Source organism: Deltaproteobacteria bacterium, assembly GCA_020848745.1.
GTDB lineage: Bacteria > Desulfobacterota > Binatia > UTPRO1 > UTPRO1 > UTPRO1.
In genome coordinates this window covers 1-57,671 of sequence record JADLHM010000136.1, presented here as the reverse complement: position 1 = coordinate 57,671, position 57,671 = coordinate 1, and the positions used below count along the sequence as shown (strand labels likewise).

General features: G+C 70.4%; 36 protein-coding genes and 6 tRNA genes (1 of these 42 running past the window's edge). 25 read left to right on the top strand and 17 right to left on the bottom strand.

Annotation, left to right across the window (positions count from 1 at the left end; translation table 11 throughout):
- Positions 1–3,186: the 3' portion of a discoidin domain-containing protein gene (locus tag IT293_19595; protein ID MCC6766866.1), read on the top strand. Its footprint begins 6 nt before the window's first position; only the last 3,186 of its 3,192 coding nucleotides appear in the window; the start codon falls outside the window, past its left edge; the stop codon is at positions 3,184–3,186.
- 30 nt (positions 3,187–3,216) lie between these two features.
- Here the strand turns inward: IT293_19595 and IT293_19590 are convergent, their stop codons facing one another.
- Positions 3,217–4,362 carry an ATP-binding cassette domain-containing protein gene (locus tag IT293_19590; GenBank protein ID MCC6766865.1) on the bottom strand — a complete coding sequence of 382 codons (1,146 nt, stop codon included), beginning with the start codon at positions 4,360–4,362 and terminating at the stop codon, positions 3,217–3,219.
- 11 nt (positions 4,363–4,373) lie between these two features.
- On the bottom strand, positions 4,374–5,954 hold the full coding sequence (locus IT293_19585) for a DUF3131 domain-containing protein (GenBank protein ID MCC6766864.1): 1,581 nt from the start codon (positions 5,952–5,954) through the stop codon (positions 4,374–4,376).
- Here IT293_19585 and IT293_19580 point away from each other — a divergent pair.
- Complete coding sequence (locus tag IT293_19580; GenBank protein ID MCC6766863.1) at positions 5,953–7,263, top strand: family 1 glycosylhydrolase; 1,311 nt, start codon at positions 5,953–5,955, stop codon at positions 7,261–7,263. The two genes, IT293_19585 and IT293_19580, sit on opposite strands and share 2 nt — an antisense overlap.
- 516 nt (positions 7,264–7,779) lie before the next feature.
- Complete coding sequence (gene mdoH / locus IT293_19575; protein MCC6766862.1) at positions 7,780–9,981, top strand: glucans biosynthesis glucosyltransferase MdoH; 2,202 nt, start codon at positions 7,780–7,782, stop codon at positions 9,979–9,981.
- 47 nt (positions 9,982–10,028) lie between these two features.
- Here the strand turns inward: mdoH and IT293_19570 are convergent, their stop codons facing one another.
- Positions 10,029–10,859 carry a sugar kinase gene (locus IT293_19570; GenBank protein MCC6766861.1) on the bottom strand — a complete coding sequence of 277 codons (831 nt, stop codon included), beginning with the start codon at positions 10,857–10,859 and terminating at the stop codon, positions 10,029–10,031.
- 260 nt (positions 10,860–11,119) lie between these two features.
- Between IT293_19570 and IT293_19565 the strand changes: the two genes are divergently transcribed.
- Together IT293_19565 and rnk are read left to right on the top strand one after the other, a co-directional pair.
- A complete protein-coding gene (locus tag IT293_19565) occupies positions 11,120–12,163 on the top strand; it encodes a type IV pilus twitching motility protein PilT (GenBank protein ID MCC6766860.1) in 1,044 nt (347 codons plus the stop codon).
- Between the two features lie 98 nt (positions 12,164–12,261).
- On the top strand, positions 12,262–12,681 hold the full coding sequence (gene rnk, locus IT293_19560; protein ID MCC6766859.1) for a nucleoside diphosphate kinase regulator: 420 nt from the start codon (positions 12,262–12,264) through the stop codon (positions 12,679–12,681).
- 31 nt (positions 12,682–12,712) lie between these two features.
- Here rnk and IT293_19555 read toward each other — a convergent pair whose 3' ends face one another.
- Entirely contained in the window at positions 12,713–20,071 is a 7,359-nt protein-coding gene (locus tag IT293_19555; protein MCC6766858.1) for a hypothetical protein, read from the bottom strand.
- 212 nt (positions 20,072–20,283) lie between these two features.
- On the opposite strand from IT293_19555, the gene IT293_19550 reads away from it, so the two are divergent.
- Positions 20,284–23,703, top strand: a complete 3,420-nt coding sequence (locus IT293_19550) for a hypothetical protein (protein ID MCC6766857.1) — start codon at positions 20,284–20,286, stop codon at positions 23,701–23,703.
- A 13-nt stretch (positions 23,704–23,716) separates the two neighbouring features.
- Here IT293_19550 and IT293_19545 read toward each other — a convergent pair whose 3' ends face one another.
- From IT293_19545 to IT293_19535, 3 genes are all read right to left on the bottom strand, one after another.
- Complete coding sequence (locus tag IT293_19545; protein ID MCC6766856.1) at positions 23,717–25,255, bottom strand: hypothetical protein; 1,539 nt, start codon at positions 25,253–25,255, stop codon at positions 23,717–23,719.
- On the bottom strand, positions 25,242–25,988 hold the full coding sequence (locus tag IT293_19540) for an outer membrane lipoprotein-sorting protein (protein MCC6766855.1): 747 nt from the start codon (positions 25,986–25,988) through the stop codon (positions 25,242–25,244). Before IT293_19540 ends, IT293_19545 begins: the two co-directional genes overlap by 14 nt.
- Positions 25,989–26,140: 152 nt before the next feature.
- Positions 26,141–27,319, bottom strand: coding sequence for a fatty acid desaturase (locus IT293_19535; GenBank protein ID MCC6766854.1), 1,179 nt, complete (start codon positions 27,317–27,319; stop codon positions 26,141–26,143).
- A 125-nt stretch (positions 27,320–27,444) separates the two neighbouring features.
- Here IT293_19535 and IT293_19530 point away from each other — a divergent pair, with 125 nt between their 5' ends.
- Positions 27,445–28,806, top strand: coding sequence for an amino acid permease (locus IT293_19530; GenBank protein MCC6766853.1), 1,362 nt, complete (start codon positions 27,445–27,447; stop codon positions 28,804–28,806).
- A gap of 27 nt (positions 28,807–28,833) precedes the next feature.
- Here IT293_19530 and IT293_19525 read toward each other — a convergent pair whose 3' ends face one another.
- From IT293_19525 to IT293_19495, 7 genes are all read right to left on the bottom strand, one after another.
- Complete coding sequence (locus IT293_19525; GenBank protein MCC6766852.1) at positions 28,834–29,865, bottom strand: NAD(P)-dependent oxidoreductase; 1,032 nt, start codon at positions 29,863–29,865, stop codon at positions 28,834–28,836.
- Between the two features lie 2 nt (positions 29,866–29,867).
- Entirely contained in the window at positions 29,868–30,704 is an 837-nt protein-coding gene (locus tag IT293_19520) for an SDR family NAD(P)-dependent oxidoreductase (protein ID MCC6766851.1), read from the bottom strand.
- Positions 30,705–30,716: 12 nt separating this feature from the next.
- On the bottom strand, positions 30,717–32,444 hold the full coding sequence (locus tag IT293_19515) for a thiamine pyrophosphate-binding protein (protein MCC6766850.1): 1,728 nt from the start codon (positions 32,442–32,444) through the stop codon (positions 30,717–30,719).
- Between the two features lie 132 nt (positions 32,445–32,576).
- Positions 32,577–34,733 (bottom strand): 4-alpha-glucanotransferase, encoded by a 2,157-nt coding sequence (gene malQ, locus IT293_19510; protein MCC6766849.1) that lies wholly within the window; start codon positions 34,731–34,733, stop codon positions 32,577–32,579.
- A gap of 5 nt (positions 34,734–34,738) precedes the next feature.
- Complete coding sequence (gene glgB, locus IT293_19505; protein ID MCC6766848.1) at positions 34,739–37,036, bottom strand: 1,4-alpha-glucan branching protein GlgB; 2,298 nt, start codon at positions 37,034–37,036, stop codon at positions 34,739–34,741.
- Complete coding sequence (gene glgX / locus IT293_19500; protein MCC6766847.1) at positions 36,925–39,048, bottom strand: glycogen debranching protein GlgX; 2,124 nt, start codon at positions 39,046–39,048, stop codon at positions 36,925–36,927. Before glgX ends, glgB begins: the two co-directional genes overlap by 112 nt.
- Positions 39,045–41,042 carry an alpha-1,4-glucan--maltose-1-phosphate maltosyltransferase gene (locus tag IT293_19495; GenBank protein ID MCC6766846.1) on the bottom strand — a complete coding sequence of 666 codons (1,998 nt, stop codon included), beginning with the start codon at positions 41,040–41,042 and terminating at the stop codon, positions 39,045–39,047. The genes glgX and IT293_19495 overlap by 4 nt, the downstream gene beginning before the upstream one ends.
- 137 nt (positions 41,043–41,179) lie before the next feature.
- Between IT293_19495 and IT293_19490 the strand changes: the two genes are divergently transcribed.
- From IT293_19490 to IT293_19480, 3 genes are all read left to right on the top strand, one after another.
- Positions 41,180–42,124: an MBL fold metallo-hydrolase gene (locus tag IT293_19490; protein ID MCC6766845.1), complete on the top strand. Its 945-nt coding sequence runs from the start codon at positions 41,180–41,182 to the stop codon at positions 42,122–42,124.
- 87 nt (positions 42,125–42,211) lie between these two features.
- Positions 42,212–42,826 carry a leucyl/phenylalanyl-tRNA--protein transferase gene (locus IT293_19485; protein MCC6766844.1) on the top strand — a complete coding sequence of 205 codons (615 nt, stop codon included), beginning with the start codon at positions 42,212–42,214 and terminating at the stop codon, positions 42,824–42,826.
- 79 nt (positions 42,827–42,905) lie between these two features.
- A complete protein-coding gene (locus IT293_19480; protein MCC6766843.1) occupies positions 42,906–43,880 on the top strand; it encodes a phosphotriesterase in 975 nt (324 codons plus the stop codon).
- Between the two features lie 39 nt (positions 43,881–43,919).
- Here IT293_19480 and IT293_19475 read toward each other — a convergent pair whose 3' ends face one another.
- Positions 43,920–45,578 carry a tetratricopeptide repeat protein gene (locus tag IT293_19475; GenBank protein MCC6766842.1) on the bottom strand — a complete coding sequence of 553 codons (1,659 nt, stop codon included), beginning with the start codon at positions 45,576–45,578 and terminating at the stop codon, positions 43,920–43,922.
- Between the two features lie 127 nt (positions 45,579–45,705).
- Here IT293_19475 and IT293_19470 point away from each other — a divergent pair.
- The 11 genes from IT293_19470 (at position 45,706) to IT293_19420 (ending at position 54,025) form a co-directional block, all read left to right on the top strand.
- Positions 45,706–45,788 (top strand) — tRNA-Leu (locus IT293_19470).
- A gap of 64 nt (positions 45,789–45,852) precedes the next feature.
- The gene (gene tig / locus IT293_19465) at positions 45,853–47,145 is read left to right on the top strand and encodes a trigger factor (GenBank protein ID MCC6766841.1); all 1,293 of its coding nucleotides are present in this window, start codon (positions 45,853–45,855) and stop codon (positions 47,143–47,145) included.
- Between the two features lie 38 nt (positions 47,146–47,183).
- Positions 47,184–47,789: an ATP-dependent Clp endopeptidase proteolytic subunit ClpP gene (gene clpP, locus IT293_19460; protein MCC6766840.1), complete on the top strand. Its 606-nt coding sequence runs from the start codon at positions 47,184–47,186 to the stop codon at positions 47,787–47,789.
- A gap of 9 nt (positions 47,790–47,798) precedes the next feature.
- Positions 47,799–49,052, top strand: a complete 1,254-nt coding sequence (gene clpX / locus IT293_19455; GenBank protein ID MCC6766839.1) for an ATP-dependent Clp protease ATP-binding subunit ClpX — start codon at positions 47,799–47,801, stop codon at positions 49,050–49,052.
- A gap of 17 nt (positions 49,053–49,069) precedes the next feature.
- Positions 49,070–51,514 carry an endopeptidase La gene (gene lon / locus IT293_19450; protein ID MCC6766838.1) on the top strand — a complete coding sequence of 815 codons (2,445 nt, stop codon included), beginning with the start codon at positions 49,070–49,072 and terminating at the stop codon, positions 51,512–51,514.
- Between the two features lie 82 nt (positions 51,515–51,596).
- Positions 51,597–51,869, top strand: coding sequence for an HU family DNA-binding protein (locus tag IT293_19445; GenBank protein ID MCC6766837.1), 273 nt, complete (start codon positions 51,597–51,599; stop codon positions 51,867–51,869).
- A 20-nt stretch (positions 51,870–51,889) separates the two neighbouring features.
- A tRNA-Val gene (locus IT293_19440) sits at positions 51,890–51,961 on the top strand.
- Positions 51,962–52,008: 47 nt separating this feature from the next.
- Positions 52,009–52,082 (top strand) — tRNA-Asp (locus IT293_19435).
- A gap of 42 nt (positions 52,083–52,124) precedes the next feature.
- The gene (rplM, locus tag IT293_19430; GenBank protein ID MCC6766836.1) at positions 52,125–52,547 is read left to right on the top strand and encodes a 50S ribosomal protein L13; all 423 of its coding nucleotides are present in this window, start codon (positions 52,125–52,127) and stop codon (positions 52,545–52,547) included.
- 22 nt (positions 52,548–52,569) lie between these two features.
- Entirely contained in the window at positions 52,570–52,968 is a 399-nt protein-coding gene (gene rpsI, locus IT293_19425; GenBank protein ID MCC6766835.1) for a 30S ribosomal protein S9, read from the top strand.
- A gap of 4 nt (positions 52,969–52,972) precedes the next feature.
- Positions 52,973–54,025 (top strand): N-acetyl-gamma-glutamyl-phosphate reductase, encoded by a 1,053-nt coding sequence (locus IT293_19420; protein ID MCC6766834.1) that lies wholly within the window; start codon positions 52,973–52,975, stop codon positions 54,023–54,025.
- A gap of 10 nt (positions 54,026–54,035) precedes the next feature.
- Here IT293_19420 and lptG read toward each other — a convergent pair whose 3' ends face one another.
- Positions 54,036–55,112, bottom strand: coding sequence for an LPS export ABC transporter permease LptG (lptG, locus tag IT293_19415; protein ID MCC6766833.1), 1,077 nt, complete (start codon positions 55,110–55,112; stop codon positions 54,036–54,038).
- Positions 55,109–56,284 carry an LPS export ABC transporter permease LptF gene (gene lptF, locus IT293_19410; protein MCC6766832.1) on the bottom strand — a complete coding sequence of 392 codons (1,176 nt, stop codon included), beginning with the start codon at positions 56,282–56,284 and terminating at the stop codon, positions 55,109–55,111. The genes lptG and lptF overlap by 4 nt, the downstream gene beginning before the upstream one ends.
- 101 nt (positions 56,285–56,385) lie before the next feature.
- Here lptF and rlmB point away from each other — a divergent pair, with 101 nt between their 5' ends.
- From rlmB to IT293_19390, 4 genes are all read left to right on the top strand, one after another.
- A complete protein-coding gene (gene rlmB / locus IT293_19405) occupies positions 56,386–57,117 on the top strand; it encodes a 23S rRNA (guanosine(2251)-2'-O)-methyltransferase RlmB (GenBank protein ID MCC6766831.1) in 732 nt (243 codons plus the stop codon).
- 171 nt (positions 57,118–57,288) lie between these two features.
- Positions 57,289–57,360: transfer RNA gene (locus tag IT293_19400), tRNA-Thr, on the top strand.
- 37 nt (positions 57,361–57,397) lie between these two features.
- A tRNA-Tyr gene (locus IT293_19395) sits at positions 57,398–57,480 on the top strand.
- 47 nt (positions 57,481–57,527) lie between these two features.
- A tRNA-Gly gene (locus IT293_19390) sits at positions 57,528–57,601 on the top strand.
- Positions 57,602–57,671 lie beyond the last annotated feature (70 nt).

Below are 57,671 nucleotides of genomic sequence, written 5' to 3'. Positions count from 1 at the left end.
AGGTGGGCGGTCGGGGCGATGCTCGCGCTCGCGTACCTCGTGCCCGGGACGGTGCGGGCGGCCACCCAGGTGCTCGACGAGTTCGAGAGCGTGCAGGGCTGGAGCGCCCAGGCGTCGCCCGGCGCGAGCCTCGAGATCGCCCAGGACGCCGGCCGCGCCGGGAACGCCATGCGTCTCGACTTCGACTTCCGCGGCGGCGGCGGGTTCGTCATCGCGCGCAAGGCGTTTCCGATCACGCTGCCCGGGAACTTCGCGTTCACCTTCGACGTCCGCGGCGACGCCCCGCCGAACACCCTCGAGCTCAAGCTCATCGAGCCCACCAACGACAACGTCTGGTGGCGCGTGCAGCGCGACTACGTCTTCCAGAAGGACTGGCAGCACGTGGTGGTGAAGAAGTCGCGCCTCGAGTACGCCTGGGGACAGAAGCGGCCCGCGTCGCCGAAGAAGGTCGCGTTCGTCGAGATCGCGATCACGACCGGCGAGGGCGGAAAGGGCTCGGTCTGGATCGACGACCTCCGCCTCGAGGAGCGGGCGACGGCGAGCCGCGCCGACCTCCCGCCCGTCGTGACGGCGTCGACGTTCGCGCCGGGTCACGAGCCGCGCCTCGTGCTCGACCAGGATCCGCAGACGAGCTGGCGGAGCGGCGAGCTCGCCGCCGAGCAATGGCTCCAGCTCGACTTCGCGAAACCCCGCGAGTACGGCGGCCTCGTCGTCGACTGGGACCCCGAGCACTACGCGACGAGCTATCGCGTCGAGGTCTCCGACGACGCCGAGACGTGGACCGTCGCCTACGCCAGCACGGCGGGGAGCGGCGGGCGGAGCTACGTCTACCTGCCGGACGGCGAGTCGCGGTACGTCCGGCTCGCGCTCGTGCAGAGCAGCCAGGGCAAGGGCTACGAGATCCGCAGCCTGGCGGTGCAGCCGATCGCCTTCTCGACCTCGCCGAACCAGTTCTTCGAGGCCGTCGCCGCCGGCGCCTTCCGCGGCACCTATCCGAAGTACTTCACGGGCCGGCAATCGTACTGGACCGTCGTCGGGGCGCTCGACGACGACCGGGAGGCGCTCGTCAGCGAGGAGGGCATCGTCGAGGTCGACAAGGGCGCCTTCACGATCGAGCCGTTCCTCTACGTCGACGGCGCCCTCGTGACCTGGAGCGACGCTCAGCCGACGCAGGCCCTCGCGGACCGCACGCTGCCGATCCCGTTGGTCACGTGGCAGCAGGGCGGCCTGCGGCTGCGCATCGAGACGTTCGTCGGCGGGCCCGCGGGCGCGTCGGTGCTGTACCTGCGCTACGATCTCGAGAACCTCGGTGACCGCCTCCGCGACGTCGATCTCTTCCTCGCGCTCCGGCCGTTCCAGGTCCTGCCGCCGTGGCAGTCGTTGAACATGGTGGGGGGCGTCACCCCGATCCGCAGCCTGACGCTCGACGGCCGCACCGTGTGGGTGAACGGCGAGCGCGCCGTCGTGTCGCTGACGACGCCCGACCGCTTCGGTGGCGCGACCTTCGAGCAGGGGCTCGTCGGTCCGTATCTCCTCAAGGGCAAGGTGCCGCCCGACACCAACGTCGCCGACCCGCTCGGGTGGGCGTCGGGCGCACTCGCGTATCGGCTGACGGTCGAGCCGGGCAAGCCGGGCGTCGTCGCCCTCGCGGTTCCGTTCCACGATCCCGCTCCGACGATCGCGCGTGCCGCGACGATGTCGCTCGCGGACCTCGACGCGGAGCGCGCCCGTGTGGCGCGCGAATGGATCGAGCAGACGAGCCGCGTCGACGTGACGCTGCCGGAGGAGACGCGCGGCCTCGTTGACACGCTCCGCACGACCATCGCGCACATCCTGATCAATCGCGACGGCCCCGCGATCCAGCCGGGCTCCCGCACCTACGCGCGCTCGTGGATCCGCGACGGCGCCCTCACGTCCGACGTGCTGTTGAAGACCGGGCACGTCGAGGAGGTGCGACAGTTCCTCGCCTGGTATGCGTCGTATCAGCTGCCGGACGGCCGCGTGCCGTGCTGCGTCGACCGGCGCGGCCCCGACCCGGTCCCCGAACACGACAGCAACGGCGAGCTGATCTACGCGATCGCCGAATACTATCGCTTCACGCGCGACGTCGGCTTCGTGCACGCGCTCTGGCCGGTCCTCACGCGCGCCGTCGACTGGATCGCGAACGCGCGCGCCTCCCGCACGACCGACGCGTACCGCGAGCCCGGACGCCAGGTGTTCTTCGGCCTCCTCCCCGAGTCGATCAGCCACGAAGGGTACAGCTCGCACCCGGTACACTCGTACTGGGACGACTTCTTCGCGCTCCGCGGCGTCACCGACGCGGCCGAGCTGGCGCGGGTCGTCGGCGACGGCGAGCGCGCCGCGCGCTTCGCGGCGCTTCGCGACGCGTTCCGGACGGACATCGTCGCGTCGATCACGCGGGTCATGGAGACGCGCGCGACCGACTACCTGCCGGCGTCGGTCGAGCTCGCCGACTTCGACCCCACGTCGAGCGCGATCGCGATCACGATCGCCGACCTCGCGCCCTTCCTGCCGCGCGCGGCGATCGAGCGCACGTTCGAGCGCTACTGGGAGACCGTCGAGGACCGCGTCGAGGGGCGGGGCGCCAGCAGCGGCTACAGCCCCTACGAGCTCCGCAACGTCGAGGCCATGGTGCGGCTCGGGCACCGCCAGCGGGCCCACGACATCCTCGATGCGCTGCTCCGCGACCAGCGGCCGGCGGCGTGGAACCAGTGGGCCGAGATCGTCTGGCACGACCCCAACGCGCCGCGCTTCATCGGCGACATGCCGCACACGTGGGTCGGCTCGAGCTACGTGCGCGCGCTCCGGACGATGCTCGCCTACGAGCGCGAGAGCGACCAGGCGCTGGTCCTCGCCGCCGGCGTGCCGTCGGACTGGCTCGCCGCGCCCGGCGTCGGCGTGAAGCGCCTGCCGACCTACTGGGGCGTGCTCTCCTACACGCTCGGGACCGACGGCGAGCGCGCGCTCGTGCTCCACCTCGACGGCGACCTGACCGTTCCGGCGGGCGGCATCGTGCTGCAGCCGCCGCTCGCGGGTCCGCTCGCGCGGGTCACGGTGAACGGCACGCCGGTCGAAGGCTTCGGTGAGCGGGAAGTCACGATCCGCGCCTTTCCCGCCGACGTGCGGCTGGAGTTCCAGGGAAGCTCTGCACAGATGGCGCCCTAGTCCACCGCCGCCGACGGGGTGCGGCGGCTCCTACCCGAGCGCGCGTCCGTTCCGGTCGAACAGGTAGACGGACGCCGGGTCGACGCCGAGAGCGAGCGGCTCGCCGGGGGCGAGCTGGTGCATGCCGGGAAGACGCGCCACCATGCCGTCGTCCCGCTCCTCGTCGCGGCCGGCGCCCGGGGGCTCCGTCGCCCGCAGGTGCGCGAGCGTCTCGTGGCCGAGCCACTCGACGTGCGCGACCGTGAGCCGGAGCGCGTTCGCGGCGCCGGGGTCGACGCGCACGAGCGCCTCGGGGCGGATGCCGACGGTGATCTCGGCGGCGCCGCCCGCCGGCCGGTGCGCGACCGCCTCCGGCGCGACCCGCAGCGTGCCGCCCGCGACCGCAACGCGCACGCCGGCGCCGTCCGCGGCGAGGCGCCCCGGCAGGAGGTTCATCGGCGGGTTCCCGATGAAGCCGGCGACGAACGCGCTCGCGGGCCGGGCGTAGAGCTCGCGCGGCGTCGCGATCTGCTGGAGGCGGCCCGCGTGCAGGACGGCGACCCGCTCGCCGAGCGTCATCGCCTCGACCTGATCGTGCGTCACGTAGAGCATGGTCGTGCGCGTGCGCTCCTGGAGGGCGGCGATCTCCGCGCGCACCTCGACCCGGAGCTTGGCGTCGAGATTCGAGAGCGGCTCGTCGAGGAGCGACACGGCGGGCTCGCGCACGAGCGCGCGCCCCATCGCGACCCGCTGGCGCTGGCCGCCGGAGAGCTGCTTCGGCAGGCGATCCAGCAGGGCCGCGAGATCGAGCTGGCCCGCGACCGTCTCCACGCGGCGGGCGATCTCCGCGCGTCCCGTGCCGCGCATGCGGAGGGGGAACTCGAGGTTCCGCCGCACGGTCATGTGCGGATAGAGCGCGTAGTCCTGGAAGACCATGGCGACGTTCCGCGCCTGCGGCGGGAGATCGTTCACGACGGCGTCGCCGATGCGGATCTCACCGCTCGTCGCGGCTTCGAGGCCGGCGACCAGACGCAGCACCGTCGACTTGCCGCAGCCCGAGGGGCCGACCAGTACGAGGAGCTCGCCGTCGGCGACCTCGAGCGTGACGTCGTCGAGCGCCCGCACGCCGTTCGGGTCGCGCCCCGGCGCGCCCGTCGGATAGATCTTCCCGAGGTGGACGAGGGCGACCCGAGCCATCGCGAGGTCTTCTACTCGAAGAAGCGCTCGTCGCCGAGGATCGCGAGGGCGCGCTTGGCGATCGGATCGGTCGCGAAGAGCTCGGGAATGACGCCGCCCCGGAGATGATTGGCGATGGCCACGAGCGTCATCGCCTGGTCGAGCGCGAGGTAGGCGCGCGCGACGTTCCCGCTGGCGGGATCGACGGCGTCGTAGAGCCCGTAGTCGCCGTAGAGGTCGTAGCGTTCGGCGAGGCGGCGGAGGTTGGCCGTCGCCTCGACCGGCGTGACGGCGAGAGCGAGCGCGCTCGCGTGCGGGGTCACGATGCCCGCGCCGTAGCCGCGCGCGCCGAGGGGGCGCACGCCGAACTCGCGATAGCCGTCGCTCGGGATCGCCGCCGGCGACAGGCCCCAGACGGGATACCCGAGCGTCTCGAGCGCGTAGCGGCGCTGCACGACGGCGTGCGCGACGTCGTTCGGGCCGAGACTCGTCGGGGCGGCGCGCTGCTCGTCGACGACGAGCAGCGGCATGAGCGCCTCGAACATGCTGCCGCCCCAGGACGGCACGTAGCGCTCGCCCTGCCACTCGTACCAGCCGCCCCAGACCTCGTGGCCGCGGACGACCTTGCGCGTGGCGGCGACCGGGGTCTGGGTCTGGCCGAGGCAGTCGGCGGGGTAGGTCCGCACCATGCGGAACCACGTCGCTTCGGGAACCTCGCCCTTGCCGACCGCGAGCAGCGCGCCGAGCCGCGCCTCGGTGTAGAGCACCCCGTAGTGGTAGCGGGAGCGCGCGCGCCGGTGGACGAAGTAGCCGTGCGACAGCAGGCCGAGCTTCTCGTCGTAGAAGAAGCGGTAGTCCATCCGGTCGATGAGCGGCGTGGTGCGCGCGGCGAGGATCGGGAACGCGGCGCGCGCGACCATGAGCCCGGCGATCAGCCACGACGAGTCGACGAACGAGACGAAGTTGCTGGTCCGCTCGAGCGACGTCGTGTCGTAGTAGTTGAAGAAGAAGCCCGCGTGCGTCTCGAGGCGGTCGAGGGTGTCGAGGGTGCGCTCGATCGCGGCGATCGCGTCGCGCTCCGGGACGAGGTCGAGCGCCCGCGCCGCGACCACCGCGATCAGGTGCATCCCGACGTTGGTGACGTTGGTGTAGTCGCCGACGACGCCGCCGGGCGCGCCGTCGCCGTCGTCCTCGATGCGCACGTGGTCGACCGGGAGGCCGTTCTCACGGTCGGTGAACGCGTCGAGCCCGCGCCAGGTGTCGCGCGCGAGCCGCCCGAGGAAGGCGCGGTCGTCGTGGGGCAGGGCCGCGCGGTCGACGAGGGCGGCGGTCGGCCAGCCCTTCATGCGCGCCCGCACGATGGGGCGGGCGGCGAGCTGCCCGCCGAGAGCGTCCTCCCACGCCTTCTTCTTCGGCGTCGGGACCGGATCGTCCTCCCAGACGGGCGTGGCGCTTTCGACGCGCAGGCTGGACTCGAGGGGGCAGGCGGGCCGGGGCGGCTCCGCCGCCGGCGCGTCGGCGCGGCTCCCCTCGGGGGTCGCGGCCATCAGGACGCTCGCCACGAGGACCGCGAGCAGCGGCGTGGCCGGAGTGCGCGCGGGCCGCGAAGGCATGCGTCGGTCATTGTGCCAGAAAGCCGTCGAAGCGTCTGCTCGCTCATCGCTCCATCCTGCGGGGTGGCGGCGAGCGCTTGACGCCGCGTGCGCCGCCTCCCATACCTGCCGCGTGACCGAGCGTCCAAGCTCCGGCGACGCCTTTCCCGACGGCTTCGTCTGGGGCGCCGCCACCGCCGCCCACCAGGTGGAGGGCGGCAACTGGAACAACGACTGGTGGGCCTGGGAGCACGGGATCGACACGCCCTGCCGCGAGCCGAGCGGCGACGCCTGCGATCACTATCACCGCTATCCCGACGACCTCGACCTGCTCGCCGGGCTCGGGTTCGGCGCGTATCGCTTCTCGCTCGAGTGGAGCCGGATCGAGCCGGAAGACGGCGAGTTCTCCGCGGCCGCGCTCGACCACTACCGGCGCGTGTGCGACGCGTGCCTGGTGCGCGGCCTCGCGCCGATCGTCACCTTCCATCATTTCACGACGCCGCGCTGGGTGACGGCGCGCGGCGGCTGGACGGAGCCCGCGACCGCCGACCTCTTCGCGCGCTTCGCGGCGCGTGCGGCGGCGCGGCTCGGCGACGTCGTGAGCCGCGTCTGCACGATCAACGAGCCGAACATCGTGGCCGACGTCGGACATCGCTGGGGGCTCTTTCCGCCCGGCGCGCGCGACCCCGAGCTCCGCCTGCGCGCCAACGCGGTGCTGATCGCCGCGCACGGGCTCGCGGTCGACGCGATCCGGAGCGGCCCCGGTCGGGCGCCGATCGGGCTCACGCTCGCGATGCAGGACTGGCAGGCGCTCGACGGCGGCGAGGCGCTCCGCGACCGGGAGCGTCGCGACATGGAGGACGTGTTTCTGGAAGCCGCGCGTGGCGACGACTTCCTCGGGGTCCAGACCTACACGCGGACGCTGGTCGGTCCGGACGGGCCGCGGCGGCCCGCGCCGGACGCGCGCCTGACCCAGATGGGGTGGGAGTTCTACCCCGACGCGCTCGAAGCCTGCATCCGGCGCGCGCACGCGCTCACCGGCGCGCCGATCGTCGTGACCGAGAACGGCGTCGCGGTCGACGAGGACCGCGAGCGCATCGAGTACGTCGCGCAGGCGCTCCGCGGCGTGCTCGCGTGCCTCGGCGACGGGCTCCCGGTCCTCGGCTACCTGTATTGGAGCCTGCTCGACAACTTCGAATGGGCCTTCGGGTACGCCCCGCGGTTCGGAATCGTGGAGGTCGACCGGGCGACCCAGCGCCGGACCCTCCGGCCGAGCGCCCATTGGCTCGGATCGGTGGCGCGTGCCAATCGCCTGCTTCCCGTGCCATGATCGGCCTCCGCCACCCTCGTTGAGCCGATGGACAAACGTCTCGAGCCACTGGCCGACCCGGCCCCGCGCGTGACCGTCGACGGCCCGACCGATTCCGGCCGCCTGCGCCTCGAAGGTCCGGGGCACCGCCTCATCCAGGACTGGCGTCTCGCGCACGTGCGGGCGGTGGCGTACCTCGTGGCGCTCGGCGTCGCCGCGGGCGAGCGCGACGGCCTCGCGCGCGAGGCCGTCGCGCTCGCGATGAGCGAGCCATGGGAGGAGGGCAACGACGCGGTCGACGTGACGCTGGCCCAGCTCCGGGCGCTCCTCCTGCAACGGCACCCGGTGCCGCCGCGGCCGTGGGACGGACGCATGGAGCCCTTTCTCGCGTGGCGGCTCGGGACGGGCGTCGTGGCGGCGCCGGCGGGCGACGGGCCGGCCATCGGCGCGCGCGGCGCGCTCAGCACGGCGCCGGTCAGCGGCGGCCGCTTCGACTCGATGCCGCCGCTCCAGCGCACGTCGATGGCGCCCGAGCCGATGGAGCGCCGCCTCCTCTATCGGTGGTTCGGCCGGCTGCGGGGGCGCGCCTCGGGCGCCGAGGCGCGCAAGGCGTTTCGGCGGCGCCGGCGCGCGCTCGCGTGGACGCGGGTCGCCTTCCGCCGCCGGCTGCTGCTCGCGACCCTGGTGCTGCTGCCGACCGTCGTTGCGAGCGGCTTCATGGTGAACGTACTGCCGCGCGGCGGCGGCACTTCGCTCGAGCTCGCGATCGTGGTCGTGTTCGGCGTCCTCTTCGGGTGGATCTCGATCGGGTTCTGGGCGGCCCTCATGGGCTTCTGGTGCCTCGTGCGCGGCGACCGCTTCGCGATCACGCGCGCGCCCGGCGCGAGCGTGCCGTTTCCGGGAGCGGCGCCCGATCCCGACGCCGAGGGGCGTCCGACCGCGATCGTCATGCCGATCTGCAACGAGCCGGTGGATCGCGTCTTCGCCGGCCTGCGCGCGATCGAGGAGTCGCTCGCGAAGATCGGTGCCGCCGGCCAGTTCCACTTCTTCGTCCTGAGCGACACCGCCGATGCGCAGACGATCGTCCGCGAGGAAGAGGCGTGGGCGGCGTGGGCGCGCGACGTTGACGGCTTCGATCGCATCTTCTACCGCCGCCGCCGGGTGCGGCTACGGCGCAAGAGCGGCAACGTCGCCGACTTCTGCCGGCGCTGGGGCGCGCGCTACCCGTTCATGGTGATGCTCGACGCCGACAGCGTGATGCAGGGCGCGACCCTCGTCCGCCTCGTCGAGCTCATGCGGCGCCACGCCGACGTCGGCGTCATCCAGACCGTGCCGATCGCGGTCCAGCGACGCTCGCTCTTCGCGCGCGTGCAGCAGTTCTCGAGCCGCGTGTACGGGCCGATGTTCTCGGCGGGGCTGCACTTCTGGCAGCTCGGCGACGGGCAGTACTGGGGCCACAACGCCATCATCCGGACCGCGCCCTTCATCAAGCACTGCGCGCTGCCGCGCTTGCCCGGGAAGCCGCCGCTCGGCGGCGAGATCCTGAGCCACGATTTCGTCGAGGCGGCGCTCATGGGGCGGGCCGGATGGACCACCTGGCTCGCCTACGACCTCGGGGGCTCGTGGGAGGAGGTGCCGTCGACCCTGCTCGAGGAGATGAGCCGCGACCGCCGCTGGTGCCAGGGGAACCTCCAGCACCTGCGCCTCCTCTTCACCGAGGGGCTCTTCGGCGCCCACCGCACGCTCTTCCTGAACGGTGCGCTCTCGTACGTGTCGGCGCTCCTGTGGGCAACGTTCCTCCTGCTCTCCACCTGGGAGGCGGTCGCCAACGTGTTCTTCGAGCCCGACTACTTCCCGTCCGGGCCGAGCCTCTTTCCCGAGTGGCCGGTCTGGCGTCCGAACTGGGCGCTCGCGCTGCTGGCCGTGACCGGCATGATCCTCTTCGTCCCGAAGATCTTGAGCGTGCTGCTGATCACCGTGCACGGCCAGGCGCGCGCCTTCGGGGGCGTGCTGCGCCTGCTCGCGAGCGTCGTGCTCGACGTGCTGCTCTCGAGCCTCCTCGCGCCGATCCGCATGGCCTTCCACAGCCGTTTCGTCTTCACCAACCTCATCGGGCGGACGGTCGTGTGGCGCTCGCAGACGCGCGAGGACGCCGAGACGTCGTGGCGCGACGCGGTCCGCGCCCACGGCTTCGACACCGTGTTCGCGAGCGCGTGGGGCGTGATGCTCTTCTGGCTGAATCCCGCCTACTTCTGGTGGATCCTCCCGATCATCGGCGCGCTCGTGCTGGCGATCCCGGTCTCGGTGCACGCGAGCCGCGTGGCGGCCGGGACGCGCGCCCGCGGCCTCGGCTTGTTCCTGACGCCCGAGGAGACCGACCCGCCACCCGAGATCCGCGCGGTCGCGGCGCGCCTCGCCGCGATGCCGCCCGCCCGCGAAGACGTGTTCGTCGCGACGGCGGTCGATCCGTACGTGAACGCCCTCCACAAGGCGCTCCTCCGTCCCGGCCGGATGCTCCGCGCCAGCATCCGCGCCGCGTACGCCGCGCTGCTCGACGAGCTCGTGCACAAGGGGCCCGACGAGATCGTCCCGGAGCAGCGCAAGCAGTTGCTCCGCCACCCGGACCTGGTCGCCGAGCTGCACCGGCGGGTCTGGGACGAGGACGACCCCGAGGTCGCCGCGCTCTGGGACCTGCCGGTCGCGCCGCCGAGCGGCCGCGGCGCCGCCAGGCGAGTCTAGCGCCCTCGCGACCGACCAGGCGCCTCTCGAGCCGCCGGACCGCGCGTTCACGCGAGCGGGCGCTGGTGCTCGAGCGGGTTCGTCCCCGCCAACACGGCGGCGCCGTAGGGCCCGGCGCGCTCGCACGCCTCCTTCAATGAGAGACCGGCGACCAGGTGCCACGTGAGAGCGCCAGCGAAGCTGTCGCCTGCGCCGTAGGAGCCGACGATGCGGGGTGGCGCGGGCGGGGCGGCGAACGGCTCGCTCCCGGACGCGGTCACGATGCGGCCGCCGCGCGGGCCGTCGGTGAGCACGAGCGCGCGCGGCGGCAGGGGATAGTCGTTCGTCGACTCGCGCGGGTCGTTCAGGCTACCGACGACGACGTCCACCTCGACGCCGGCCGCCGCGATGATCGCGGCCCGCCGGGCCGTCGCCACCAGGAGACGCGCGGCGCGCGCCGTCCGCAGCACGGCGGCGTCGTCGCCGGTGAAGAAGACCGCGTCGCAGTCCGCGAAGATGCCCCACGGCAGCGCATCGCCGATCTTCGGGTGCAGTGGCGGTTGCATGACGACGATCGTACGCTCGCCGTCGGGGGTGACGAGGACGAGGTCGCGAGGGTGCGCGCGGGCCCGGTGGGCGACGTGGATCGTCGCGCGCGACGCACGGAGCGCACCCTCGACCTCCACGCCGGCGCCGTCCGTGCCGAGCGCCGTGAAGAAGTGGACCTCGGCCGGGCTGCGGACGAGCTGGAAGAACGTGATCGCGCCGCCGCCGCCCGCGACGTAGGTCGGGTGCGCGAGATGGAGGATCGCGCCGGGTCCCGGCAACGCCGGCGCCGCGGCGAGCGTCACGTATTGCGCGTGTCCGACGACGGCGACGCGCAAGCGGCGGGCGCTCATGCGGCTTCCCGGCACCCCGCAGAGCAGGTGGCATGCGGCATCGGCGGCTCTCCTAGCATCGGCCGCCCGCCTGCCGCCATCCGATCGACGGCGCCGACGGCGGCGCGTCGCTGGGGAGCCTGCTCGACGCGACGCAGCGCGGGTGGGGCGGATGGCGTGTGTCTTGCAACAGCGTGTGCCGACCGCGGCGCGAACGCCGCGTCGCCGCGCGCGCCGCGAAGGTCGGCGTGCCGCACGAAAGGGGATTCCGCATGCCGACCATGGAGCAGCTCCTCCGCGAAGTCGTCGACAAGAACGCCTCCGACCTGCACCTGAGCGCCGGTCAGCCGCCGCGCCTCCGGATCGACGGCGATCTGGCCCCGCTCGACCATCCGGCGCAGGGTCCCGAGGAGGTCATGGCGTGCGTCGAGACCACGCTCACCCCGGAGCAGAAGGCGCGCTTCGCGCAGGAGCACGAGCTCGACCTCGCGTACGAGCTCGAGGGCGTCGGGCGCTTCCGCGTGAACGTCTTCCTGCAGAGTCGCGGCCCGGGCGCCGTGCTGCGCCGCATCCCGACGGTGATTCCCTCGATGCAGCAGCTCGGCCTGCCGCCGATCTTCCAGCAGCTCTGCGAGAAAGAGCGCGGCCTCGTGCTCGTGACCGGGCCGACCGGCTCCGGCAAGTCGACCACGCTCGCCGCCATGGTCGACCACATCAACGACACCTGGGACGCGCACATCCTGACCGTCGAGGATCCGATCGAGTTCGTGCACCCGTCGAAGCGCTGTCTCGTGAACCAGCGCGAGGTCGGACCGCACACCGGCTCCTTCTCGGCGGCACTCAAGAGCGCGCTCCGCGAGGATCCCGACGTGATCCTGGTCGGCGAGATGCGCGACCTCGAGACGATCTCGCTGGCGCTGACGGCGGCCGAGACCGGCCATCTGGTGTTCGGGACGCTGCACACCTCGAGCGCGGCGAAGACGGTCGACCGCATCATCGACGTGTTCCCCTCCGGGCAACAGGGCCAGATCCGGACCATGCTCTCCGAGTCGCTGGAGGCGGTGATCGCGCAGAAGCTCCTCAAGAAGAAGGGCGGAGGGCGCGTGGCGGCGCACGAGGTCCTGGTCGGCATTCCCGCCGTCCGGAACCTCATCCGCGAGGCGAAGCTGCACCAGATCCCCTCCGCGATGCAGACCGGCCAGCAGCACGGCATGCAGACGATGGACGCGGCGATCGCGGAGTTGACGAAGAAGGGCATTCTCGACCGGCCGGCGGCGATGCTGAAGCCGGCGGGCGAGGGCATGGCCGCCGGCGGCGCGCACTGAGGCGGAGCACGACGCGAATCGTCGCCGACGTCATTCCAGACCTCCGAGATTTCAGGCAATGTGCCAGGAGCCTGCCCGCGTTCTCGAGAGGAGCCCGCATGCAATCGGTAGGGAATCACGACGTGATCAGTTGGTTCGACAAGATGCGTCTCGAGGGCCTCATGAAGCTCTTGCGCGAACGACCGGACGAGGTCGAAGGCCTGGACGCGCTCGCGGAGAAGCTCGAGCGCGCGCGCATCGTCGGGCCCGAGGAGGTGTCGCCCGGCGTGGTCACGATGAACTCCGAAGTGATGCTCTCGGACCTCGACAGCGGCGAGAAACTGACGGTGAAGGTGGTGTTTCCGGCCGCCGCCGATCCGGCCGCCCGGCACGTCTCGGTCCTCGCGCCGATCGGCCTCGCGCTCCTCGGCTGCGCTGAAGGGGCGGAAGTCGAATGGCCGGCTCCGGGCGGCAAGCGGCGATTGCGCCTGACGGAGGTCAGCTTCCAACCCGAAGCCGCGGGCATCTACAACCTCTAGCCGGCGACTCGCGCGCGACCCGTCTCCGGCATTACCGCCCGATGCCGAATCCCCCTGCCGGTTTGCCAACTCCATGGGTGCCGGCGCCGCCACCCTCGGGACGAATCAGCCATAGCTCGCGCTCGCTTGCCTGCTGCGCGGCTTGTTTGGCCTCTTGCTCGGCGATGCGCTTGGCGTTCTCCGCCGCGAGCCGCTCGGCGCGCGCGGCCTGTCCGGACACCAGCGGTCGATAGGCGTCGTCGGCCGTCTGCGCGATGCCTCTCCCCGCCGCCTGCATGGCCGGTCGGATGCCCCCGCTCGCGCCGGCGGCGCGCCCCGCGCCGGCCGCGGCGCCCGCGCCGAGCGTTCCCACGATGGAGCTGCAGATTCGGGTCGCGGTGAAGGCCGTACCATCGGTCTCGACCAGCGGCTCGGCGTCGAAGAAGTTGGCGGCGATCTCGTTCAGCGCATTCAAGAATCCCACGATCGGGTTGGGATCGGGGGGCACGGGCTGTCCGGTCAAGTTGGCGTTCAAGACCGCCATTCCGTGCGAGAAGCTCACCGGGAACATGGCGATGTCCACCAGGCCGGCCATGACGCCGGTGATGATCTCGCCGACCGTGAGCCCGCTCGGGTCGTGCAAGTTCACCGGATCGTTGCCGGCGTAGCGGTAGAGGTTGGTGTCGAGGCCGGCGAAGCCGATCGGGTCCTTGGCCGTCCAGCGGCCGGTCGCGGCATCGTAGTCGCGCGCGTCGAAGTGCACCAGCCCGGTCGCCGGATCGTAGAGTCCGCCCGCGAAGCCGAAGGGCTGGAAGCCGGGATTGGTGTCGAGCGTCACGCGGCCGAAGCCGTCATAGTCGAGCCGCTGGACGACTGCGCCCGTCGCCGCGTTCACCACCAGGCGCACGCTGCCGGCGTGGTCGGTGAGCAGCCGGTGAGCCGTGCCGCCGCGCACGAAATACGCCGGGGCCGGCCCGCCCGCGTACACGAAGCGCGTCACCAGTGCGCCGCCGGCGTCGAGCTCGGCGATGGGCCGGTTGCCCGAATAGAGGAAACGCTCCGCCGCCACCCCGTCCACGTCGCGCGCGACCCGCCGCATGCCCGGATCGAGGGCGTAGGTGACGTCCGTAGCGCTCGGGAGGTTCACGGCGAGAAGATTCCCGACGGCGTCGTACGTGTAGGCGGTCGTCCCGCCGGGCGTCGTGCGTTCGGCGCGGCGCCCGCTCGGCGTGTGGGTGAACGTCGCGGTGCCGTAGGTCAGCACGCGGTCCTGATCGTCGTACGTGGCGGTGACGCTGCTGCCGCCCACCGTGGCCGCCGTGCGGTTGCCGTTCGGATCGTAGGTGTAGCTCTCGACCACGGCGTCGTCGCGCCGCACCTCGGTGAGCTGGCCCTTCGCGTCGTAGGCGTAGTCGTAGGTGTCGGTGCCGCCGGCGATCGTCTCGACCCGGCGCGTGATGCGGCCGAGCCCGTCGTGGTCGCAGCTCTCCGCGTAGAGCGGCGCGCCGTTGGCCGTGGCCGCGTAGTCGGTGAGGTCGCCGAAGCCGTCGTAGGTCCAGGTGTCGCTCACCACCCCGAGCGTGGTCGTCGCGGGGAGGCCGGTCGCGGCATCGCGGCTGATCGCGAGCGCACCGGCCGCGATCAGGTGATCGTCGTCGTCGTGCGTGAAGGTGATGGATGCGCCGCCGTTCACGGACTCGGTCGTGATGGCCAGGCGGGCGTCGTGCTCGAGCGTCAGGCTGCCGGTGACCGGACCGCTCCAGGTGACGCCGGCGACGAGGGCACCGTCGTAACCATAGGCGAGCGTGGCGCCGCCCGGGCCGGTTGCGGTGGCGACCTGGCCGGTCGTGGCGTCGTACCCGACCGTGTAGGCGCCCTGAGGCCCGTCGTCGACGTCGAGATCCAGCGTGGCGAGTCGCCCCGCCGCATCGTACGCGAAGACGACGCTCTCGCCGGGACGCGTGACGGTGGTGAGCGCTCCGTCGTCGTCGTAGGCGAACGTCGTCGCTCCCGTGCCGGCCACTGCCGGCGGCGTGATGCTCGCGAGCATCCCCCGCGCGTCGTAGGCGAACGCGTGCGCGGGGCGTCCGGGCGGCGTGATGCCCGCGAAATCGCCGTTGGCGGCGAAGTCGACGTGGATCTCGTCCCCGCTGGGCAGGATCTTGCGGATGAGCCGGCCCGCCCCGTCGCGCTCCATGGTGACCGTCCTCCCGATCGGGTCGGTGACGGTCGCCACGATCCCCTGGGCATCGTAGCCGAAGGTGACCACCCGCTCCGCCGGTGGCGTGCCGGTCGTGACCGTCGCCAGGCGGCCGCGGCCGTCGTAGGTCGCGGCGGTGGCGGCACCGCCCGAGGCTTGCAACGTGGCGGGGCGGCCGAGCGCGTCGAGCGTGAGCGTGCGCGTGCGCCCGAGCGGACTGGTGGTGAGCAGCGTGCGCGTCGCCGCGGTGTACGTGGTCGTCCACGTGTGGCTCGCGACCGTCGACGTCTCCGTCAGGGTGACCAGGCTCAACGGATCGAGAACGTTCGCGACGGTCGCGGTGCGCGCGTTGGTGGTGAGCGCGGTGAGCCCGCCCGGGAACTGGAGCGAGACGCTGGTCGCCACCGGCGCCTGGATGCCGAAGCGGGGATCGCCGCCCGCGGTGATCGTATGCACGGTACCGGAGGGCGCGGAGGTGGTGCGGGTCGCCGCGTCTCTGTTGTCGGTCACGATCGCGGCGGTGCCGTCGGGCGCCGTGATGGTCCGCCGTTCGACGCGGTCCGGCAGGCGCTCGACCTCGTAGGTCGTGGCGCGTCCGAGGGCGGTGGTGCGGATCACGGTGAAGGCCTCGGGCGGCCCGCTGCGGTCGAGGGTCTGCGAGCCGGGTCCCGGGTCCTCGTCCGTGAGCAGCCGGCCGGCGGCGTCGTAAGTGAAGCTGCCGGTGCGTCCGCCCGGGGCGGTGAGCGTCGTGAGGAGCCCGCTCGCCGTCGAGCCGAGCGCGGTGGTCTCGCCCGCGGGATTCGTGATCGAGGCGAGAAAGCCGTTACCGTCGACGCCGAGCGCGGTCGCTTTCCCGAACGGGCCCACGATCGCGGTCGGGTGGCCGGCGCCGTCGCGCTGGATGGTGGTGACGTTGTCGGTGGCGCCGGTCTTCTCGATCACCTGCGCCAGGCGCCCCGCCGCGTCGTACGCGAACGCGCGCCGCAGCGCCCCGGTGAGCGCGTCGAAGGTCGCGAGGTGCTTGCCGTTGGGATCGAAGGCGTAGAGCAGGCGGCCGTCTTCTGAGGCGACCAGGATGTCGGCGGCGCTGAAGCCGGGAAGCGGCTTTCCAATGCGTCGGATGCGGCGCGGTAGGCCGGCGACCACGAAGACGTCGCCGTCCGGTGCGAGCGCCAACTGCTGCGGCCAGGCGATGATCGCCTGCAGCGCCGGTCCGCCGTCCCCGGCCTGGCCGATGTTGGCAACCCCGCACGCCGTGCCCGAGCCGACGATCGTGGAGACCAGGCCATCGGCCGCGATGCGGCGCACGCGGTTGTTGTTGCCGTCGACGATGATGACCGCGCCGTCTGGAGTGAAGGCGAAGCCCGTCGGGCCACAAAACCGCGTGGCCGAACTGGCGGGGAAGCCGTCCCCCGCAAACCCATTCTGGAAATCTACACCCGCGACGCTCGTGATGATGCCGTCGCTGGTGACTTTGCGGATGCGATTGCCGTCCGTGAGATAGAGTGTGCCGTCGGGAGCGAGCGCGATCTTGCGGTTGCCGGCGAGGAGCTTTGCCGCGACCGCGGGGCCGCCGTCGCCGCAGGTGCCGCTGTGGAAGGGGGGGCACGGACCACTGCCGGCAACCGTGACCAGCGTCCCATCCCGACCGACACGGCGGATGCGGCTGTCGTCCGGGAAGGGATAGAACACGGCGAGATAGAGCGTGCCGTCCGGGGCGACGGTGAAATCGTCAATGCAGATCGTCGACTCCAGGGCGACCGCGCCGTCGGGTGTGACGCTGGCCTCGTGGCAGGGGCTGACGCCGAAGTTGTAGATGCCGGCCGCCCGCTCGATGATGCCGTCGGGCCGGATCCGTCGAAGCACGCTGAGGTCGACGAAGTAGAGCGAGCCGTCGGCGCCGAACCGGAGCGTCGTGGGCGAGGTGATGAGCTTCGCCTGCGTCGCGGGCCCGCCGTCGCCGAAGGGGGCGTCCGGCGGACCGACGTTGGACTTGCCGGTGCCGGCCACGATCGTCTCCGTGCCGTCGGGCGCCAGACGGCGGATGCGCTTGTCGAGACGCGCGAAGTAGATGCTGCCGTCGGACGCGATCGCGACGCTCGTCAGGGTGCCGCTGCCGCCGAAGGGACCGGTGGACTCGAGGACGCGGTCGATCACCCGCGCCACCGACTCCGCCCGCCGCCGCTCGCCGCTGCCGAGATGGAGCACGCGCGTGGTCGGGTCGTAGAAGTGGTGCACGCCGAGCGTCCAGCCGCCGAGCCCGAGACCGCGAGCGTCGGTGATGCCCTCGCGCAACACCACCTCGAACGGCATCGAGGCCGCGATCGTCGCCGCCGCGCGATTGGCCGTGAGGGCCGTGCCGCCGAAGTTGGCGAAGGCCTCGTTGAGCTGCGCGGGCGAGCGGTAGACCGCAGGGTAGACGTAGTCGATCGACCCCGTGACGCGCTGCCCGCCCTGGACCGGCCGCCCGTAGGCATCCCTGCCGTTCCAGGTCATCACCAGCGACTGGTTGGGCCCGGGCGCGAAGCTCTGCTCGGTGGTATTGCCGGCCACCGTCGCCCGCACCCGGATCGACTGCAGGCTCGCCGGCACCGCGGCGCCGGAGAGCCGGAGGTCGAGCGAATCGAGGCGGCCGGGAACGCGATCGCTCCGGTAGTGGAGCGTGTAGGGCGTGCCGGCGACGACGAGGTCCTCGCCGAGCACCTGGTTCTCGCACTCGATGACGCTACCCCGGGCTTCACACGACCCGTCGATCGGCTCGTCGTCGCTCTGCGCCCCCGCACCCGAGTCGGCGGGCGACTCGGCGTCCCCCGGCGGTCCGTACGGCCAGTTGTAGTCCCAGGTCGAGAAGTGATCGACGGGGACGCGCCAGAGGCTCGTGCCGGGGCCGTACAGGGTGGCGAGGGTCGCCCGCTCGCCGTCGTCGATGCCGAGATCCGCGAGCGCCGTGCCGGTGTCGGCGACGCCGTCGCCGGTCACGTCGAGATCGACCCGGTCGCTCGTGATGCCGACGACGTCGATGACCCGGCCGTTCGGCGCCGCGACCCAGGCGCCGCGAAGGTGATCGTAATAGCCCGCCGGTACGGCCGTCCCGGCCGGAAAGCCCGGGAAGTTCTCGACGTAGGTCGGGATCGGGCGGTCGAACTGCACCATCGGCGCGCCCGCCGCCATCGCCTCGTCGAGCGAGAACTCGACGGCGTAGGTGTAGCCGCTGGTCGGCGGCAGGACCGCCGGCATCCGTGCCGGTCCGGAGGCGCCGACGGTGTACTCGGTGGCACGCACGGTCATCTGCGTCAGCGGCTCCGTCGAGCCGTCGGGCAGCAGCATCTCGGCCGCCGTGCCGGGCTCGATCAGTAAGGTCGCCCGGCGCGTGCCGTCGGCGTCGGTCTTCTGGCTGCCGCGCGCCACCGTGATTCCGGTCGCGGTGGCGAGGTCGACCGCGGTCGCCTGCGCATCCAGGGGACAGAGCCGCACCTCGGGGGTGGCGACGTAGTCCTGCCAGGGCACGTCGATTTGACGCTGCGCCGGGAGAAAGCCGCTCTTCTCGTAGCGCACGATCAGCTTCCCGCCGCCGTTCACGACGAGATCGAATGCCCCGTCGGCACGGCTCTGCGTGGCGCCGAACTCGGGACGCTCGAGAATGCGGATCTCGACGCCCACGAGCGCCGCGCCCCCGGCGTCGAGCACCTTGCCGCGCACGACGGCCGCGGTCACGGGGTCGATGGTGCCGGCCACCACTCCGTACTGGATCGGTGGATCGCCGCGGAAGAGGAAGTCCACCGTGGCGCCGAACCCGCTGACCACGCTGAGGTCCGGGGGCGGCGCCACGGTGGCCGGATCGGGCGGCGGCTCTCCCGGCAGGGTGCAGCCGGTGCTGTCGAAGCCGCGGCACGAGGCCGCGCATGCCACCGTGCCGCCGGCGAAGCGGAGCGTGGCGCAGGTCGCACCGGCGAGCGCGGCGCCGTCGCAGACTTCCTTGGCGCCATCGATGAGGCCGTTGCCACAGCTCCCCGGACCCGGCGTCGGGCTGGCGGTGGGGGTCGCGGTGCGGACCGGCGTCGTCACGGGGGTCGGCGTCGGCAGCGGCGGCGCTCCGGGACAGAACGGGCTGTACAGCGAGAGCCCCTGCGCGGCGAGGAGTCCGGCGGCGCGGGGAACGGCTGCTTGCGCCAGCTCCTCGACGGCGCATGCCTGCTGCCGGATCAGGCAGGTTGCATGCTGGCCGAAGCTCGCAACGACCGGCACTCCCACGGCGGCGCATACGTCGGTGACTGCACCGAGGTGGAGGCCCGCGAGCTGCAGGGCTTCGGCCTGGAGCGGCGAGGCGCATTTGGCGGCGAGGTCGGAGGGGAGGTCGTCCGCCGCCGCGGCGACGGCCGCGAAGGCTTTCTCGCACGACGTGGCCGCCTTGGTGCGACAGGCCTGGTCGTCGCGTTGCTCGCACGCGAAGAGCGCCGTAGCGCAGCGCCCGAGCGCCTTCAGCCGCTTCGCGCCGAGCGCGCTGGCCTTGGTGCGGATCGCCCGCGCACACTTGGTGAGAGCTTTCCCGGTACCGCGGCGGTCCGCGACCGCCTCGTCGGTGCCCCCACGATCGGGAAGGCAGAGGAAGGGGTCGGCGAGGCCGTCGAGCGCGCCCGCGTGGCGGAGCAGGGCCTTGGCGCGCGGGGCCGCGACGCCCAGCATCGCATCGATCGCGCACGCGTGGGTCGCGGTCAGGCACGTCGCCAGATCCGCGACCGAGCCGACGGGACGGCCGAGCGCTTCTTCGCAGGCGGGCGGGTGCCCGGCGAAACCCAGGCCATCCGGCGCGGTCAACCCGGCGACTCCCAAGGACGCGCATTGCTTCATGATCGCGGTGTGCAGCTTGCCGGTCGCCGCATCGATCTTTGCGAACGCCCCGCGGCATTTCGTGGCCGCCTTCGCGACGCACGCGTCCCGCTTCGCTCCGTCCGGCTTGGTCTGGAGGCACGCGAAGATCGTTTCGGTGCAAGTCCCGGCCAGTCCGAGCCTCTTGCCCGTGAACGTCGCCGCCGCTTTGGCAAGGCTCTTCTGACACTTCTCGGCAAGCTTCGCGTCCGCTTCCGAGAGTTCCTGCGCCTCCGCGTTCCAGCGGGCGGCTGGCGCGGTGACCAGGGCAACCGTGGCTACGGCAACAGCAGCCACGATACGCCACGGTGTCCGACGCGGTACGTGCGACGAATCAGTGTCCATGGGATTCCCTCTAGGCCGCGAGCCCTGCCGGAGCAGGGAACCTCGTCACTCGGAGCGTGCGTGCTGGTCGAAGCTCAGGTCCGACTACCGGAGGCATTTCACTGGAATGATGTCCATGACCTTGGTCAGGCAGGTCTGCGGGCCAGCCTTCGACGGTTGGCGTCGCATTTGCTCCCGTTCCCGCTGCGGGGTACCGCGAAGGGGGGAAGGCGATGACCGGACGAAAGCGACGGACGCTCCGCGGGCTCGCTGCCGCATTTTGTACGCTCGCCGTCATGGTGGCGTCGCGCGACGTGGGGGCGGCGGCGCGAGACTATGACATCGTCTATGTCCGCCAGCCGCGTTACGGCGACACCACCGGGGCGACCTGGCCGGAAGTCGCGCACCCGGCGAGCCTCGAGCCCGGCGCTGACTTGATGGTGCTGCACCCCGACGGCAGCGAGGCGCTGCTCGTCGCGGGCGGCAACGGCGCCGTCACCGATCCCTTCGTCTCGTTCGATGGCCGCTTCGTCTACTACAGCCTGTTCCCCGACGTCCGCCCGCAGGCCTACAACTCCCAACGTGGGCTGCCGTACGGCGGCGCCGACATCTACCGGCTGGAGCTTGCGACCCGCGCGATCACCCGTCTGACGTTCGGCGAGTTCACCCCGAACACCGGCGCCGGAACCTTCGACGAGTCGAACCCGGTGGATCCCGCCGCCGGTCACGACTCCCTCGGCTACGGCATCCTGAATCTCGGGCCGGCGCCGGTCGCGGGCGGGAAGGTCGCGTTCACCAGCAACCGGAACGGCTTCGTGCCCCCGCGCGGCCTCACCAACCCGACGCTCCAGCTCTTCGTGATGGACGAGGACGGCGCCAACGTGACGCCGATCGCGCCGATGAGCATCGGGAGCGCGCTCCACCCCACACCCCTGCGCGACGGCCGGCTCGCGTACTCCACGCTCGAGAGCCAGGGGCTCCGCGACGGCCGCATGTGGGGTGTCTGGTCGATCCAGCCCGACGGCCGCGCGTGGCGGCCGGTCGTGAGCGCGTTCCGGAGCGGGCAGGCGTTCCACTTCCTGACCCAGCTCGGGAACGGCGACCTCGTCGTCGTGGACTATTACAACCTCAACAACAACGGCTTCGGCGCGCTCTATCGCCTGCCGCCGGCGGCGCCCGCGGGGACGCCGTCGTTCTTCAGCGCCTTCCCCGAGGACAATCCCGCGATCGCGCAGACCGTCGGCGGCGGCTTCCGCTACGACTTCCGGATGGCGTTCACGCCCTTCGGCCTGTTCTCGATCACGCCGTTCACGCACGGCAACGACGAGGCCGCGCCGGTGGGATCGGGCGGGGGACGCGTCGGCAAGTTCACGCACCCCTCGGCGGCGCCCGCGAACGATCTCCTCGTGGTGTGGACGCCGGGGCCCGCCAACGACCTCGACCGTCCGATCTCGACGCCCGAGTACGACGGCGGCATCTACGTCGTGCCGAACGGTGACGTCGTGCACGCGCCGGGCGACCTTGTGCTCGTGAAGAACGACCCGAGCTACAATGAGGCGTGGCCGCGTGCGGTGGTGCCGTACCGCGCCGTGCACGGCGTCGACCAGCCGGACGTCCTGCCGTGGCTCCCGAACGACGGCACGGAGCACGCCGAGCTGCCGGCCGGTACGGCGACGGGTCTGGTCGGCACGAGCAGCCTCCTGAAGCGCGAGAGCTTCCCCGGGTTCGTGCCCTCGTGGTCGAACACCTTCGACGGGCTCGACGCGTTCAATACCGCCGAGAACGGCCAGAGCAGCAACTGGGAATGGCAGGGCGCCGACGCCGGCCGCTACGACGACGACGACGTCTGGGCGATCCGCCTCCTCGCGATGGAGCCGAACACGCACCGGAGCTACGGCCCGCACGGCGGGCCGAGCGGCGGGCCGCTGTTCGCGAGCCACGCGATGGAGCGCCTGCGCATCCTCGGCGAGATCCCGGTGCGGAAGACGGGACCGGGTGGGGCGCCGCTCCTGGATCCCGAGGGCAATCCCGACACGAGCTTCGTGGCGCGCATTCCCGCCGACACGCCGTTCACGTTCCAGACGCTCGACCGGCGCGGGCTCGTGCTCAACATGGCGCAGACGTGGCACCAGGTGCGACCGGGCGAGGCGCGCTACGACTGCGGCGGCTGCCACGCGCACAGCCAGCTGCCGCTCGACTTCCATGCGACCGCCGCGGGGCAGCCCGGCTTCCCGGTCGCCGACCTCGTGCACGAGACGCCGCTGCTCGCGGCTGCGCCCGACGGCTCCCCGACGACGCGCACGGAGCCGGTGCCCGCCGTGACCGTCGAGTTCCTGCGCGACGTGCGGCCGCTCCTGCAGCGGAGCTGCGTGCCGTGCCACACCAAGAACGCGGCGAGCCCGCCGGGGAATCTCGTGCTCGATGACCTCGCCGCCGTCGGCGGCGTGCCCGGCGACTACGCGCGGCTCGCCGACGACCGCTCGGCGCGCTGGGGGTATCCGCCGGTCGGGCCCACGAGCTGGCGGCAGACGAACGCGAGCCGCTACGTGCGGAGCTTCCAGAGCCGGCGCTCGCTGCTCGTCTGGAAGATCTTCGGCGCACGCCTCGACGGCTGGACCAACGCCGACCACCCGACCGAGTCGACGCCCGGCGTGCGCGCGACGCTGCCGGGCGGCGCCGATCCGAACGCCGCCGACCTCGACTACACCGGCACGATCATGCCGCCGCCCGGAAGCGGCGTCCCGGCGCTCGGCGAGGACGAGAAGCGCACGATCGCGCGCTGGGTCGACCTCGGCTGTCCGATCGACCTCACCACCAACGGCTACGGCTGGTTCCTCGACGACCTCCGCCCCGCGCTCGCGGTGACGCTGCCGCGGCCCGGCTGGAACAGCGGGGCGCTCGGCTCGCTCCTGATCGGCGCCGCCGACGCCGACTCCGGACTCGAGGCGGGCTCGCTCTCGATCACCGCCGACGTGCCGATCGCGGGGCGCGGTCCCGGCACGGAGCTCGCGGACCTCGCGACCGTCGTCGGCGACGGCATCTGGTCGGTCGCGTTCACACCGCCGCTCATCGACGTTGCGACCGCGCATCTGCGGGTCGCGGTCGCCGATCGGCAGGGCAACGTCACGCGCGTCGACCGCCGCTTCTCGGTCGGCGACGGCCCGGCGCCGACGCCGACCTTCGTCTTTCCGCAGCCGACCGCCACGCCCGGGCCGGGGGGCGGCGGTCACGACTCCGGCATCACCGGCTACCGCCGCCCGAAGCGCGTGCACCTGCGCGACGGCGTCGCCGCGAAGACGCTGCGCTTGCGCGTGAAGGTCCGGAACGAGGACGTTGTCGCCGACCGCGGCACGCCCGGCCACGAGATCCGCGTCGTGGTCGAGACCGGCAACTGCCCGGCCGGGATCGTGACGGCCGGTCCCGACTTCGCGCCGCGGGTCGCGGGCGCGCAGGACCGCCTCGTCGTCGGCGCCGGCAAGCGCAAGACGGCGACGCTCGCGCTCACGATCGCCGCCGCCGACTTCTTCTCGCCGGCCGCGACGCCCGCGCGCTGCCAGCTCGCGATCCGCGCGGCCGGTCCCGGGACCGACCCGACGCCCGCCGACGACGTCGCGACGCTCGCTCTCGAGGTGCACGACGACAACGACCGGTGAGGGCGGTCACGACTCAGAACGACCAGCGCATGCCGAGCTTGATGCCGTCGTGATCGTGGTACTGGCCGATCGTTTGTCTGGGTGAGCCGCCGATGAGCCGGGCCTCGGCGAGGGCGGAGAGGCTCTCGGTCAGGCGGTAGGACGTCTGCGGCCAGACGAACCAGTCGCCGTGGTTCGGGTTGTAGACGGTCTTGAGCTCGATCCCGAGGCGCTCGTCGAGAAAGCTCTGGCGGATCGTCGCGGCGAGAAGGCTCTCGACCGAATCGTCGATGAAGGCGGCGTCGTGGTCGAAGATGACGGTCTGGAGGAGCTGCGCGAGAAAGAAGGTGCCCGCGAGCCATTCGCGGCCGACGAGGCGGCGCGAGACGCGCTCGGTGACGAACCAGTCGAGGCCGATGCCCCACTGCAGGCACTCGCGCTCGAGTGCCGCGGGCGGGATCGGCAGCGCGACCGTCTCGGCCGTGCCGGTTTGCGCCACGCGCTCTGCCGCCTCGCCGACCACCTGGAAGAGCTGCGGGTCGCTCGCCAGCGTCTCCTGCACGCGCAGCGGGAAGCCGCGGCCGTGGATCCAGGCCGCCTCGGCGCGGAGGGCGAACCAGAGGAGCGGCATCGCGAGGTCGGCGCCGAGGACGGTGATCCGGCGCGTCGACGGTACGACGTCCACGTCGACGCTGGTCGCGAGCGGGTTCGCGGCGTCGCCGGTCGGTGCGACGGTCGCCGCGCTGCGACCCTCGTAGGTCTGGCCCCATTTGTCCCAGCCGTGGAAGCCGGTGAGCGACATCTCGACGCCCTCGTGGAAGTGCTTGAGGCGGATCGCCACGTCGGAGCTCGCGAGCGTGTGCGGAGGCGGGTCGACGTCGGGATAGCGCGTGGCGACGGGGACCGGGCCGAAGGGCGTGTCGAAGGTCTCGGGAACGCGGAGCAGCGGCGCGAACCAGCGGTCCTCGGGCGCCGCGAGGCGCGAGCTCGTGAAGATCGGATTCCACGCGACGTCGAGCGTGGTCGCGCCGACGTAACCCGTCCAGCGGATCGCGGGTACGCCCATCTTCCGCTCGAGCTCGGGCCGGAAGTAGAACTCGGTCAGGTCCTGGGGATTGAAGTGATCGGTCGGCTGGATGTCGTCGAGCTGTCCCCACGAGATCTTCTGTTTGCCGATCCGGAGCTCGAAGGTCTCGAAGTAGAGGTCGACGTAGGCTTCGTCGAGGTTCAGGAAGAGGTCCTTCGACTGGTAGACCTCGTCGAGCGCGAGGAAGGGGTTGCCGCCGCGCGGATGGCCGATCTTGCCGTCGTAGCCGGCGCGGAGCGAGGTGAAGACGCGCCAGCGATCGGTCGTCGTGGCGTCGAGGCGGAGGTCGAGAAGGCCCGTGGGGCGCTCGCTCGGCGTGTCGTCGTGCAGACGGATCACGTCCCAGGTCGCGAGCGAGCCGGCGAGGCTCATGCGGCCGTCGGGCGAGCGGAGCTCGGCGGCCGAGGCGGGACGGGACGCGGCCCCGACGATCAGGACGAGCGCGAGGAGCGCGCGCGGTCGCCGCGACGGGTCACGGCCGGGCACGCGAGAGCCAGCGCTCGCTGAAGATCGCGCAGTCGACCGGGCGATCGTACTCCGCGTCGAGCAGCGTGACGGCGGTCCGGTGCCCCGTGCGGACGTTCGCCATCTCGAGCGCGGCGAGCGTCGGGATGCCGTTCACGACCCGGACATCGAAGTAGCGGCCCACCTTCTCGAGCGCGTCGCGGGCGTCGAAGTACTCGACGCGGACCGGCAGGAAGCTGGTCTGCCGCACCCAGGTGAGGATGCGGGCGTAGTGGTCGATGGCGCGCGGCCGGCTCTCGATCCGGTACGTCGGCTCGCTCTCGACGACCGGCTCGTCGACGAGGAGGTGCGTCCGCTCGTCCTGCGTCGGCGCGCCGAGATCCTCGTACGTGAAATCGGAGCCGAGGAAGCTCTCGCCGCGCGTGGCGGCGTTCACCTGCCGGGGCCGCCCGAGCTCGGGCAGATAGAGCCACATGTCGGGCATCCGGTGGGGATGGATCCAGCTCAGGAACGCCGCGCCGGCGATGTCGGACGGCTCACGGAACACGACGAGCTGCTTGGAGGCGCCGTCGCAGTTCTTGCGATAGGTGGACACGGTGCGGGTGACGGTGCTGCCGTCGCGCGCGGTGAGCTCGACCCGGTAGGCGCGATACGCCTCGTCGCCGAGGTTGCGTGCCTCGAGCGAGCGCCGCATCACTTCGTCGCCGGAGATCGCCCCGGCCGGCGCCGGGCCCCAGGCGGCGAGCGCGAGCATTGCCAGGGCCGCGAATGCCCGGCGCCGGCCCTTCTCGGGAACGAGAACGCGTCCGGCCTCCCCCTTGCCGGATCTCGGGTTTCTTCGCGTCGAGGAGCCCATGCGCGGCTGTGGTGCAACCTCCGCGCCAGGCTCGGGCGGCTCGGGCAGGCTCAGGAGGAGGATGGCGCCGCGACGGGCCCCTCGAGCAGATCGGCGAGGATCGCCTGCCAGCGGACGCGGGCCGCGCGCATCTCGAGCCGGGCGGCCCGCAGCTCGGCGCGCAGGTGGCGAAGCTGTTCGGCGCGGTTGCGGCCCCAGTGGCGACGGGCGAGGGCGAGCTCGCGCTCGCGCGTCGTGAGCGCGGCGGCGGCGCGTTGCACGCTCGCGGCCATCTCGGAGAAGCGTTCCCGGACGTGCGCGCCCGCCTGCTCGGAGCCGCCGCGCCGCCGCTCCAGGCGCTCGGAAAGCCGCTCGGAGTCGCAGTCGAGCTCGGCCGCCACGATGCGCTCGGTCGGGACGCGGCGCAGATCCCAGGCGAGCCCGACCATCTCGAGGCCGCGGATCAGCCACTTCGTCGGGTCCCAGGAGGCGCGGCCGACGCCGTTCCGATAGTCGGTCGCGAAGCGGTGATGGAAGTTGTGGTAGCCCTCGCCGAAGGTGAGGAGCGCGGTCACGATGCTGTCGCGGGCCGAGATCGCCCGCAGGTACGGCCGCCGGCCGATGCGGTGCGCGAGCGAGTTCACGAGGAAGGTCGAGTGGTGCACGAGCACGACGCGGAACACGCCCGCCCAGAGCACGAAGCCCCAGGGGTGGCCCACCGCCCAGCCGAGCGCAAAGGGGACGGCGAAGCCCATGACGACCGCGATCGGCAGGTACCAGGCGTGCTGCCAGCGGATCCATGGGTCGGCGACCAGGTCCGGGATGTTCGAGAAGTCCTCGGCCTTCCTGTGGTCCGTGACGAGGAGCCAGCCGATGTGGGCCCAGAAGAAGCCGCGGGTGATGCTGTACGGATCCTCGTCGCGGTCGAGGTGCTTGTGGTGGCGCCGATGATCGGAGCACCAGGAGAGCACCGAGTGCTGGAACGCCGCCGCCCCGAAGATCAGGTAGAACACCTTGACGATCCGCGAGCACTCGTAGGCCCCGTGGGCGAAGTGACGATGGTAGCCGGTCGTGATGCTGAACCCGGTCGCGCAGACGTAGAAGGCGAAGACCGCGAGCTCGCTCGCGCCGATGCCCATCGCGCTGATGTGCAGGGCGCCCCACACCACCGCGACGAGCGGCGTCGATACCAAGAAGATCGTCGTGACCCAGTTGATCCTGCGGAGCATGCCGACCGTCGTCGCCGTCACCGTTCCCCCTTGCCACGCCGCCGTCGACACGTCCCGCGGCGCGAGCGCGCAATCTACTCGATTGCGGCCGCGAGTCCATCCCGCGACACCCGACGGCCGGTTCGTGCTACGGGGCGGGTGTGGCGGTGACGACGGGCTTCGAGGCGGAGCCGCACGGCGCCGATCCTCGGGATCGACTCGCGCGCGAGCTCGGGACGCTCGACACCGTCATGCTGGTCGTGTCGTCGGTGATCGGCTCGGGCATCTTCCTCACGCCGGCCGCGATCGCCGCGCTGCTGCCGCACCCCGGCCTCGTGCTCGCCGCCTGGCTCGTCGGCGGCCTGCTCTCGCTCGCGGGCGCGCTTGCCAACGCGGAGCTCGGCGCGATGTACCCGCGTGCGGGCGGCGACTACGTGTACCTGCGCGAGGGCTGGCATCCCGCGGCGGGGTTTCTCGTCGGGTGGCTGAGCTTCTTCGTGATCTACGCCGGCACCGTGGCGTCGCTCGCCGCCGCCTTCGGCGAGGCGGTCGCGCCGCAGGTCGGGCTCGGGTCGACGGGCGCGCTTGCGCTCGCGGTCGCCGCGACGGTCGGCACGTCGGCCATCAACTACGTCGGAGTCCGGCGCGGCGTGCAGGTCAACAACCTCGGCAGCTGGCTCAAGCTCGGCGGCGCGGCGCTCTTCGTGGGCGCCGCGCTGGCCGCGGGCGGCGGCGACGTCGGCCGCTTGCGACCGCTCGTCGTGGGCGCCGCATCGGCGGCGCCGCTCTCCGCCTTCGGTCTCGCCCTGTCGCCGGTGCTCTTCACCTATCTCGGATGGAACGCGCCCGTGTACGTCGCGAGCGAGATCCACGATCCCGCGCGCACGCTGCCGCGCGCGCTCTTCCTCGGGCTCGGCCTCTGCATGCTGGCGTACATGGCGCTGAACGTCGTCTACCTCTATGCGCTGCCCCTCGCGGCGCTCGCGGTCGAGCCGAACGTCGGCGCGGCGAGCGCGCAGGCGCTCTTCGGCGCGGCGGCCGGCCGCTTCATGGGCGCGTTCGTGGTCGCCTCGATCCTCGGGACGCTGCACGCGACGATCCTCGTCGGCCCGCGCATCGCCTACGCCATGGCGCTCGACGGGCTCTTCGTCGGCGGCGCGCACGAGGTGCACCCGGAGTACCGGACGCCGCATCGCGCGATCATCGCGCAGGCGCTGGTCGCAATCGTCCTGCTGCTCGTGCTGCGCCGGTTTCCGCGCGTCCTCGACTACACGACCTTCGCGATCGTGCTCGCCACCATGGCCGACACCGCCGTGTTGTACCGCTTGCGCCGCCGTCGTCCCGATCTCCGCCGCCCGTACCGCGCCTGGGGGTATCCCTGGGTGCCGGCGCTCTACCTCGTCGCGAACGGCGGCATCGCGGTGGCGATGCTTCTCGGGCGGCCGCTCGAGTGCGCCATCGGCCTCGGCGTGCTGCTCGTGGGGTGGCCGTTCTACGTCTGGCTACGGCGGGCGGGGCGCCAGCGCTGATCCCGCTCCCGGCGGCGGGTGGTGAGGTCACCGGCCGATGCTTTCGGGCGGGAGAAGATTTTTTTCCCGTAGCCACGCTTCCGTACGCCGCATGCCTTCGGCGAGATCGATCTTCGGCTCGTAGCCGAGCACGCGCCGCGCCTTCGCGATCGAGACCGTCGCCGGCTTCGTGAGCAGCGCGAGCGCCTCGGGTCCGGCTTCGCTCTTCTGGCCCGTCAACCGGCGCAGGACGCCGGCGATGCGCGCCAGGCGCGCGACGGTCGCAGTCGAGTACGCTCGCGGCCGTCCGGACTTTTTCACCCAACGGCAGAGATGGGCGAAGTATTCCTCGCACGTCACGGCGACGCCGCCCGTGATCGAGAAGATGTGTCCAGCCGCGGCACTCGTCCCCCCGGCGAGCACGATCCCATCCACGAGGTCATCGATGTAGGTCGGGCTCAGGATTCCCTTGCCGTACGCCGGCAGCAGAAACATTCCCTTGCGGATCACCTCGAGAGGGAGAAGCACCCAGGGTCGCGAGCCGGGGCCGTAGACGTCGCCCGGACGAACGATCGTGCAGGCGATCTCACCGGCCGCGTGCGCCGCCAGCGCCGGATGTTCGCTGCCGCCTTTGGCGTCGTCGTACGCGCGACCGGTCGCTGCCGCGACCGGATAGGTCTCATCGGCGTCGGGCGGGAACTGCTTCCCGAAGGCGGCGCACGAGGAGATCTGGATGAAGCGCTCGGCGCCGCCCGCGACGGCGGCATCGAGCGCTTTGCGCACGCCGTTGACGCTGATCCGCCAGTAGAGCGGCCGCGGCGCGGTATTCGACACCACCGCGACGGTGTTGATCACGAGGTCGCACCCCGCGGCATGCGCTTGCCAGCCCCCGGCCTCGCCCACGTCGCCCGCGACGACGCTCCACGCGGCGTCCCCGCTCACGTCCACGCCGCGCACGTCGACGCCGAGCGCGCGGTAGCGGGTCATCAGCGCGCGCCCGATGAATCCGTTGGCGCCCGTGACGAAGACCCGACCCGGCAGCGCGGGCGTCTGACCGCCGGATCCGATCGGAACTCGCATGGTCATCCTCTGGCGGTACGGCGTTGCGCATCGCCGCGGCGTGCCTTCGCCACCATGCGATCGGCCAACCGGTCGAGCAACGTGCGCGGCAGCAGCTTCTGCATCGCCCACGCGAGGCGCGCGCGGCGTCCCGGGACGACGAGGGACCGTCCGCGCATCACCGCCTCGATCATGTAGCGACACGTGGGGTCGAGCGCCAGCGTTCCCGCGAAGAGCTTCATGGCCGTCGTCTCCACGGGACGAGTCGTCGCGTCTTCACGCGACATGGGCGTGTCGATCTCCGGGGGACAAACGACGCACACGTCGATCCCGTGCTGCGCGTACTCGACGCGCAGCACGCCCGCGAGTCCGACGACGCCGTGCTTGGAGGCGGCGTACCCCGATTGGCCGTAGGCGGCCATGAGTCCGGCCAGCGATGCGACGAGCGCGAGCTTCGATCCGGGCCGCATCAACGGAAGCACGGCCGCGGCGACGTTGCGGGTCCCCAGGAGATTGACCCGGATCATGCGCTCGAACCGTTCGGCGGGAAACTCCGCGAACGGCCGCGAGAAGCCGCCGACGCCCGCGGCGTGAAACACGACGTCCGGTGGCCCCGACTGGAGCGACGCGGCGCGGAAGATCCGCTCGGCCGCCACGGGATCGGTGACGTCGAGCGCGTAGTGGTGGACGCGTTGGGAGGTCGCTCGGCGCGCGCCCTCGATCCGGCGCGCGGCGGTGTCGCCGGGAGCGACGTCGAAGATCGCCACGTCGGCGCCGCGCTCCGCGAACAGCTCGGCGACGCGCAGGCCGATCCCGCTCGCACCGCCCGTGACGTAGACCTTCGCGCTCGAGAGCAGCACGGCCGCGCGCCCTCAGTACACGGCCGTGTTTCTCGCCTTGCGGAACTGCTCGTAGCCGGGCGGCGTCGTGTTGAGATCGCGATCGACCTCGACGTGCAGCACGGCGGGCTTGCGCGCCGCCAGCGCGCGCTCGAGCGCCGGGCGGAGCTCGTCCTGCGTTCGGACGTATGCACCGTGGCAACCCATCATCTCCGCGATGCCGTCGTAGCGCACCGCCCCCATGTCGATACCGCGCTCGGCCCAATCGCTCGGACCGAATCCCTGCGCGTTGAAGGCCGTCTTCTCCATGCCCCACGCGTTGTCGACGGCGACGACCACGATGATCGGCAACTGCTCGCGAACGGCCGTCTCGAGCTCCATCACGTTGAACCCGAAAGCGCCGTCCCCGGTGATCGTACAAACCGGGCGGTCCGGGGCCGCGAGCTTCGCGCCGAGCGCGAAAGGCAGGCCCGTGCCGAGGTATCCCATCTTGACCGAGTAGAGAAAGCTGTGGGGCGTCAGGATCGGGTGATAGGCGACGCCGGTCAGCGTCGTATTGCCGCCGTCGAGGACCGTGACGGCGTCGGGCGGAAAGAACTCGCGGATGGCGAGCACCATCTGTCCGGGGTTGAGCCCGGTCGCGCCGGGGTGTGCGAGGTACTCGATGCCCTTCATGATGGTCGTGGCGGACTGCTCGCGATACTCGGCGAGGCCCGCCATCTCTTGCCGCGCGGGAGCCTTGTCCCGGATCCTGGCGAGCAGCGCCGCCAGCGCCTTCTTGGCGTCCGCGACCACGGCGATGTCCACCGGGCGGTTGAGCCCGATCGACATCGGATCGGCATCGATCTGGACCGTCGTCTGCCGCGCCGGCGTCCCCCACGTCGGCGGCATGCCCCACGAGTCGTATTCGCCGAGCCGTGCGCCTACGACGAGAATCACGTCGGCCTCGCTGCGCGCCTTCCCCACGCCGGCGAGATCGAAGGGGTGGAAATAGTGCGGATGATTCTCGGGCACCACGCCGCGTGCGCCGAGTGTGGCGCTCATGCCCGCGGCGAGATGTTCGGCGAGCGCCAGAAGCTCGGCGGCGCCATCGGACCAGAGAACCCCCTTGCCCGCATGGATGAACGGCCGTTTCGCATGCATCAGCGCTTCCGCGGCGCGCTCCACCTGCGCGGGATCCCCCGCTCCCATGTCGGTCACGCGATAGCGGGCGGCGGGGAAGACGGCCGGCGCGTGCGCTTCGTCGATCATCGTGGCGAGCAGCTCGTCGGGGATCGCGAGAAAGGCGGGACCCGGACGACCCGTGAGCGCCGCACGAAAGGCCGCGCGGACCATCTCGGGGACGCGCTCCCACTGCCGGATGGTGGCGCTGTACTTCGTGATCGGACGTGCCATCGCCTCGGTGTCGGCCGCCTGCCACGCCCCACCCCGGTTGGGGTCGGTTCGCACCCGGCTGCGCAACGTTCCGATGGCGAGCACGGGATGGCCTTCGCCGTGGGCACTGACCAGACCCGCGAGCATGTTGCCGGTGCCGCAGGCGGGATTGCCGATCACGACCGAAGGTTTGCGCGCGATCCTGGCATAGCCTTCGGCGAGGTGGACCGCGGCTTCTTCGTGACGCGTGTTCACGTAGCGGATTCCGTACTTGGCCGTGTGCACGACCATCGGTATGTGGGCGCCGTCAATGATGCCGCACATCAATTCGATGCCTTCTGCCGCAAGGCTTCGAATGAGCAGCTCGCCGACGCTGATGTCTCCCATGATCTCCTCGAAGGCGGGTCATCGCTCCCCGCGCACGTCTCCCTGTACTCGACGCGACCCGCACCGCCAAGGCTCGCGTTTCGGTGACCGGCGACCCCGCGCGAAGCGCGGGGGTCCAGCGCCGAACCGCCGTCAGCGGCGGCGGCGCGCCGTATCCGCCAAAGCCCGCGCGACCGCGGGCTCCGTCGCGAGGCGCTCGAGCGGGAGGCCCGGACGGCGGCTCCAGCTCGGATAGTGGTCGAGGTCGACGCCGGGGAGGTTCACGGGATCGACCGCTCCGGCCAGATCGTCGAACGCGATGCCGACGAGCGCGCTCCGCGTGCGACAGAGGAAGGCATGGACGGCGCCGCGGAACGCCGGGTCGGCCCCGTCGGCGGGGTGGTCGGGCGGCCAGAGCCCGGCATCGACGAGCAGCATCCGGAGCGCCGCGACCGCTCCACGCCGCTCGCGCCGCGCGACTGCGAGCGCGCGCGCGTTCCGCAGCTGACCGTGGCGGCGGCGGAGCACGAGGTCGCGTCCCGCGGTCCAGCCCGCGAGCGGCACCATGTCGTGCGTGTTTGCGCCGAGAAGGGCCTGACGGGGATATCTCGATGCCGGCAGGAACGCGCCCCGCCGGTCGCGCGAGAAGAGCAGGACGCGGGTCGAGAGCGCGCCGACGCGGTGGAGACGTTCCGGGAGACCGGGCGGGACGGTGCCGAGATCCTCGCCGATCACGAGCGCTCCGGCGCGGGTGCTCTCGAGCGCGAGGATGCCGAGAAGATCATCGGCGGGGAACCGCACGTAGGCACCTTCCGTGCCGGGGCGCCGCGGCGGGATCCAGAACTGCCGGAAGAGGCCGAGGACGTGATCGATGCGGAGGGCGCCCGCGTGGCGGAACGCCGACCGCAGGAGCCGCGTCCAGTACGCGTAGCCGTCGCGTCGGAGCGCGTGCGGATCGAGCGGCGGCAAGCCCCAGTTCTGGCCGGCGGGCGCGAGGCCGTCCGGCGGCGCGCCGAGGCTCGTGCCGTCGAGCACGAAGCGTCCGGGGAATGCCCACGCGTCCGCGCCGCGGGCCGCCGAGCCGAGCGCGACGTCCTGGTAGACGCCGATCGCGAGCCGCGCGCGCCGGGCGCGCGCGGCGACCGTGGCCAGCTGGCGGTCGAGCTCGAACTGCACCCACTGTGCCCGCTCGACCGCCGCGGCATGACGTACCCGGAACGCTTCGACCGCCGGCGACCCCGGGTCGCGGTAGGCGCGGGGCCAGCGGCGCCAGTCGCGGCCGGCGGTCGCGGCGAGGTGCTCCTCGAGCGCGACGTACGTAGCGAAGTCGCGGAGGGCGGGACCTTCCTCGCGGCAGTAGCGGCGGTACGCGCGTCCGCGCGCCGTGTCCGCCCCGCCGTGGAGGCGCGCGAAGGTGCGGTAGAGCGCCGCGATCACCGGGGCCTTCACGGCCATCACGCCCGCGTAGTCGACGCGCGCCCCGCCGCGGAGGTGATCGAGGCGCTCGCGCATCGCGCGGCCGCCGAGGGCGCGCGCGACGCCCGGCGTGTCGGCGATCTCGGGCACGGCCTCGACGTCGAGGTAGAGCGGGTTCCGGTAGAGTCGGCTCACGGGGTTGTACGGGCTGATCTCGCGGCGCGCGTTGCGGAGGGCGTGCAGCGGATTCACGCCGACGAACGCGGCGCCGATCTCGCCGGCGAAGTCGGCGAGCGTCGCGAGGTCGCCGAAGTCGCCGGCGCCCCAGTTGCGGGCGCTCTCGATCGCGTAGAGATTCGCGAGCAGGCCGAATACGCCGCGGCTGCCGAGTCGCGCCCGCGGCAGCGGACAGCGCGGCGGCACGACGATCAGCGTCTGCGCGGCGGTCACGTCGGGCGCGCCGCGCGCGCGGAGCGTGAGGCGCAGGCGGTGGTACCCGAGCGGCGGCGTGAAGGGCAGTCCCATCGATGCCTTGGCGCGACGTCCGCGGACGTATCCCGACGCGGTGGTGCGGTCGCCGCGTTCGTCGGTGAGCTCGACGTGCCATTCCCCGTGACGCCGCTGATGCGCTGCGGGAAGCGTCACCGGCAGCCGGCGCGCCGCCGTGGGCCCGCAGACGCGAGTCGGCGCGAGCGCCACGGCGGCGCGCGCGGCGAGGAGCCGGGCGGCGTGTACGGCCTCCGCTTCGGTCGAGGCATCGTGGCCGAGGGCCGCGACGAGCGCCTCGGCCGTACGATCCGAGGTGTGACGTACGAGGCCGCTCGTGTCGACGTAGCGCGGGAGGACGCCGAGGCGCGCGGCGAGTCGTCGGAGTGCGGGGCGCGGCGTCGCCATCGCGGTCATGCCGGCGTGAGGACGAGCGCCGCGAGCGGTGGCAACGTCAGTCGGATCGATTGCGGCTGGTCCTGCCAGGGCAGCGGCTCGGTGGCGAAGACGTCGGCGTGGAGGTGGCCCGAGCCGCCGAAGAAGGCGGCGTCGCTGTCGAGTCGGAGCGCGTAGCGGCCGGCGCTCGGCACGCCGAGCCGATATCCCGGGCGGGGGATGGGCGTCAGGTTCAGCACCACGACGGCGTGCGCGTCGCCGTCGCGGCGCTGATAGCTCACGATCGAGGATTCGCGGTCGGCACAGTCGATCCAGGCGAACGACGCGCCGTCGGGGTCGCCGCGCCAGAAGCACGGGGTGCCCACGTAGAGCGCGCCGAGCGCGGCGAGGAAACGCGCGAGGCCGCGGCGGGACGGCCGGTCCCCGAGGTGCCAGTCGAGGCTCGCGTCGTGATTCCATTCGTGGTGGGGCGCGAGCTCGGTTCCCATGAACAGCAGCTGCTTTCCGGGCCGGGTGTACTGATACGCGAGGAGCACGCGAAGATTCGCGAGCTTCTGCCACTCGTCGCCGGGCATCTTCTCGAGCAACGATTGCTTCCCGTGCACGACCTCGTCGTGCGAGAGCGGGTTCACGAAGCGCTCGCGGTGCTCGTAGAGCATTGCGAAGGTGAGCTCGTCGTGGTGGAAGCGGCGATGGATCGGTTCGCGCGCGAAATAGCCGAGCGTGTCGTGCATCCAGCCCATGTTCCACTTGAGCGAGAACCCGAGACCGCCGGCGTTGGTCGGGTGCGTGACGCCGGGCCATGCCGTCGACTCCTCGGCGATCGTGCAACAGCCCGGCTGCTCCGTGGCGATCGTGTCGTTCAGGTCGCGGAGGAAGGCCACCGCGTCGAGGTTCTCGCGCCCGCCGTACTGGTTCGGCAGCCACTCGCCCTCGCGGCGGCTGTAGTCGAGATAGAGCATCGAGGCGACGGCGTCGATGCGGAGGCCGTCGACGTGAAACTCGTCGAGCCAGTAGAGGGCGTTGGCGACCAGGAAGTTCGCGACCTCGCGCCGGCCGTAGTTGAAGATGAGCGTGCCCCAGTCGGGGTGCTCGCCGCGCCGCGGGTCGTCGTGCTCGTAGAGCGCCGTCCCGTCGAAGCGGCGGAGTGCGTAGTCGTCGCGCGGAAAGTGCGCCGGAACCCAGTCGAGGATGACGCCGAGGCCGTGCTGGTGGCAGATGTCGACGAAGAAGCGGAAGTCGTCCGGTACGCCCCAGCGCGCCGCCGGCGCGTAGTAGCCCGTCACCTGATAGCCCCACGAGCCCTCGAACGGATGCTCCATGATCGGCAGGAGCTCGACGTGCGTGAAGCCGAGCTCGCGCGCGTGTCTCGCGAGACGCGGGGCGATCTCGCGATAGCCGAGCGAGCGGTTGCCTTCATGGGGCACGCGCGCCCACGACCCGAGGTGGACCTCGTAGATCGCCATCGGGCTGCGCGTCGGATCGTGGGCGCGCCGCGCCCGCATCCAGACGTCGTCGCCCCAGGCATAGGCACTGTCGGCGACGACGCGCGAGGCCGTGCCGGGCTCACGCTCCATCGCCGCGGCGAAGGGATCCGTCTTGAGACGGAGCTCGCCTTGCGGGGTGACGATCTCGTACTTGTAGAGCGCTCCGGGCTGCACGCCGGGGACGAAGAGCTCGAAGACGCCGGAGGAGCCGAGCTGGCGCATCGGAAAGAGGCGGCCGTCCCAGCCGCAGAAGTCCCCGACCACCGAGACGCGCTTGGCGCTCGGCGCCCAGACGGCGAAGGCGACGCCGTCGCTGCCCTCGACGCGGCGCCGATGGGCGCCGAGATGGCGCCACAGGCGGCGGTGCGTGCCCTCCCCGAAGAGGTGGAGGTCGAGGTCGCCGAGCGTCGGCAGGAAGCGATACGGATCGTCGCGCTCCCAGGTGCGGCCGTCTGGGAAATGGAAGCGGAGGCGATAGGAGAAGGGGGGAGCGGCGCCCGCGAGGAAGGCGGCGAACACGCCGTTCCCGCGCGCCGTCGCCGGCGTCGCCCGGCCGTCGGGTCCGAGCACCTCGACCGCAGTCGTGTCCGGATGGAAGGCGCGCACCACGGCGCCCCTGATGCCGCCGACCGTGGCGGGATGCGCGCCGAGGACGTCGTGCGGGGTCGGGTGGCGACCGGCGGCGAGGCGGCGCTCGGCCGCGGTGAGCGTGTCGCTCACCCGCGATCCTCGTAGCGCAGGAGCACGAGCGAATGGCCGACGAGATTCACGACGTCGGCCTTGATCGTACGGGTCGTGTTGCGGGCGGTGTGCACGAGCTCGTGCCATTCGCCGGGGCGGCCGAGGCGCGGCAGGTTGAAGGCGCGCGGTCGCGTTCCGCCGTTGGCGAGGAGCAGCAAGGTCCGGCCGACGACCGGGCGGCCGCGATCGTCCTTCTCGTCGGTCGCCCGTCCGTGGATGAGCATGCCGAGCACGTGCGCCTCGGGATGGTGCCAGTCGGCCTCGGTGAGCTCCTGACCGTCGGGACGCAACCATGCGACGTCCTTCAGCCCCGTGCCCGAGATCTCGCCGCCGTGGAAGAAGCTCCGGCGCCGCAGCACGGGGTTGCCGGCGCGGATCGCGAACACGCGGCGCGTGAACGCGAGAAGGTCGCGGGCGGGCTGGTCGAGGTTCCAGTCGACCCAGCTCAGCTCCGAGTCCTGGCAGTAAGCATTGTTGTTGCCGTGCTGGGTATGGTGCATCTCGTCGCCCGCGAGGAGCATCGGGACGCCCTGCGAGAAGGCGAGCGTCGCGAGGAGATTGCGCTCGGTGCTGGCGCGCTGGCGCAGGACCTCGACCGCCGCCGTCGGCCCCTCGGCGCCCCAGTTGCGGCTCCAGTTGTCGTTGGTGCCGTCGCGATTGTCTTCGCCGTTGGCCTCGTTGTGCTTCTGGTCGTAGCTCACGAGGTCGCGCAGCGTGAATCCATCGTGGCAGGTGACGAAGTTGATGCTCGCATCGGCGTTCCGACCGTTCGGTCCGAAGAGTTCACTCGAGCCCGAGAGGCGCGACGCGAGGTCGGCGACGCGGCCCGGATCGCCGCGCCAGAAGCGGCGGACACCGTCGCGGAAGCGGCCGTTCCACTCCGACCATCCGGCGGGGAACGCGCCGCCCCAGTCGCCGCCTGGTCCGAGGTCCCACGGCTCGGCGACGAGCTTCACGCGCGAGAGGACCGGATCCTGGCGCACCATCTCGAAAAACGCGTCGCTGCGCACGTCGACGGCGGCGCCGCGGCCGAGCACCGGCGCGAGATCGAAGCGGAAGCCGTCCACGTGCATCTCCTCGACCCAGTACCGCAGGCTATCGAGCACCAGTTGGGTCGTGCGCGGGTGCGGGAGGTTCAAGGTGTTGCCGCAGCCGGTGACGTCGACGTAGGAGCGCGGGTTGCCGGCGTCGAGGCGGTAGTAGACGGCGTTGTCGATGCCGCGCAGCGAGAGCGTGGGCCCGCGCTGATCGCCCTCGCCGGTGTGATTGTAGACGACGTCGAGGATCACCTCGAGGCCGGCGCGGTGGAGCCGCTTCACCATCGTCTTGAACTCGGCGACCTGGGCGCCGCCGCCGGCGGTCGCGAAGCGCACGTCGGGGGCGAAGAACGCCAGCGTGTTGTAGCCCCAGTAGTTGGTGAGGCCGCGCGCGAAGAGATGGCGATCGACGATCGCCTGATGGATCGGCAGCAGCTCGATCGTGGTGACGCCGAGGCTCTGGAGGTGCTGGATCACGGGGTCGGTCGCGAGGCCGAGGTAGGTGCCGCGCAGGCGCGCCGGCACCTCGGGGTGGCGCGCGGTCAGGCCCTTCACGTGGCACTCGTAGATCACCGTGCGGCTCCACGAGACGCGGGGCGGACGGTCGTCGCCCCACGTGAACGCGGACTCGACGACGACGCTCTTCGGCGCGGCGTCGGCGCTGTCGAGCGGGCTCGGGACGAGGTCGTCCTCCGGCTCGGCCGGAGCGAAGCCGAAGAGCGAGGGGCCGAAGCGGCCGCCGTCGCTGAGCGCCCGCGCGTAGGGATCGACCAGGAGCTTCTGCGGATTGAACCGATGACCGCGTTGCGGATCGTACGGTCCGTGGACCCGGTAGCCGTAGCGCTGGCCGGGGCGGACGTCCGGCAGGTAGGCGTGCCAGACCCCTTGGTCGCGCTCGACCAGCGGAACGCGCGCGGCCTCGCGGTCGGCGTCGTCGAAGAGGCAGAGCTCGATCGCCGTCGCGTGGGCGGAGAAGATCGCGAAGTTGACGCCTTCGCCGTCCCAGGTGGCGCCGAGGGGCTGCGGGGCGCCCGGCCAGACGCGCACGTCGTTCGCGCTCATGCGGGAATGCTCGGCGCGCGGAGGCGGAAGATCTGGCCGACCCGGTCCGCGGGGTCGAGCCGGACGTAGTTGCGCCGGCCCCGCCACGCGAAGCGCTCGCCGCTCAGGCACTCCTCGACTTCGAAGGACGCGTCCTCGCCGAGGCCGAGCATTTCGAGGGGGACCTCGACCATGGACTCGCGCACGTGGTGCGGGTCGAGGTTCACGACGACGAGCAGGGTCTCCTCCGGGGCATCACCGCGCTTCGAGTACCACAACAGGTGCTCGGCGCCCGCATCGTGGAAGGCGAGATTGTTGGCGAGCTGGAGCGCGCGATGGCGCCGCCGAAGGTCGTTCAGCGCGCGCACGTCGTCGTTCAGGTTGCCCGCGGCGTCGTAGTCGCGCCGGCGCAGCTGGAACTTCTCCGAGTCGAGGTACTCCTCACCGCCCGCGTGCAACGGGGTCGCTTCGCAGAGCTCGTAGCCGCTGTAGATGCCGTAGAGCGGCGAGAGCGTCGCGGCCAGCAGCAAGCGCACCCGGAAGGCCGCGCGGCCGCCGGTCTGGAGGTAGGCGTGCAGCACGTCGGGCGTCGTCGGGAAGAGGGCGGGTCGCAGGATCTCGGCGAGCTCTCCCTGGGTGAGCTCCGTCAGGTACGCGCGCAGCTCCGCCGCCGTCGTCCGCCAGATGAAGTAGGTGTACGACTGGCTGAAGCCGAGCGCGGCGAGCGCGCGGACCGCCTTCGGACGGGTGAAGGCCTCGGCGAGGAAGAGCACGTCGGGGTGCGCGCGGGTGACGTCGGCGATCAGCCACTCCCAGAAGGCGAAGGGCTTCGTGTGCGGGTTGTCGACGCGGAAGGTGCGGACGCCGTGCTCGATCCAGAAGAGCACGACGTCGCGCCACGCCGCCCAGAGCGCCGCGCGGTCGGCGCACCAGAAGTCGACCGGCACGATGTCCTCGAACGTGTAGGGCGGGTTCTCGGCGCACCGGATCGACCCGTCGGCGCGTCGGACGAACCAGTCGGGATGCTCGCGGATCCACGGGTGGTCCGGCGAGCAGTGCGGCGCGAAGTCGAGCGCGATCTCCAACCCGTGGCGCGCGGCCACGGCGACGAGGTGGTCGAAGTCGGCGAGTGTGCCGAGCGCGGGCTCGATCGCGGTGTGGCCGCCGGCGTCTCCTCCGATCGCCCACGGGCTTCCCGGATCGTCCGGACCCGCGGTCGGGGCGCCGTTCGGACCCTTGCGGTGCGTGCGTCCGATCGGGTGGATCGGCGGAAGGTATGCGACATCGAATCCGAGCGCCGCGAGGGCCGGCAAGCGCTCGGCGGCGTCGCGCAGCGTGCCGTGCCGGCCGGGGAGCGGGCTGCACGAGCGGGGGAACAGCTCGTACCAGGCGGCGAAGCGGGCGCGCTCGCGATCGACGATCACGACCAGGTCGACGGCGTGGCGCGTCCGGTCGGGCGCGGGGAGATGGCGTGCGACGAGCTCGGCGAGCGTGTCGTCGCGGAGCACCGTCAACGCGCGCTCGGCGGACGGTACGTCGACGCGGCCGAGCGCGGCGGCGGCGCGTGCGAGCGCCGCGGCCGGCGCGTGCGGCGCCGCTTCGCGAAGGAGCGCCGCGCCTTCGCGCAGATCCGCCTCGAGGGGGCGGCCCGCGTCGAGCCGCGCCGCGAGCGCGCGCCGCCACGTGGCGAAGCGGTCCGTCCATGCCTCGATGGTGTACGTCCAGCGGCCGAGCCGATCCGGGAGGAAGCTCCCGTGCCAGCGGTCGCTGTCGTAGTCGTAGGCGAGCGACGCGTACCGCCAGGCCGTGTCGCCGGGGCCGCGGAACGCGATGCGGCCGGCCAGGACGTCGTGGCCGTCGCGCAGGATGTCGACCGTCACGGGGCAGGGCTCGCCGAGGATGCGCTTGATCGGATGGCGGCCGGCGTCGGCCGTCGGTGCGACGTGCTCGATCACGAATCGCGGCGGCTCGACGTCCGATCCGACCGCCGCTTCCTCGCTCCCCGTCGCCCTCATGCGTGCGTCGCGAGAAACTGTAACAGCCGCGCCGGGCACCCGCTAGGTTGTCCCTGGGTTCGGGAGACGCAGCGCCGAGGGGGCGAGGGCGAGCGCCGAGCATCGCCAGCGTCGCGGGGGGATGGTATGGCCCCCGTATGGAGCTTCGCGAGATCGCCGCGGACGTCTACGCGTGCGTCACGCCCGACCGTGGTCTCGGCTGGAGCAACTCGGGTCTCGTGCGTCGCGCGGGCGGGCTCGTCATCGACACGTTCTGGGATCTCCCCCACACGCGCGCCCTCATGGATCTCTATCGGCGCGTGCTGCCGACCCCGGCGCGGCGCGTGGTCAACACGCACCACAACGGCGACCACTGCTGGGGGAACCAGCTGTTCCACGAGGCCGAGATCATCGGCCATCGCCGGTGCGCCGAGGCGTTCGGCAAGGACTCCTCGCCGGCGGGATTGCAGATGTTGCGCGGGGCCGTCGACAGCGCCGATCCCGCGATCGCGGCGTTCGCCGCGGCGCTGGCCGACTGGGATTTCAGCGGCATCGAGCTGACGCCGCCGACCACCGTGTTCGACGATCGCCTGGACCTGGACCTCGACGGCCTGCGCGTGGAACTGCGCTACGTCGGACCCGCGCACACCGTCGGCGACGTGATCGTGCACCTTCCGGCTGAGCGGGTGGTCTTCACCGGGGACGTGCTCTTCCGGCTCTGCACGCCGATCGGTTGGGAAGGCACCTTTGCCCGGTGGCTCGCGGCGCTCGATACCCTCATCGAGCTCGCACCCGAGGTCGTCGTGCCCGGACACGGGCCGCTCTCCGGTCTCGAGGGGCCGCGTGAGATGCGCGCCTATCTCGTCTACGTGCGCGAGGAGTCGCGCCGTCATTTCGAGGCGGGGCGGTCGGAGATCGAGGCCGCCAAACGCATCGACCTCGGCCCGTACGCCGGGTGGACGGAGCCCGAGCGACTGCTCTTCAACGTCGAGCGCGCGTACCGTGAGTTCCGCGGCATGCCGTACGACGCGCCGATCGACGCGCTCGCCACGTTCCGTGGAATGCATGAGCTGCGGACGCACCTCGCCGGCCGCTCCCGCTGAGTGTCCACGGCGTTCGGCCCTCCGGACGCCCACGAGCCTGCCGTGAAGAGCCCGTCGCCGATCGAGCCGTCGCCGAGCCGCTACGTCATGCCGCCGGCCGCCTCGGCGCCGAGCCACGGCTGTCTCGCGGCGGGGGGCGATCTCGAGCCGGGTACGATCCTGGCCGCCTATCGCCAGGGCATCTTCCCCTGGCCGGATCCCGACGGTCGGCTCCTCTGGTGGTCGCCGGACCCGCGGGCGGTCCTGCCGCTCGCAGGGTTCCGCGGCTCGCGCAGCCTCGCGCGGTTGCGGCGCCAGGGGCGCCATCGTGTCACGCGCGATCAGGATTGCGCCGGGGTGATTGCCGGCTGCGCCGATCGCGTCGAAGGGACCTGGATCACACCGGCGATGCGCCGCGCGTACGAGCGGCTGCACGGACTCGGATGGGTGCACAGCATCGAGGTGTGGAACGAGGAGGGATCGCTGGTCGGGGGCGTCTACGGGGTCGCCATCGGCCGGTTCTTCGCCGCCGAGTCGATGTTCCACCGCGCGCCAAACGCCTCGAAGATCGCGCTCGCGGAGCTCGTGGAGGGGCTTGCCGACGAGGGATTCGAGCTCCTCGACGTCCAGCTCGCGACCGAGCATCTACGATCGCTCGGCGTCGTCGAGATCTCCCGGGACGAATACCTGCGTCGCCTGGCGGCGTCGGCCGCGGACCGGTGATCGCCGCATGCTTGTTCCACCGGGAGGGGCTTGCTACGTCGACGCGAGCGGCGCTCCGCCGCGTTCGAAAGGTATCGCCATGACCCGAGTTCGCTCCGTACAGACCGTGACCGGCGGGGTCGCCCCCGAGGCCCTCGGGCGGACGCTCATCCACGAGCACGTGCTCGTCGGGTTTCCGGGCTGGAATCTCGACGCTCTGGCGCCGCGGTTCGTGCGCGCGGAGGCGATGGCGCGCGCCGTCGATCAGATGCATGAGCTGCGCGGGCTCGGGATCGGCACCTTCGTGGACCCCTGTCCCATGGATCTCGGACGTGACGTCGAGTTCCTGGCTGAATTGGCCCGGAAGAGCGGAATGCAGATCGTCTGCACGACCGGCGCCTACTTCGAGGCCGAAGGGATTACCCATACGTTTCGGCACCTGCCGCTCGAGGAAATCACCGCCATCTATATAAAGGAGATCACCGAGGGGATCGGGGATACCGGGATCCGGGCGGGGGCGGTGAAGATCGCCACCGGAGCACACACGGTTTCCGAGTACGAGCGGAAGCTCGTCCAGGCCGGCGCGCGGGCGGCGCGTGAGACCGGCGTGCCCCTGATCTCGCACACGCAGGAAGCGTCCTGCGGGCACGAGCAGATCGATCTCGTGGCGGCTGAGGGCGTGCCGGCGAGCCGTCTGGTCGTCGGGCACTCCGACGGCATCGACGACCACGACTACCACCGGTCGCTCGCCGAGCGGGGAGCGTTCGTCGGGTTCGACCGGTTCGGCATCACGCTCATCGTTCCGGACGAGGTCCGGGTGAAGAACGTGCTGAAGCTGGCGCAGGCCGGCTACACGCGGAACGTCCTGCTGTCGCACGACTCGATCTCGTGCTGGCAGGGTCGTCCCGTGCCCTTCGCGAACCGCCACGAAGACGTCCTGGCGATGCTTCCTGATTGGCGGCCGACGACGATCCTGAAGAAGATCGTGCCGCAACTGCGGGCCGGCGGTCTCGGCGACGAGGACATCGCGACCATGCTCGTCGACAATCCGCGCCGGCTCTTCACGGGCGCGTAGTCTCCGCCCCGCTGGCCGTGGCGCGCGTGGCTCCGCCACTCAGGAGCCGCGTTGCTCCGCGCGCGCCAGGGCCTGTTCGAATCCCTTCCAGAAGTACGGGTCCGATTTGAGCGTCTTGGCGCGCGTCAGCTCCGCGCGCGCCGCGGCGAGGTCGCCCTTCGAGAGGTACGCGCGCGCGAGGTTCAGGCGGGCGAAGAACGACGGCGGCTCGAGCGCGACGGCGCGCTCGAGCGTGCGGATCGCGTCGTCGGTAAGGCCGAGGCGAAGCTGGGTCCGGCCGAGATTCAGGGCGATCGCGGGATCGTTCGGGTCGAGCTCCTGCGCCCGGGTGAGCGACGCGAGCGCGTCGGACAGGCGATTCTCTTCGAAGGCGAGGCCCCCGACGTTGTTGTGGAGCGCGGCGCGTTCGGGGTGCGACCGGAGAGCGTCGGCGAGGAGGCGTTTCTCCTCCGTCCGCGGGCCCGGACCGTACGGTTGATCCGCGGTGATGTACGGGGTGCGGAGCCCCATGTCCGCCCAGAGCGAGAGCGGATCGTGGAAGACGGCGACGCGGGCGGTCGTGAGAAGCGCGAGCACGACGGCCGCGGCTCCGACCGCGAAGGGCGCGCCGCGCGCGGCGCCGACCGAAGCGAGTGCCCGCTGTCCGAGCCGCAGGAGCGGCACCAGGGCGCCGAGCAACGGCAGGTAGAGGTAGCGGTCGTTCATCAGCGCCGGAAACGGCACCAGATTCAGCATCGGCGACAAGGTGACCCCGAACCATACGAGCCAGAACCCCTCGGCATACCCGCGGGCCGCGCACCAGCACGTGACGAGCATCAGGGCCCCGATGACGGCGACCGCGGTCACAACCGTCGGATCGAGCCACGACGCGCGCAGGGGCACCGGGTAGTACGCCATGAGATCGAAGGGCGCGACGACGTTCCAGAGATAGCGCGGGATGGTGGTCACGCTCGTGCGCATGGTCACCGCGAGGCTGCCGCCGTGGTACGCGGCACCGTGGCTCGGGTTGTCGTGCAGATTGGCCCACGCGACGACGGCGCCGCACGCGAGCAGCGGGAGCGCGCGCGCGAGATCGCCTGCCCGCAAACGGCGCCGGATGACGATCTCGTACCAGAGCAGCAGGGCGGGAAGGACGATCGTGTTCACCTTCGATAGCAAGGCGGCGACGTAGAGCGTGACCAGCCCGAGGTAGCGCCCCGAGGTCGGGCGGTCCGTCAGACCGAGATGCATGTGGAACGCGAGGAGGAAGAAGAGCGTCGAGAGCAGGTTCTTTCGTTCGCTGATCCACGCGACCGACTCGACCTGCACCGGGTGCAACGACCAGAGGAGCGCCGCCGCGGTCGCGAGGCCGCGCGACCCGTGCAGCCTCGCCACGGCCCAGTAGACCGCCGCGGCGTTCGCGAGGTGGAGCAGGAGATTGGTCAGATGGAAGCCTCGAGGGTCCGGTCCCCACAGGCGATAGTCGAGAGCGAGCGACAGGAAATTCAGCGGGATGTAGTTTGTGCCGTCGGTGCGCGAGGTGACGAGGATCCGGAGGTTTTCGGACGTCAGCGCGCGCAGCGTCGTGTTCTGGAAGATCGCGGTGACGTCGTCGGAGATCCACGTGCCGCCGAAGCTCCCGGCGTATGCGAGGGTCGTCGCGGTCGCGATCACGACGAGCGCGAGCCCGTGCGCGCGGGCGGCGTAGCGATCGGGCACGGGAGGGGCTCGTACCGCCGGTCGTGCGCGCCCGCAAGCCACGAGCGGGCTTTGCGCGCGATCGACGCTTTGGTGTAGCACCGATGCCATGGTGCGCCCTTTGCGGGCGCGTGGCCGCATCCCGCGTGCGAGAGTGGCGGAACTGGTAGACGCACTAGACTTAGAATCTAGCCCGCTCGTCGGATGGGGGTTCGAGTCCCCCCTCTCGCACTCGCCTCGCGGTGATCATCGCGTCCGACTTGTCAGGGCAGATCGGACTGCGTAAGGAATAGCCGTGGAAGTCACCGTCGAAGACCTGAGCCCGATCAAGAAGAAGCTCGGCATCGCCCTGCCGCCCGAGGAGGTGCAGGCGAAGATCGATGCCGCGTATCGCGGGTTGTCGCAGCGCGCGCGCATCAAGGGGTTTCGCCCCGGCAAGGTGCCGCGCAAGGTGCTCGAGCAGTACTACGGCAATCAGGTCGAGAGCGAGGTCATCGGCGAGCTGATCCAGCATTCCTTCGTGCACGCGCTCGAGGAGCGACGGCTGCAGGCGGTGGCGCGTCCGGAGATCGTCGCCGAGGAGGTTCGGCCGGCCGAGGGGCTGCGCTACTCCGCCACGATCGAGATCAAGCCCGACGTCCGCGTCGCGGGGTACACGAACCTCGAAGTCGATCGGACCGTGGACCCGGTCGGAGACGAGGCGATCGACGCACAGCTCGAACGGGCGCGGCAGTCGTTCGCGCAGATGGTGCCGGTCACGGATCGCGACGAGGTCGCGCAAGGCGATCTGGCGTCGATCGCGTACACGGGTGTGGTCGAAGGCCGCGCGCTCACGGGCTCCGGACCGCAGAGCCGCGTCGTCGAGGTCGGGGGCGGCACGTTCCCGCCGCCCTTCGAGGAGAAACTGGTCGGGATGAAGCGCGGGGAGAGCGCCCACATCGCCATCGACTATCCGGCGTCTCACCACAGTGCCGACGTTGCCGGAAAGACGGTGACGTTTCGCGTCGAGATCAAGGACATCGGCCGCAAGGAGCTCCCCGTTCTCGACGACGAGTTCGCCAAGGACCACGGCGAGTGCGGATCGCTGGGCGAGCTCCGCGACAAGATCCGGCAGGGCCTGGCGTCCGCCGCCGAGCGGGACGCCGACGAGCGTGTGCGGATGGCGCTCGTGAAGCAGATCGTCGAGTGCAACCCGTTCGACGTTCCGGACGCGCTCACCGCGCAACGCTTCGACGCGATGACGCGCGAGGTCGGTGTCTTCGGCGCGCAGCGCAGCGGGAACCCCGAGCTCGAGGCGAAGCTCGACGAGATTCGCGCCGAGCTGCGCGTGCGGGCGCGGGAGTCGGTGCATTCGGCGCTTGTTCTGGAGCGCATCGCGTCGCAGGAGGGCCTCGCGGCAACCGAAGCCGAGATCGACGAGCGGATCGCGGAGATGGTGAGCTCCGCGCCGCGCGAACGCGAGCGCCTTGCCGACCTCTATCGCCATCCGGAAGCGCGCCGTGAGGTAGCGGAGCGCTTGGCGCAGGAGAAGGCACTCTCCTGGGTCGTCGAGCGCGCGAACGTTCGCGCTCCGACGCGTCAAACTTGATTGCCGGGAGGCGGAAAAGCAGTTAAGCTCGCCCTGACATGACTAGAGCCAGTCTCATCCCCATGGTGGTAGAGCAGACCGGCCGAGGCGAGCGCGCCTACGACATCTACTCCCGCCTTCTCAAAGATCGCATCGTCTTTCTCGGCTCCCAGGTGGACGACGACGTCGCCAACCTGATCACGGCTCAGTTCCTGTTCCTCGAGTCGGAGGATCCCGAGAAGGACATCCATTTCTACATCAACTCGCCCGGTGGCTCGGTCACCGCCGGCCTCGCGATCTACGACACCATGCAGTACATCAGGCCCGAGGTGTCAACGCTGTGTCTCGGGCAGGCGGCGAGCATGGGGGCGTGGCTGTTGGCGGCCGGTGCGAAGGGTAAGCGCTATGCGCTGCCGCACGCACGGATCATGATCCATCAGCCGCTCGGAGGCGTGCAGGGCCAGGCGGCCGACATCGACATCCAGGCTCGCGAGATCCTCCGGATCCGCGAGCAGCTCAACAACGTGCTGGTGAAGCACACGGGCCAGAGCATCAAGAAGATCGAGAAGGATACCGACCGCGATATGTTCATGACCGGGAAGCAGGCGGTCGAGTACGGCCTGATCGACGAGGTGATCGTCAATCGGCCGGCTAAACGGCCCTAGGGAGACGCCATGGCGAAGCACGGAGACGAGCGGACCGGAAACCTCGTGTGCTCTTTCTGCGGGAAGAGCCAGGACGAGGTTCGAAAGCTGATCGCCGGCCCGACGGTCTACATCTGTGACGAGTGCATCGACCTCTGCAACGACATCATCGCCGAGGAGTGCGACCAGGAAGAGGGGCTCACGTCCACCTCGGCGGTTCCGAAGCCGGCCGAGATCAAGAAGGTCCTCGATCAGTACGTCATCGGCCAGGAGCGCGCCAAGAAGATCCTCGCGGTCGCCGTGCACAATCATTACAAGCGCATCGACTCTTCGCTGGTGACGGGTGACGTCGAGTTGCAGAAGTCGAACATCCTGCTGGTCGGGCCGACGGGCTCGGGAAAGACCCTGCTCGCGCAGACGCTCGCGCGGTTCCTGCAGGTGCCGTTCGCGATCGCCGATGCGACGAGCCTCACCGAGGCGGGCTACGTCGGCGAGGACGTCGAGAACATCATTCTGTCGCTGCTGCAGAACGCCGACTACGACGTCGAGAAGTGCCAGCGCGGCATCGTCTACATCGACGAGATCGACAAGATCGCGCGCAAGGGCGACAATCCCTCGATCACCCGCGACGTTTCCGGCGAGGGTGTGCAGCAGGCGCTCCTCAAGATCATCGAGGGCACCACGGCCAGCGTGCCTCCGAAGGGGGGCCGCAAGCATCCGCAGCAGGAGTTCCTGCAGGTCGACACGACCAACATCCTCTTCATCTGCGGCGGTGCGTTCGTCGGGCTCGAGGACATCATCCGGCGCCGCATCGGCATGAAGGGGATGGGCTTCGGCGCGGACATCCGGCGTCGCGACGAGAAGTCGGTGAGCGATCTGCTGCACGAGGTGCAGACCGAGGACCTCCTCAAGTTCGGCCTGATTCCGGAGTTCGTCGGCCGGCTTCCGGTCATCGCGACGCTCGAGGAGCTGCACGAGCAGTCGCTGGTGCGCATCCTCAAGGAGCCGAAGAACGCGCTCACGCGCCAGTATCAGAAGCTCTTCGACATGGAGAACGTCCACCTCAAATTTACCGAGGGCGCGCTCACGGCGATCGCCCGAGAGGCGTTGACGCGGAAGTCCGGCGCGCGCGGTCTCAGGGCGATCATGGAGAACATCATGCTCGACGTGATGTACGAGATCCCCTCGCAGCCCAACATCAAGGAAGTGCTCATCTCCGAGGAAGTGGTCACACGCAAGGAGCAGCCGATCATGCTCTACCAGAAGACGGCCGAGACTGCGTGAGGAGGGGACGCTGACGTATGTTGTTCCGTAACGACAAGAAGGATCCACCGAAGCCGGGAGCTCTCCGCGTCCCACTGCTGCCGTTGCGGGACATCATCGTGTTCCCGCACATGGTGGTTCCGCTGTTCGTAGGCCGACAGCGTTCGATTCGCGCCCTCGAAGAGGCGATGGGCAAGCAGAAGTTCATCTTGCTCGCCGCCCAGAAGGACGCCAAGACCAACGACCCGACCGAGGAGGACATTTACCAGGTCGGGACGCTCGGCAGCGTCGTGCAGCTGCTCCGACTGCCCGACGGCACCGTCAAGGTGTTGATCGAGGGCAAGAAACGGGCGCGCGTCGCGCAGTACGTCGATCACCCCGAGTTCTTCCTCGTCGAGGTCGACGAGATCGTCGAGACCTACGACAAGACGACCGAGCTCGAGGCGCTGATTCGCAGCGTGAACTCGACGTTCGAGAACTACGTCAAGCTCAACAAGAAGATCCCGCCGGAGATGATCATGTCGGTGGCGTCGATCGAGGATCCGGCGCGCCTTGCCGACACGATCGTCGCCCACCTCGGCATCAAGCTCGAAGACAAGCAGTCCCTGCTGGAGCTGCTCGATCCCGCGGAGCGCCTCGAGAAGGTCCTCGGCTACATGCGATCGGAGATCGAGATCCTCGAGGTCGAGAAGAGGATTCGTACCCGGGTCAAGAAGCAGATGGAGAAGACCCAGAAGGAGTACTACCTCAACGAGCAGATGCGAGCGATCCAGAAGGAGCTCGGCGAGAAGGACGAGTTCAAGAACGAGGTCCAGGAGCTCGAAGAGAAGATCAAGGCGAAGAAGATGTCGCCGGAGGCGCGGGACAAGGCGGAGAAGGAGCTCAAGAAGCTCAAGATGATGTCTCCGATGTCCGCCGAGGCGACGGTCGTGCGGAACTACATCGACTGGTTCATCAGCTTGCCGTGGAACGAGTTCACCGAGGACAAGCTCGACATCGCCGACGCCGAGAAGGTGCTCGAAGAGGACCACTACGGGCTCGAGAAGGTGAAGCAGCGCATCCTCGAGTATCTGGCGGTGCAGAGCCTGGTCGGTCAGCTCAAGGGTCCGATCCTCTGCCTCGTCGGGCCCCCCGGGGTCGGCAAGACCTCGCTCGGCAAGTCGATCGCACGGGCCACCGGGCGGAAGTTCGTCCGCGTGTCGCTCGGCGGCGTTCGCGACGAGGCCGAGATCCGCGGTCATCGCCGAACGTACATCGGAGCGCTGCCGGGTAAGATCATCCAGTCGATGAAGAAGGCCGGCTCCGGAAACCCGGTCTTCCTGCTCGACGAGGTCGACAAGATGTCCACCGACTTCCGCGGTGATCCGTCGTCGGCGCTGCTCGAGGTCCTGGATCCCGAGCAGAACACCACGTTCAACGATCACTACCTGGACGTCGACTACGATCTTTCGAAGATCATGTTCATCACCACCGCGAACGCGCTCGAACGCATTCCGCGTCCACTCCAGGACCGGATGGAGATCATCCGCATCGCTGGGTACACGGAGCTCGAGAAGCTCAACATCGCGAAGCGCTATCTGGTGAAGAAGCAGCGCGAGGCGAACGGCCTGGCGGAGAGCAACATCGAGTTCACCGACTCGGCGCTGCTGAGCATCATCCGCCACTACACCAAGGAGGCCGGCGTCCGGAACCTCGAGCGCGAGGTTGCCGCGGTGTGCCGGAAGGCCGCGGTGGAGGTCGTCAAGAAGGATCGGAACGCCAAGGTCAAGGTGACGCCGAAGGCGTTGCAGAAGCTGCTCGGGCCGCCGCGCTATCGCTACGGGAAGGCGGACGACGAGCAGAAGGTCGGCGTCGCGACCGGGCTCGCCTGGACCGATCTCGGCGGCGAGCTCCTCGGGACCGAAGTCACGGTCATGCCGGGGAAGGGCAAGCTCATCATTACCGGCAAGCTCGGCGACGTCATGCAGGAGTCGGCGCAGGCGGCGATGAGCTACGTGCGTTCGCGCGCCGAGGCGTTGGGTCTGGATCGCGATTTCTATCAGAAGGTCGACATCCACATTCACGTTCCCGAGGGCGCGATCCCGAAGGACGGGCCGTCGGCCGGCATCACGATGGCGACGGCGCTGACGTCGGCGCTCACCCGGACGCCCGTCCGGCACGACATCGCGATGACCGGGGAGATCACGCTGCGCGGCCGCGTGCTGCCGATCGGCGGTCTCAAGGAGAAGGTGCTGGCCGCGCATCGTGCCGGCATCAAGCGGATCCTCCTCCCGACCGAGAATGCCCGCGACATCAAGGACATTCCCGCCACGATCCTGAAGTGCATCCGGCTCGAGCTGGTGGACCACATGGACGACGTGTTGCGGAAGGCGTTGGTGTTGGCCGAGCCGGAGAATTTTCTCCGGCAGGCCATGACCCCCGAGTCGGCGGCGCATCCGTTCCCGCAAGCCGCGACGGCGACCCCGGAGATCATCACGCACTGATCCCTCGGCCAACGCGTTGAATTGACTCCCTGAATGTCGGCTGGTATGGCGGGCCCACTTTTCAGCCGACGAAGGAGCATGCATGACCAAGGCCGAGTTGGTCGATTCGATCGCCACCAAAACCGATCTGCCCAAGCTCGCCGCGGAGCGTGTCGTCGCGACGATCTTCGACGACATCGTCGCCGCGCTGAAGGCTGGCGACAAGGTTCACATCTCCGGCTTCGGTACGTTCCAGGTCTCCGACAGGAAGGCGCGTACGGGGCGCAATCCGAAGACCGGAGAAGCGATTCAGATCTCGGCATCCCGCTCGGCGAAGTTCAAACCCGGAAAGACGCTCAAGGACAGCTTGAACTAGGTCCAGCGTCTCCTCGCGACGGGCGGTTAGCTCAGCGGTAGAGCATCGGCCTTACAAGCCGAGGGTCGCTGGTTCGATGCCAGCACCGCCCATTGAACTCCGGCGGTGCGATTGATAGGAGAGCCCGACCAACGTTTCTGGGGTCGTAGTTCAGCCGGTTAGAACGCCTGCCTGTCACGCAGGAGGTCGCGAGTTCGAGTCTCGTCGGCCCCGCTCTTAGGAAAGGTACTCTCTGAGGTGAAGAAGGATACGTACATGGCGTCGCGAGAGGACGCTCTCGACGCTCGCCGATGGTACCTCGTCGACGCGGACGCGCGAGTCGTGGGTCGTGTGGCGACGCAAGTCGCGAACGTCCTGCGCGGCAAGCACAAGCCGACCTTTACTCCGCACGTCGACAGCGGCGATTTCGTCGTCGTCGTGAACGCGGCAAAGGTGAAGCTCACCGGCGCGAAGATTACCGACAAGATCTACCACCGCCATACCGGGTATCCGGGCGGCGTGCGGCGGACCACCGCGGGGCGTCTCATGAACGAGCGACCCGAGCGGGTGCTGCGGTCCGCGATCGTGGGCATGCTTCCGAAGAATCGGCTGGGTCGCCGATTGGCCACCAAGCTGAAGATCTATCGCGGATCGGATCATCCCCACGCGGCACAGAAGCCCGAAACGCTGAGTTTCTGACGGCAACCCACGAGGAAGAGGTATGGCAGAGCGTCGAGAAGTTCATGTGGCCACCGGCAAGCGCAAGAGCGCGGTGGCGCGCGTCAGGATGTCGATCGGCGAGGGAAAACTCGTCGTCAACGAGCGCACGCTGGAGGATTACTTCGGGCGTGAAACCTCGCGGATGATCGTGCACCAGCCGTTCGATCTGACCAACACCCGCGGTCAGTACGATCTCAGTGTGAACGTCGGTGGCGGCGGCGTGGCCGCACAGGCGACGGCGATTCGGCACGGGATCACGCGCGCGTTGATGCTGGCGCATCCCGAGTTCCGCGGTGTGCTGAAGAAGGCGGGATTCGTGACGCGCGATCCGCGCGAGGTCGAGCGCAAGAAGTACGGCCGCCACAAGGCACGGAAGCGTCCGCAGTACTCGAAGCGATAGCGCCATGACCGGTCCAACCGACGCCGTACGCGTCGCGGTCGTGGGAGCGACCGGGTACGCGGGCGCCGAGTTGGTCCGACTGCTCGCTCGCCACCCGAAGGTCGCCCTCACGGTGGTGACCTCCGAGCAAAGCGCCGGCAAGACGCTGGCCGACGTTCTGCCTTCGTTTCGCCGCAAGATCGACCTGCGGCTCGAGGCGTTCGACGCGGTGCGAGTCGCCGCGCGCTGCGACGTCGCCTTCACGGCGTTGCCGAGCGGCAAGTCCGCGGAAGGCATCGCGATGCTGCTCGATCGTGGAGCGCGGGTCGTGGACATCGGTTCGGATTTTCGCTTCCGGGACCCCGCGGAGCATGCGCGCGTGTATGGCGTGCATCCCGTTCCGGCGTTGCTGGGTGAAGCGGTCTACGGCCTGACGGAGCACGCGCGCGCGGCCCTGCGCGCGGCGCGCCTGGTCGCGAACCCCGGTTGTTACCCGACCGCGGCGCTGCTCGCGCTCGTTCCGCTCGCCGAAGCGCGCCTCGTGGAGTCGACGGGCATCGTCATCGACGCGAAGTCGGGCGTGACCGGCGCCGGGCGCACGGTCGCCGCCGAGTATCTCTTCGCGGAGGTCGACGACAACCTGCGCGCCTACAAGATCGGTCAGCATCGGCATGCGCCCGAGATCGAGCAGCAGCTCCGCCCCTCGCTGGGAGCCGAGGTCGCCGTCACGTTCGTACCGCACCTGCTGCCGATCCGCCGCGGCATCCTCTCGACCGTGTACGTCCGGCCTCGTGACGGCGTGGGCGTCGGTGCGTTCGCGGAGGCGTTCGAGTCGCGCTACGGAAGCGAGCGCTTCGTCGTGTTGACCGGGAGCCGCCCCCCCGAGATCCGGGACGTCGTCGGCACGAACGACTGCGCGATCGGGTGGGCGTTGGACGACAGGAGCCGCACCGCGGTGGTCGTCTCGGTGATCGACAACCTGGGGAAGGGGGCTGCGGGTCAGGCGATTCAGAACTTGAACGCGATGATGGGATGGCCCGAGGCCTCGGGCCTCGATCACCTGGCGGTCGTGCCGTAGCGCGGAGGTTTCACTCCGGGCCGAGAAACAGGAACGCGCCGAGCAGCGTAAACACGCCGTTCGCGCTCCATGCTGCGATCGCGGGCGGAATGGCGCCGCCGTGCCCCAGCGAGATCGTGAGCGCGAGCAGCACCCAGTAGCTGAAGCCCACGACGAGGCCGATGCCGATGCTGGTGGCGAGGGGTCGGCGTCGCGGGTTGCGGCCCGCGAGTGGCACTCCGACGAGCACCATGACCAGGGGCACCAACGGAAGAGCGAGCTTGAGGTGCAGGTCGACGCGCGATTCGGTCGTGTCGATGCCCTTGCGGCTGAGCTCTCGAATGTGGTGCTGCAGCCGGCGGAAATTGAGCTCCTCGGGATCCTTCTCGATCATCTGAAAGTCCTGCGGTCGTTCGGGCAGCGCGAACTCGTCCGGCGCCATGGTGCGAGTCGTGATGCCCGTACCGTCGTCGAAGGTTCGCTCGATGGCGGTCGAGATGATCCAACGGTCGTCCTTCCATTGGGCGGTCGGTATCTGCACCAGTCGTCGGAGGGTGAAGTCGGCGTTCAGGTCGTAGACCGTGAGGCCGACGAGCGTGCCGGTACGCGAGTCGAAGTGCTCGATGTTGTAGATTCCGTTTCGGCCGTGGAACCAGATGCCGTCTTCGCTGAGGAGGGCCTTGAGGGGGCGGTTGCGGATCTCGACGATCTCGATGTAGCGGGATCGCTCGGTGCTGTAAGGGACGACGGTCTCGTTCCACGCCAGGATCGCCACGCTCAGCGCCGTGGCGATCGCGAAGAGAGGCGTCGCGACCTGCATGGTGCTCACCCCCGATGCCCGGAGGGCGGTCAGCTCGTTGTGTCGCGCCATGGTGCCGAGCGCGATCAGGACCGAGGCGAGGGTCGCGACGGGGACGAGCTGGGTCACGATTAGCGGGATCTTGAAGAAGAGATACCGCAGCACCTCGCCGAACGTGGCGTGGTACTTGAGGAATCCCTCCATCCGATCGAAGACGTCCACGAGGACGTAGATCATCAGGAATGCGACCATGCAGAGGCCGAACACGCGGAGGAACTCGACCAGTACGTAGCGGCCGACGACCTTCATCCGACGATGCCGACGCTCGAGCCGCGCATCCGCAGCCGCCCCGGCCACGGGATGCGCACCGCGAGCGTCCGTTCACGCGCGACGGCCACGAAGAGCGTCAGGCCGAGCACCGCGAAGGCGACGTTCGGAATCCAGAGCGCGATCACCGCGGGGACGCGTCCCTTCTCGGCCATCGCTTCGCCGGCCGTCAGCATCAAATAGTAGAGGAAGATCAGGGCCAGGCTCACGGAGAAGCCGCGGGATCGGACCGCGCGGACCGGCTGCACGCCGAGGGGAACGCCGACGAGTCCGAACACCAGGCACGCGAAGGGGAGCGAGAACTTGCGATGCAGCTCGATGAGCTCCGCGTTGACGGACCGTCCGGCAGCGGATCGCTCGGCGATCGCGCGGCGCAACTCGGTGAGCGTCATCTCTTGCGCGTCCTTCTCGCGCTGCGAGAACCGCGCGAGCGCGACCGCGAGGTTCAAGTTGACGTCGTACGTCGTGAAGTCGGTCTTGTGGTAGCTCCGTTCGCCGGGCAGGAAGGTGTGGATGCTGCCGTCGAGCAGGCGCAGCGTCACTGAATGGGCTTCCTCGTTGCCGACGAGGAAGCCGGTCTTCGCGAGCACCGTGTTGCGCTGGTTCGGGTCGCGGCCGTCGGCGATGAGGATGCCCCCGAGCTTGTCGCCGGGCGGCTCGATGTGCTCGACGTAGATGACCAGACCGGCGAAATCGTCGTTGAATACCCGCTCCTTGAGGCCGGCGCTCGCCCGTGTCTTCGCGATTTCGTAGAGACTCGCCTTCAAGTTGCTGTTGCCCCACGGGCGCGCGTACACCGCGAGCAGCATCGCGAGGAAGGTCACGACGAGCGTGAATCCCGCCACCGGTACGACCATTTGGTAGAGACTCAGGCCCGACGTCTTCAGCGCGACGATCTCGCTGTCGGCCGAGAGCCTTCCGAAGGCGAGGAGCACCGCGAGGAGCAGCGCCATCGGCACGGTGACCTCGAGGAACGTCGGCAGGATGTAGGCGAAGAGCTTGGCGATCTCGAGGATCGGAACGCTCCGATTGACCACCAGCTCGACCAACTTCAGCATGCGGGCGATCAGCAGGATGAAGGTGAAGACGCCGATACCGAGCAGAAAGGGCGCCGCGACCTCGCGCAGGAAGTAGTGCCGGAGCGTAGGGCCCATTCCTGAATGCGGCATGCTATGAGTTGCTGTCTCTACTCGAAACGACCATGACCCGCTACTCGCCGCGTCACAGGACGGTCCGGGCTCCGTCGAGCCACGAGGTGGTCTTCGGCCGCAACCCGGTACTGGAGATGATGCGCGGGTCGGCGGCCGCAATTCAGAAGCTCTACGTTGCGGAGGGCGCGCAGGGTGTCGAGCCGATTCTCGCCGAGGCCCGCACGCTGGGGGTAGGCATTGAGACCGTCGTGCGGCAGGTGCTCGATGGTCTGGCGAGGGGTGGTCATCACCAGGGTGTCGCGATCCAAACGAAACCGCTCGCGCACGTCGCGGTCGAAGACATCGTCGCCAGCGCGCCGGCGTTGGTGGTGATGCTCGACGGTATCCAGGATCCGCAGAACCTCGGCGCGATCATCCGGGCCGCCGAGGTCCTCGGTGCCGGAGGGGTGGTCCTTCCGAAGGATCGGAGCGCGGGTGTCACGGCGGCAGCGATCCGTGCCTCGTCGGGCGCCGCGATCCACCTGCCCATTGCCCAGGTGGTGAACCTCGTCCGCGCGCTCGAGGACCTGAAGACCGCCGGCTACTGGAGCGTGGGGCTCGACGCTCGAGGAACGTCGCGATTCCGGGATCTTCCGCGGATCGAACGGGCCGTCCTGGTCGTGGGAGGCGAGGGTCGGGGTATCCGCCCGCTCGTCGGCCGCGCCTGCGACTTCACCGTCGCCATCCCGGTTCGGGGCCGTGTGGCGGCGCTCAACGCGGCAACCGCGGCCGCCATTGCGCTCTACGAGATGGGGGCGCGAGTCCTGCCGGATCCCTCGGGGGGCGCCATTCGTTGACACGTCAGGGGTCGATCGCTATGTAGGGAGGTTCGCACGTCAATCCGGAATTCCAACGCATCCTGAGAAAGCTTCCTGTGCGCCGTCGGGAGGCGCGAGCCTCGGAGTACTAGCGATCATCATCGAGACGAACGTTCGGCTGTCGGGAGTTCCCAGCACGAGAGATCGACCGCTGGCGTAGCTCAACGGTAGAGCACCTGATTTGTAATCAGGCGGTTGTAGGTTCGATTCCTATCGCCAGCTTGGAGGATCGGTCGGCGGAATCTTCATGGTTGGCAGCGGAGAGGTACCCGAGTGGCCAAAGGGAGCAGACTGTAAATCTGCCGGCGTCAGCCTACGGAGGTTCGAATCCTCCCCTCTCCATATGATTCGTGATGATTCGTGGTGAGCACCAAGTGACCAACTTCAACGCGGGAATAGCTCAGTGGGCTAGAGCATCAGCCTTCCAAGCTGAGGGTCGCGGGTTCGAATCCCGTTTCCCGCTCTCCAGCGTCGGCGACGGCATTCGAGGTGCCCAGGTAGCTCAGTCGGCAGAGCACATCCTTGGTAAGGAT

Bases quoted from the DNA above. Each gene is read 5' to 3' on its own strand.
- IT293_19590 (MCC6766865.1), bottom strand. From the start codon at position 4,362: ATGGCTCGGGTCGCCCTCGTCCACCTCGGGAAGATCTATCCGACGGGC.
- IT293_19580 (MCC6766863.1), top strand. From the start codon at position 5,953: ATGCGTCGGTCATTGTGCCAGAAAGCCGTCGAAGCGTCTGCTCGCTCA.
- IT293_19585 (MCC6766864.1), bottom strand. From the start codon at position 5,954: ATGCCTTCGCGGCCCGCGCGCACTCCGGCCACGCCGCTGCTCGCGGTC.
- mdoH (MCC6766862.1), top strand. From the start codon at position 7,780: ATGGAGCGCCGCCTCCTCTATCGGTGGTTCGGCCGGCTGCGGGGGCGC.
- IT293_19570 (MCC6766861.1), bottom strand. From the start codon at position 10,859: ATGAGCGCCCGCCGCTTGCGCGTCGCCGTCGTCGGACACGCGCAATAC.
- IT293_19565 (MCC6766860.1), top strand. From the start codon at position 11,120: ATGGAGCAGCTCCTCCGCGAAGTCGTCGACAAGAACGCCTCCGACCTG.
- rnk (MCC6766859.1), top strand. From the start codon at position 12,262: ATGCAATCGGTAGGGAATCACGACGTGATCAGTTGGTTCGACAAGATG.
- IT293_19555 (MCC6766858.1), bottom strand. From the start codon at position 20,071: ATGGACACTGATTCGTCGCACGTACCGCGTCGGACACCGTGGCGTATC.
- IT293_19550 (MCC6766857.1), top strand. From the start codon at position 20,284: ATGACCGGACGAAAGCGACGGACGCTCCGCGGGCTCGCTGCCGCATTT.
- IT293_19540 (MCC6766855.1), bottom strand. From the start codon at position 25,988: ATGCTCGCGCTCGCCGCCTGGGGCCCGGCGCCGGCCGGGGCGATCTCC.
- IT293_19525 (MCC6766852.1), bottom strand. From the start codon at position 29,865: ATGCGAGTTCCGATCGGATCCGGCGGTCAGACGCCCGCGCTGCCGGGT.
- IT293_19515 (MCC6766850.1), bottom strand. From the start codon at position 32,444: ATGGGAGACATCAGCGTCGGCGAGCTGCTCATTCGAAGCCTTGCGGCA.
- malQ (MCC6766849.1), bottom strand. From the start codon at position 34,733: ATGGCGACGCCGCGCCCCGCACTCCGACGACTCGCCGCGCGCCTCGGC.
- glgB (MCC6766848.1), bottom strand. From the start codon at position 37,036: ATGGCACGAGCTCGTGCACACCGCCCGCAACACGACCCGTACGATCAA.
- glgX (MCC6766847.1), bottom strand. From the start codon at position 39,048: ATGAGCGCGAACGACGTGCGCGTCTGGCCGGGCGCCCCGCAGCCCCTC.
- IT293_19495 (MCC6766846.1), bottom strand. From the start codon at position 41,042: ATGAGGGCGACGGGGAGCGAGGAAGCGGCGGTCGGATCGGACGTCGAG.
- IT293_19490 (MCC6766845.1), top strand. From the start codon at position 41,180: ATGGAGCTTCGCGAGATCGCCGCGGACGTCTACGCGTGCGTCACGCCC.
- IT293_19485 (MCC6766844.1), top strand. From the start codon at position 42,212: ATGCCGCCGGCCGCCTCGGCGCCGAGCCACGGCTGTCTCGCGGCGGGG.
- IT293_19480 (MCC6766843.1), top strand. From the start codon at position 42,906: ATGACCCGAGTTCGCTCCGTACAGACCGTGACCGGCGGGGTCGCCCCC.
- clpP (MCC6766840.1), top strand. From the start codon at position 47,184: ATGACTAGAGCCAGTCTCATCCCCATGGTGGTAGAGCAGACCGGCCGA.
- clpX (MCC6766839.1), top strand. From the start codon at position 47,799: ATGGCGAAGCACGGAGACGAGCGGACCGGAAACCTCGTGTGCTCTTTC.
- lon (MCC6766838.1), top strand. From the start codon at position 49,070: ATGTTGTTCCGTAACGACAAGAAGGATCCACCGAAGCCGGGAGCTCTC.
- IT293_19445 (MCC6766837.1), top strand. From the start codon at position 51,597: ATGACCAAGGCCGAGTTGGTCGATTCGATCGCCACCAAAACCGATCTG.
- rplM (MCC6766836.1), top strand. From the start codon at position 52,125: ATGGCGTCGCGAGAGGACGCTCTCGACGCTCGCCGATGGTACCTCGTC.
- rpsI (MCC6766835.1), top strand. From the start codon at position 52,570: ATGGCAGAGCGTCGAGAAGTTCATGTGGCCACCGGCAAGCGCAAGAGC.
- IT293_19420 (MCC6766834.1), top strand. From the start codon at position 52,973: ATGACCGGTCCAACCGACGCCGTACGCGTCGCGGTCGTGGGAGCGACC.
- lptG (MCC6766833.1), bottom strand. From the start codon at position 55,112: ATGAAGGTCGTCGGCCGCTACGTACTGGTCGAGTTCCTCCGCGTGTTC.
- lptF (MCC6766832.1), bottom strand. From the start codon at position 56,284: ATGGGCCCTACGCTCCGGCACTACTTCCTGCGCGAGGTCGCGGCGCCC.